The 57671-nt window shown below is 66.5% G+C and carries 55 protein-coding genes and 1 pseudogene (1 of these 56 cut by a window edge); 7 read left to right on the top strand and 49 right to left on the bottom strand.

Features of this window, described 5'->3' with window-relative positions; genetic code table 11:
* From G6N27_RS21775 to guaB, 3 genes are all read right to left on the bottom strand, one after another.
* Nucleotides 1–750, bottom strand: the 5' end (the start) of a protein-coding gene (locus tag G6N27_RS21775; RefSeq protein ID WP_163780031.1) for a GMC family oxidoreductase. It extends 990 nt beyond the left edge of the window; only the first 750 of its 1740 coding nucleotides appear in the window; the start codon lies at nucleotides 748–750; the stop codon falls past the left edge of the window.
* 76 nt (nucleotides 751–826) lie between these two features.
* A complete protein-coding gene (locus G6N27_RS21770) occupies nucleotides 827–1954 on the bottom strand; it encodes a GuaB3 family IMP dehydrogenase-related protein (protein WP_163782136.1) in 1128 nt (375 codons plus the stop codon).
* A 28-nt stretch (nucleotides 1955–1982) separates the two neighbouring features.
* Entirely contained in the window at nucleotides 1983–3569 is a 1587-nt protein-coding gene (gene guaB / locus G6N27_RS21765) for an IMP dehydrogenase (RefSeq protein WP_163780029.1), read from the bottom strand.
* A 169-nt stretch (nucleotides 3570–3738) separates the two neighbouring features.
* On the opposite strand from guaB, the gene G6N27_RS21760 reads away from it, so the two are divergent.
* Nucleotides 3739–4152: a DUF5319 domain-containing protein gene (locus G6N27_RS21760; RefSeq protein ID WP_163780027.1), complete on the top strand. Its 414-nt coding sequence runs from the start codon at nucleotides 3739–3741 to the stop codon at nucleotides 4150–4152.
* Nucleotides 4153–4169: 17 nt separating this feature from the next.
* Here the strand turns inward: G6N27_RS21760 and G6N27_RS21755 are convergent, their stop codons facing one another.
* From G6N27_RS21755 to G6N27_RS21745, 3 genes are all read right to left on the bottom strand, one after another.
* The gene (locus G6N27_RS21755; protein ID WP_163780025.1) at nucleotides 4170–4805 is read right to left on the bottom strand and encodes an anti-sigma-D factor RsdA; all 636 of its coding nucleotides are present in this window, start codon (nucleotides 4803–4805) and stop codon (nucleotides 4170–4172) included.
* Nucleotides 4798–5376 carry a sigma-70 family RNA polymerase sigma factor gene (locus G6N27_RS21750; protein WP_163780023.1) on the bottom strand — a complete coding sequence of 193 codons (579 nt, stop codon included), beginning with the start codon at nucleotides 5374–5376 and terminating at the stop codon, nucleotides 4798–4800. Before G6N27_RS21750 ends, G6N27_RS21755 begins: the two co-directional genes overlap by 8 nt.
* 67 nt (nucleotides 5377–5443) lie before the next feature.
* Complete coding sequence (locus G6N27_RS21745) at nucleotides 5444–6250, bottom strand: hypothetical protein (protein ID WP_163780021.1); 807 nt, start codon at nucleotides 6248–6250, stop codon at nucleotides 5444–5446.
* Nucleotides 6251–6575: 325 nt separating this feature from the next.
* Between G6N27_RS21745 and G6N27_RS21740 the strand changes: the two genes are divergently transcribed.
* Nucleotides 6576–6884, top strand: a complete 309-nt coding sequence (locus G6N27_RS21740; protein ID WP_163780019.1) for a WhiB family transcriptional regulator — start codon at nucleotides 6576–6578, stop codon at nucleotides 6882–6884.
* Between the two features lie 93 nt (nucleotides 6885–6977).
* Here G6N27_RS21740 and G6N27_RS21735 read toward each other — a convergent pair whose 3' ends face one another.
* From G6N27_RS21735 to G6N27_RS21685, 11 genes are all read right to left on the bottom strand, one after another.
* Nucleotides 6978–8198, bottom strand: a complete 1221-nt coding sequence (locus G6N27_RS21735; RefSeq protein ID WP_163780017.1) for a CaiB/BaiF CoA transferase family protein — start codon at nucleotides 8196–8198, stop codon at nucleotides 6978–6980.
* A 23-nt stretch (nucleotides 8199–8221) separates the two neighbouring features.
* Nucleotides 8222–9238 (bottom strand): dihydrodipicolinate synthase family protein, encoded by a 1017-nt coding sequence (locus G6N27_RS21730; protein ID WP_163780015.1) that lies wholly within the window; start codon nucleotides 9236–9238, stop codon nucleotides 8222–8224.
* 15 nt (nucleotides 9239–9253) lie between these two features.
* The gene (locus G6N27_RS21725; protein ID WP_163780013.1) at nucleotides 9254–10120 is read right to left on the bottom strand and encodes a hypothetical protein; all 867 of its coding nucleotides are present in this window, start codon (nucleotides 10118–10120) and stop codon (nucleotides 9254–9256) included.
* Nucleotides 10121–10203: 83 nt separating this feature from the next.
* Nucleotides 10204–11421: a cytochrome P450 gene (locus G6N27_RS21720; protein ID WP_163780011.1), complete on the bottom strand. Its 1218-nt coding sequence runs from the start codon at nucleotides 11419–11421 to the stop codon at nucleotides 10204–10206.
* 6 nt (nucleotides 11422–11427) lie between these two features.
* A complete protein-coding gene (locus G6N27_RS21715; RefSeq protein ID WP_163780008.1) occupies nucleotides 11428–12414 on the bottom strand; it encodes an SDR family oxidoreductase in 987 nt (328 codons plus the stop codon).
* Nucleotides 12407–13537, bottom strand: coding sequence for a spirocyclase AveC family protein (locus tag G6N27_RS21710; RefSeq protein ID WP_163780006.1), 1131 nt, complete (start codon nucleotides 13535–13537; stop codon nucleotides 12407–12409). Before G6N27_RS21710 ends, G6N27_RS21715 begins: the two co-directional genes overlap by 8 nt.
* Nucleotides 13538–13544: 7 nt before the next feature.
* Nucleotides 13545–14663, bottom strand: a complete 1119-nt coding sequence (locus G6N27_RS21705; RefSeq protein WP_163780004.1) for an ABC transporter substrate-binding protein — start codon at nucleotides 14661–14663, stop codon at nucleotides 13545–13547.
* Nucleotides 14664–14753: 90 nt separating this feature from the next.
* Entirely contained in the window at nucleotides 14754–15593 is an 840-nt protein-coding gene (locus G6N27_RS21700) for a CbbQ/NirQ/NorQ/GpvN family protein (protein WP_163780002.1), read from the bottom strand.
* 91 nt (nucleotides 15594–15684) lie between these two features.
* Complete coding sequence (locus tag G6N27_RS21695; protein ID WP_163782133.1) at nucleotides 15685–17328, bottom strand: nitric oxide reductase activation protein NorD; 1644 nt, start codon at nucleotides 17326–17328, stop codon at nucleotides 15685–15687.
* 149 nt (nucleotides 17329–17477) lie between these two features.
* Nucleotides 17478–18548, bottom strand: coding sequence for a hypothetical protein (locus tag G6N27_RS21690; RefSeq protein WP_163780000.1), 1071 nt, complete (start codon nucleotides 18546–18548; stop codon nucleotides 17478–17480).
* Nucleotides 18538–19689, bottom strand: coding sequence for a sulfotransferase family protein (locus G6N27_RS21685; protein ID WP_163779998.1), 1152 nt, complete (start codon nucleotides 19687–19689; stop codon nucleotides 18538–18540). The genes G6N27_RS21690 and G6N27_RS21685 overlap by 11 nt, the downstream gene beginning before the upstream one ends.
* A 51-nt stretch (nucleotides 19690–19740) precedes the next feature.
* On the opposite strand from G6N27_RS21685, the gene G6N27_RS21680 reads away from it, so the two are divergent.
* Complete coding sequence (locus G6N27_RS21680; RefSeq protein WP_163779996.1) at nucleotides 19741–20391, top strand: DUF1345 domain-containing protein; 651 nt, start codon at nucleotides 19741–19743, stop codon at nucleotides 20389–20391.
* 45 nt (nucleotides 20392–20436) lie between these two features.
* Here G6N27_RS21680 and G6N27_RS25740 read toward each other — a convergent pair whose 3' ends face one another.
* The 17 genes from G6N27_RS25740 to G6N27_RS21595 all read right to left on the bottom strand — a co-directional run bounded on the left by G6N27_RS25740 (nucleotide 20437) and on the right by G6N27_RS21595 (nucleotide 37387).
* A complete protein-coding gene (locus G6N27_RS25740; protein WP_372512926.1) occupies nucleotides 20437–20715 on the bottom strand; it encodes an SHOCT domain-containing protein in 279 nt (92 codons plus the stop codon).
* Nucleotides 20716–20814: 99 nt separating this feature from the next.
* On the bottom strand, nucleotides 20815–21564 hold the full coding sequence (locus G6N27_RS21670) for an SDR family oxidoreductase (protein ID WP_163779995.1): 750 nt from the start codon (nucleotides 21562–21564) through the stop codon (nucleotides 20815–20817).
* Nucleotides 21565–21581: 17 nt separating this feature from the next.
* Nucleotides 21582–22682 (bottom strand): diiron oxygenase, encoded by a 1101-nt coding sequence (locus tag G6N27_RS21665; RefSeq protein ID WP_163779992.1) that lies wholly within the window; start codon nucleotides 22680–22682, stop codon nucleotides 21582–21584.
* 209 nt (nucleotides 22683–22891) lie between these two features.
* Nucleotides 22892–23314, bottom strand: coding sequence for a Rid family hydrolase (locus tag G6N27_RS21660; RefSeq protein ID WP_163779990.1), 423 nt, complete (start codon nucleotides 23312–23314; stop codon nucleotides 22892–22894).
* Nucleotides 23315–23384: 70 nt separating this feature from the next.
* The gene (locus tag G6N27_RS21655) at nucleotides 23385–24899 is read right to left on the bottom strand and encodes an adenylate/guanylate cyclase domain-containing protein (protein ID WP_163779987.1); all 1515 of its coding nucleotides are present in this window, start codon (nucleotides 24897–24899) and stop codon (nucleotides 23385–23387) included.
* Between the two features lie 108 nt (nucleotides 24900–25007).
* On the bottom strand, nucleotides 25008–25625 hold the full coding sequence (locus G6N27_RS21650; protein WP_372512970.1) for a methyltransferase domain-containing protein: 618 nt from the start codon (nucleotides 25623–25625) through the stop codon (nucleotides 25008–25010).
* Between the two features lie 235 nt (nucleotides 25626–25860).
* On the bottom strand, nucleotides 25861–27372 hold the full coding sequence (locus G6N27_RS21645; RefSeq protein ID WP_163779985.1) for an adenylate/guanylate cyclase domain-containing protein: 1512 nt from the start codon (nucleotides 27370–27372) through the stop codon (nucleotides 25861–25863).
* A 56-nt stretch (nucleotides 27373–27428) separates the two neighbouring features.
* Complete coding sequence (gene groL / locus G6N27_RS21640; RefSeq protein ID WP_163779984.1) at nucleotides 27429–29051, bottom strand: chaperonin GroEL; 1623 nt, start codon at nucleotides 29049–29051, stop codon at nucleotides 27429–27431.
* A gap of 77 nt (nucleotides 29052–29128) precedes the next feature.
* A complete protein-coding gene (gene groES / locus G6N27_RS21635; RefSeq protein WP_163779981.1) occupies nucleotides 29129–29431 on the bottom strand; it encodes a co-chaperone GroES in 303 nt (100 codons plus the stop codon).
* A gap of 187 nt (nucleotides 29432–29618) precedes the next feature.
* Nucleotides 29619–30644 (bottom strand): tRNA (adenosine(37)-N6)-threonylcarbamoyltransferase complex transferase subunit TsaD, encoded by a 1026-nt coding sequence (tsaD, locus tag G6N27_RS21630; RefSeq protein ID WP_163779979.1) that lies wholly within the window; start codon nucleotides 30642–30644, stop codon nucleotides 29619–29621.
* Complete coding sequence (gene rimI / locus G6N27_RS21625; RefSeq protein WP_163779977.1) at nucleotides 30641–31108, bottom strand: ribosomal protein S18-alanine N-acetyltransferase; 468 nt, start codon at nucleotides 31106–31108, stop codon at nucleotides 30641–30643. The genes tsaD and rimI overlap by 4 nt, the downstream gene beginning before the upstream one ends.
* Nucleotides 31105–31737 carry a tRNA (adenosine(37)-N6)-threonylcarbamoyltransferase complex dimerization subunit type 1 TsaB gene (tsaB, locus tag G6N27_RS21620; RefSeq protein ID WP_232064738.1) on the bottom strand — a complete coding sequence of 211 codons (633 nt, stop codon included), beginning with the start codon at nucleotides 31735–31737 and terminating at the stop codon, nucleotides 31105–31107. Before tsaB ends, rimI begins: the two co-directional genes overlap by 4 nt.
* Nucleotides 31734–32198, bottom strand: coding sequence for a tRNA (adenosine(37)-N6)-threonylcarbamoyltransferase complex ATPase subunit type 1 TsaE (gene tsaE / locus G6N27_RS21615; RefSeq protein ID WP_163779972.1), 465 nt, complete (start codon nucleotides 32196–32198; stop codon nucleotides 31734–31736). The genes tsaB and tsaE overlap by 4 nt, the downstream gene beginning before the upstream one ends.
* Nucleotides 32191–33282 carry an alpha/beta fold hydrolase gene (locus G6N27_RS21610; RefSeq protein ID WP_163779971.1) on the bottom strand — a complete coding sequence of 364 codons (1092 nt, stop codon included), beginning with the start codon at nucleotides 33280–33282 and terminating at the stop codon, nucleotides 32191–32193. The genes tsaE and G6N27_RS21610 overlap by 8 nt, the downstream gene beginning before the upstream one ends.
* Before the next feature lie 26 nt (nucleotides 33283–33308).
* Nucleotides 33309–34463, bottom strand: a complete 1155-nt coding sequence (gene alr / locus G6N27_RS21605; RefSeq protein ID WP_163779969.1) for an alanine racemase — start codon at nucleotides 34461–34463, stop codon at nucleotides 33309–33311.
* A gap of 87 nt (nucleotides 34464–34550) precedes the next feature.
* A complete protein-coding gene (locus G6N27_RS21600; RefSeq protein WP_163779966.1) occupies nucleotides 34551–35936 on the bottom strand; it encodes a glutamate decarboxylase in 1386 nt (461 codons plus the stop codon).
* Nucleotides 35937–35965: 29 nt separating this feature from the next.
* A complete protein-coding gene (locus G6N27_RS21595; protein ID WP_163779964.1) occupies nucleotides 35966–37387 on the bottom strand; it encodes an NAD(P)H-hydrate dehydratase in 1422 nt (473 codons plus the stop codon).
* Between the two features lie 166 nt (nucleotides 37388–37553).
* Between G6N27_RS21595 and G6N27_RS21590 the strand changes: the two genes are divergently transcribed.
* Nucleotides 37554–39485, top strand: a complete 1932-nt coding sequence (locus G6N27_RS21590) for a flavin-containing monooxygenase (RefSeq protein ID WP_163779962.1) — start codon at nucleotides 37554–37556, stop codon at nucleotides 39483–39485.
* Here the strand turns inward: G6N27_RS21590 and G6N27_RS21585 are convergent, their stop codons facing one another.
* The 3 genes from G6N27_RS21585 to G6N27_RS21575 all read right to left on the bottom strand — a co-directional run bounded on the left by G6N27_RS21585 (nucleotide 39486) and on the right by G6N27_RS21575 (nucleotide 43847).
* Nucleotides 39486–41414: an alpha/beta hydrolase family protein gene (locus tag G6N27_RS21585; RefSeq protein WP_163779960.1), complete on the bottom strand. Its 1929-nt coding sequence runs from the start codon at nucleotides 41412–41414 to the stop codon at nucleotides 39486–39488. It abuts the gene before it with no gap.
* 134 nt (nucleotides 41415–41548) lie between these two features.
* The gene (gene glmS / locus G6N27_RS21580; protein ID WP_163779958.1) at nucleotides 41549–43417 is read right to left on the bottom strand and encodes a glutamine--fructose-6-phosphate transaminase (isomerizing); all 1869 of its coding nucleotides are present in this window, start codon (nucleotides 43415–43417) and stop codon (nucleotides 41549–41551) included.
* Between the two features lie 118 nt (nucleotides 43418–43535).
* Complete coding sequence (locus tag G6N27_RS21575; RefSeq protein ID WP_269474235.1) at nucleotides 43536–43847, bottom strand: hypothetical protein; 312 nt, start codon at nucleotides 43845–43847, stop codon at nucleotides 43536–43538.
* A 494-nt stretch (nucleotides 43848–44341) separates the two neighbouring features.
* On the opposite strand from G6N27_RS21575, the gene G6N27_RS21570 reads away from it, so the two are divergent.
* Nucleotides 44342–45184 (top strand): dienelactone hydrolase family protein, encoded by an 843-nt coding sequence (locus G6N27_RS21570; protein WP_163779954.1) that lies wholly within the window; start codon nucleotides 44342–44344, stop codon nucleotides 45182–45184.
* 37 nt (nucleotides 45185–45221) lie between these two features.
* Complete coding sequence (locus G6N27_RS21565; protein ID WP_163779953.1) at nucleotides 45222–46265, top strand: LLM class F420-dependent oxidoreductase; 1044 nt, start codon at nucleotides 45222–45224, stop codon at nucleotides 46263–46265.
* Between the two features lie 9 nt (nucleotides 46266–46274).
* Here G6N27_RS21565 and G6N27_RS21560 read toward each other — a convergent pair whose 3' ends face one another.
* The 8 genes and pseudogenes from G6N27_RS21560 to rplM all read right to left on the bottom strand — a co-directional run bounded on the left by G6N27_RS21560 (nucleotide 46275) and on the right by rplM (nucleotide 51136).
* A complete protein-coding gene (locus tag G6N27_RS21560; RefSeq protein ID WP_163779951.1) occupies nucleotides 46275–47594 on the bottom strand; it encodes a hypothetical protein in 1320 nt (439 codons plus the stop codon).
* Nucleotides 47595–47596: 2 nt separating this feature from the next.
* Nucleotides 47597–47878: a type VII secretion target gene (locus G6N27_RS21555; protein ID WP_372513059.1), complete on the bottom strand. Its 282-nt coding sequence runs from the start codon at nucleotides 47876–47878 to the stop codon at nucleotides 47597–47599.
* Nucleotides 47879–47936: 58 nt separating this feature from the next.
* Complete coding sequence (locus G6N27_RS25625; protein ID WP_163782130.1) at nucleotides 47937–48155, bottom strand: hypothetical protein; 219 nt, start codon at nucleotides 48153–48155, stop codon at nucleotides 47937–47939.
* A 96-nt stretch (nucleotides 48156–48251) separates the two neighbouring features.
* Nucleotides 48252–48356: pseudogene (locus G6N27_RS25620) on the bottom strand (YegP family protein); the annotation flags it as partial.
* Between the two features lie 17 nt (nucleotides 48357–48373).
* Nucleotides 48374–48607 carry a hypothetical protein gene (locus G6N27_RS21540; RefSeq protein WP_163779947.1) on the bottom strand — a complete coding sequence of 78 codons (234 nt, stop codon included), beginning with the start codon at nucleotides 48605–48607 and terminating at the stop codon, nucleotides 48374–48376.
* 139 nt (nucleotides 48608–48746) lie between these two features.
* Nucleotides 48747–50084: a phosphoglucosamine mutase gene (gene glmM, locus G6N27_RS21535; RefSeq protein WP_163779945.1), complete on the bottom strand. Its 1338-nt coding sequence runs from the start codon at nucleotides 50082–50084 to the stop codon at nucleotides 48747–48749.
* A gap of 99 nt (nucleotides 50085–50183) precedes the next feature.
* Entirely contained in the window at nucleotides 50184–50693 is a 510-nt protein-coding gene (gene rpsI / locus G6N27_RS21530; RefSeq protein ID WP_163779943.1) for a 30S ribosomal protein S9, read from the bottom strand.
* The gene (rplM, locus tag G6N27_RS21525; protein WP_163779941.1) at nucleotides 50693–51136 is read right to left on the bottom strand and encodes a 50S ribosomal protein L13; all 444 of its coding nucleotides are present in this window, start codon (nucleotides 51134–51136) and stop codon (nucleotides 50693–50695) included. The genes rpsI and rplM overlap by 1 nt, the downstream gene beginning before the upstream one ends.
* A gap of 324 nt (nucleotides 51137–51460) precedes the next feature.
* On the opposite strand from rplM, the gene G6N27_RS21520 reads away from it, so the two are divergent.
* On the top strand, nucleotides 51461–51781 hold the full coding sequence (locus G6N27_RS21520) for a hypothetical protein (RefSeq protein ID WP_163779939.1): 321 nt from the start codon (nucleotides 51461–51463) through the stop codon (nucleotides 51779–51781).
* A gap of 73 nt (nucleotides 51782–51854) precedes the next feature.
* On the opposite strand, the gene G6N27_RS21515 is transcribed toward G6N27_RS21520, so the two are convergent.
* The 4 genes from G6N27_RS21515 to eccCa all read right to left on the bottom strand — a co-directional run bounded on the left by G6N27_RS21515 (nucleotide 51855) and on the right by eccCa (nucleotide 57517).
* The gene (locus G6N27_RS21515; RefSeq protein ID WP_163779937.1) at nucleotides 51855–52151 is read right to left on the bottom strand and encodes a WXG100 family type VII secretion target; all 297 of its coding nucleotides are present in this window, start codon (nucleotides 52149–52151) and stop codon (nucleotides 51855–51857) included.
* A gap of 11 nt (nucleotides 52152–52162) precedes the next feature.
* Nucleotides 52163–52462, bottom strand: coding sequence for a WXG100 family type VII secretion target (locus G6N27_RS21510; protein ID WP_276045156.1), 300 nt, complete (start codon nucleotides 52460–52462; stop codon nucleotides 52163–52165).
* A gap of 85 nt (nucleotides 52463–52547) precedes the next feature.
* Nucleotides 52548–53741, bottom strand: coding sequence for a type VII secretion-associated protein (locus tag G6N27_RS21505; RefSeq protein WP_163779933.1), 1194 nt, complete (start codon nucleotides 53739–53741; stop codon nucleotides 52548–52550).
* Complete coding sequence (eccCa, locus tag G6N27_RS21500) at nucleotides 53738–57517, bottom strand: type VII secretion protein EccCa (RefSeq protein WP_408632618.1); 3780 nt, start codon at nucleotides 57515–57517, stop codon at nucleotides 53738–53740. Before eccCa ends, G6N27_RS21505 begins: the two co-directional genes overlap by 4 nt.
* Nucleotides 57518–57671 lie beyond the last annotated feature (154 nt).

The following is a 57671-nucleotide window of genomic DNA, read 5'->3' as shown; positions in this document are numbered from 1 at the left end:
GCGTCCGGTGCGCGCGGTCCGCACTTCCCAGATGCCGTCCTCGCGTTGCTCGAAGTCGGTGACGGTCGTCATCGGAATGACTTCCGCGCCATTGGACTCCGCAAGCCCGAGGTAGTTCTTCACCAAGGTGTTCTTGGCGCCGAACCGGCATCCGGTCATGCAGCTGCCGCATTCCAGGCAGCCGGTGCGAGCCGGGCCCGCGCCGCCGAAGTAGGGATCCGGCACGGTCTCGCCCGGTGTCTTGGCGCCGTCCGGCCCGAAGAACACGCCGACCGGCGTCTGCACGAACGTGTCGCCGCAGCCCATGTCCTCGGCGACCTCTTTGAGAATGCGGTCGGCATCGGTGAAGGTCGGGTTGGTGACGACGCCGAGCATCCGCTGCGCCTGCAGATAGTGCGGCATCAACTCGGAGCGCCAGTCGGTGATGTGCGACCACTGCGGGTCACCGAAGAACGGCTGCGACGGGACGTACAGCGTGTTCGCGTAGTTCAGCGACCCGCCGCCGACGCCGGCGCCGGCCAGGATCATCACGTTGCGCAACAGATGGATGCGCTGGATCCCGTACATGCCGAGCTTCGGTGCCCACAAGAACTTGCGGAGGTTCCAGGAGGTCTTGGCGAAATCCTCGTCGGAGAAACGTCGGCCGGCCTCGAGCACGCCGACGCGGTAACCCTTCTCCGTCAGCCGGAGCGCGGTGACGCTACCGCCAAAACCCGAACCGATGATCAGGACGTCGTAGTCAGGTTTCACGTCCCCCAGTATGGACTTACCGGCCGGTAATGAGCCAGAAAACCTGGTCAGTTAGCCCGGCGGTCAGATGGGGCGGTCAGCTGCCTACCGTCAGGCCGACCTTCTGGAATTCCTTGAGGTCGCAGTAGCCGGCCTTGGCCATCGAGCGGCGCAGACCGCCGACCAGGTTCAGCGAGCCGAACGGATCGTCGGACGGGCCGTTGAGGACCTGCTCCAGCGGAAGTCGTTCGCCGACCGCGACCTGTAGCAGCGCGCCCCGCGGCAGCGACGGGTGGGCGGCCGCGGTCGGCCAGAACCATCCGTCGCCCAACGCCTCGGCCGACTCGGAGAGCGGGGTGCCCAGCACGACCGCGTCGGCGCCGCAGGCGATCGCTTTCGCCAGATCTCCGGACGTGTGGATGTCTCCGTCTGCGAGCACGTGCACGTAGCGGCCGCCGGTCTCGTCGAGGTATTCCCGCCGGGCCGCGGCGGCGTCGGCGATCGCCGTGGCCATCGGCACCCTGATACCGAGCACCTCGTCGCTGGTGGTCACTCCCCTGGTCGATCCGTAGCCCACGATGACGCCCGCGGCGCCGGTGCGCATCAGGTGGAGCGCGGTGCGGTGATCGATCACGCCACCGGCTACCACCGGGACGTCGAGCTCGGAGATGAAGGTTTTCAGGTTAAGCGGTTCGCCGTCACTGGCGACGCGTTCGGCGGAGATGATGGTGCCCTGGATGACCAGCAGATCTATGCCCGCCGACAACAGAGCCGGCGTCAACGACTGCGCGTTCTGCGGGCTGACCCGCACCGCGGTGGTCACCCCGGCCTCGCGGATGCGGGCCACCGCGCTGCCGAGCAGTTCGGGGTCCAACGGCGCGGCGTGGAACTGCTGCAGCAGCCGGATCGCCGCCGACGGCTCGGGCTCTTTGGCGGCCGCTTCGATGACCTGGGCGATCTTGGCTTCCACGTCCGCGTGACGGCCGATCAGCCCTTCGCCGTTGAGCACCCCCAGTCCGCCGAGCCGACCGAGCTCGATGGCGAATTCCGGCGAGACCAGCGCGTCGCTCGGATGAGCGACGATCGGGATCTCGAAGCGGTAGGCGTCGAGCTGCCAGGCCGTCGTCACGTCCTGCGACGAGCGGGTGCGCCGCGAGGGCACGATGCTGATGTCGTCGAGTTCGAAAGTGCGCCGGGCTGTTCGGCCCATGCCGATCTCAACCATGTCACGCATGAGGGGTCCTTCGATCAATTCACCGGGCGTAGTAGTTGGGCGCTTCGGCGGTCATCGTGATGTCGTGCGGGTGGCTTTCCTTCAAGCCCGCCGCGGTGATCCGGACGAATTGTGCATGCTGCAGCGCCTCGATCGTTTCCGCGCCGGTGTAGCCCATCGCGGCCCGCAACCCGCCGGTGAGCTGATGGATCACCGACGCCAACGGACCGCGGAACGGCACCCGGCCTTCGATGCCCTCGGGCACCAGCTTGTCCTCGGACAGCGCGTCGTCCTGGAAGTAGCGGTCCTTGGAGTACGACTTCGCCTCGCCGCGGCCCTGCATGGCGCCCAGTGAGCCCATGCCGCGGTAGCTCTTGTACTGCTTGCCGTTGACGAAGATCAGCTCGCCGGGCGCTTCGGCGGTGCCGGCCAGCAGCGATCCCAACATCGCCGTCGACGCACCTGCGGCCAGCGCCTTGGCGATGTCACCGGAGTACTGCAGTCCACCGTCGGCGATCACCGGCACACCAGCCGGACCGCAGACCGCTACCGCCTCGAGGATCGCGGTGATCTGCGGCGCGCCGACGCCGGCGACCACGCGGGTGGTGCAGATCGAACCGGGACCCACGCCGACCTTGACGGCGTCGGCACCGGCCTCGACCAGCGCAGCGGCCGCCGACCTGGTCGCGACGTTGCCGCCGACCACCTCGACCCGGTCGCCCACTTCGGCCTTGAGCTTGCCGACCATGTCGAGCACCAGCCGGTTGTGCGCATGCGCGGTGTCGACCACCAGCAGGTCCGCGCCGGCGTCGGCCAGCGTCATGGCCCGCACCCAGGCGTCGTCACCGACACCGACGGCGGCACCGACCAGCAACCGGCCGTCGCTGTCCTTGGTGGCCAGCGGATGCTGTTCGGTCTTGACGAAGTCTTTGACGGTGATCAGCCCGGTCAGCCGGCCGTGGCCGTCGACGACCGGCAGCTTCTCGATCTTGTGCCGACGCAGCAGGCCCAGCGCCGCGTCCGCGCTGACGCCTTCCTGGGCGGTGATCAGCGGGGCTTTGGTCATGACCTCGGCGACGTGCCTGGACTGGTCGACCTCGAAGCGCATGTCGCGGTTGGTGATGATGCCAACCAGGGCGCCGGTGTCGTCGATGACGGGTAGCCCGGAGATCCGGAAGCGGGCGCACATCGCATCGACCTGGGCCAGCGTGTTCTCCGGGTGGCATGTGACCGGATCGGTGACCATCCCGGCTTCGGACCGCTTCACGGTCTCGACCTGGCCCGCCTGCTCGGCGATCGGCAGGTTGCGGTGCAGAACGCCGAGGCCGCCGGCGCGGGCCATCGCGATCGCCATCCGCGATTCGGTGACGGTGTCCATCGCCGAGCTGACCAAGGGCACCCGTAGCCGGACCTTCTTGGTGAGCTGACTGGACGTGTCGGCGGTCGCCGGCACCACATCGGAGGCGGCGGGCAGCAGCAGGACGTCGTCGAACGTCAGGCCCAGCATGGCGATCTTCTGCGGATCGTCACCGCCGGTCGGCACCGCGTCGTCCGGGAAACCACCGACGCGCGGGTGCGACGAGACGATCAGGTCGCCGCCTTCGAGACGGGACAAGCCAGATGACATTGCCGGGGCCCTCCCATATACGCGCGGGGTGAGAACGCCATCCTATCGGCTCTGCCCCCGGCGACGATGCACGCCGCGACGCGTCGTGAGGTAGGGGCACCTCCCAATGGCGGCTGGGCTGCGGGTCCAGCGCTGGCGCGATACCCGCCCGGCTGCGTAATGTGGACCCGTGCGCGACTACCTCCCGCCCGGTCTGCCGCCTGATCCGTTCGCCGACGATCCGTGCGATCCCTCAGCGGCGCTGGATGCCGTCGAGCCCGGCCAGCCCCTGGACCCCCAGGAGCGAATGGCGGTCGAGGCCGATCTGGCCGACCTCGCGGTGTATGAGGCGCTGCTGGCCCACAAAGGGATTCGCGGCCTCGTGGTGTGCTGCGACGAATGTCAGCAGGACCACTATCACGACTGGGACATGTTGCGCGCGAACCTGCTTCAGCTGCTCGTCGACGGCACCGTGCGGCCGCACGAGCCGGCCTACGATCCCGAACCCGATTCCTACGTCACCTGGGATTACTGCCGCGGCTATGCCGACGCGTCACTCAACGAGGCGACCTCGGACACCGAAGGGTTCCACGGACGTCGCTGAGCAGCCCGTCGGGGTCCTCAGCCACCAAAACCATTGGGCGTGAGCGCGATTCCGGGCGCAATAGGCAACGCCGTCGCGTGCGCGTCGCGACTTACCACCTTGGCGGTCAACCGGTTCATGTGATCGATCAGGCCCTGTTTGCGGTCGGCGTTCTTGACCGTCTGCAGGTGTTCTCCGACCGCGGCCAGCTTGTCGTGGGCCTGATCCCACTGGCCCGTCGCGATCATCTGCTCGACCTGGTCCATCTCGCTCTCGGCGGACACCGCGAGCCGCTCATCGCTCACTGACGCCGGCTCGCCGAACAGCGTCGTCCGGGCACCGTAGAGCGGGTCGCCGGGCTGGGCCTGGCCCATCAGCACGCCGAATCCCGCGATGCTCAGCACGGCCGCGGCCATCGCCCCCGCCATCGCCGTCCGGCGGCGGGCGCCGCGCCGCGCGGCCACACCGCGCTCCAATGCCGATACGGCGACCGGCTCAGGGCAGACCCCCTCGATCGGTGGCGTCCGGAGCTCGTCGCGCCAGCTCTCGAGCAGTCCGGCCAGGGCCAGATCCCCGGTCTCGCCGTCGACCGGCTCACACCTGGCCAACGCGTCGACGAACCGCTCGCTGCGCGCAACGGCGTCCGGCTCGGGCAGATCGAATCGTTCAGACATAGTCCTGCCCCGCTGCGACGATCGCGGACTTCAGCCGCGCCAAGGCGCGGTGCTGGGCGACGCGCACCGCTCCGGCGGTGCTGCCGACGGCCTCGGCGGTCTCCTCGGCGCTCAGACCAACGACGATCCGCAAGATCAGGATCTCGCGTTGCTTGCCTGGCAAGAGGTCGAGCAACTCGCTCATCCGGGTCGCGGATTCGGCATCGATGGCCGTCTGCTCGGGGCCCGGCTCGGCTGAGCGGTGGTCCGGAATGGTCGCCGTCGGATAGGACGGATCACGGCCGGCCGCCCGGAAGGCGTCGGCTACCTTGTGCGCGGCGATGCCGTACACGAAGGCCAGGAACGGGCGCCCACGATCGCGGTAACGCGGCAGCGCCATGACGGTCGCCAAGCACACCTCCTGCGCCACATCGTCGGCGGACAGGCCATTTCGCTCGACTGTGCCGAGGCGTGCGCGGCAATATCGGACCACGATCGGGCGAATGGTCTCCAGAACATCGCGGAGCGCGTTCCGATCACCCGCCACGGCACGGGCCACGACGGCGTCGAGACGCTCCTCCTGCGTAGACATCGACGGCGGCATCTCCAGCGTTACGGACCAGGTATCACCTCGACAATAGAGGCCAGGCAGCCGATGTTCAGAGCTGGCGCCAGGCTCCGCCCCAGTGCCTTACCAGGAGGGCGCACTCGTCGCGGATGCCGCGGACCTCGACAACAGCGCTGTCGGAGTCGGCAATGTCGACCAGCAACGACGCCACCGCCCAGCGCAACGGCACCAGGCCCAGCCGGCCGGTCAGCTCGAGCGCCGTGTCGCCCACCGCGCGAGCCCGGTCGGCGACTCCGGCGCTGCACAGTGCCGCGGCCAGCACCACCTGGCTCTTGGCGCGGTGACGGGCAGAGCCGGTGGCATCCGCCAGTTCGACCGCCGACTCGGCGTTGCGCACCGCCGTCGCGCCGTCGCCGCCCGCCATCGCCAGCTCGGCGGCGACCCAGGCCCGCCGCACCGCCAGCCGGTGCGGCGCGTCGGCCACCACCGGGTCGGCGCGGGCCAGCAGTGTCGCGGCGGTGGCCAGCCGGCCGACGCCCAGCGCGTCGGCCGCCAGCCCGGTCAACGCGTCACCCACGGCCTCGGCATCGCCGCCGGACAACGCCAACGCGCGACCGTCCCGGCCGCGCGCCAGGTCGTGCCAGCCGAGCTGGCGCAGAAACGACGCGTGTGCGCTATGGGCCAGCGCAGCCGCCACCCCTGACGGGGCAACCCGCAGCAGCGCGGCAAGGTCGCTGCGGGCATGGGCGTAGCGGCCCTGCCCGGCCGCCGCGACCGCCCGTAACCACAGCTGACGCGGTGTGCCGGCGGCGGGCAGCGGCCACCGCCCCGGCTGGGCCCCGAAGGCTGCGTCGGCAAGTTCCGACTCGACCGACAGACCGTGAGAGATATCAATCACTTTCGATTACCAGTTAAACCTGCGTGCTATCTGCGTTACGCCGGTATTAAATCCGACAGTGTTCATATTCGGGGTGCTCTCCGGCTCCTCGGCATGCGAGCTGGGAATTTCGTGATAGGGGCCCGTCACCCTGCACTCCTTGGTCGACCGCACGGAGGACGTCGATGAATTCGCGGTAAATTCGCAAGCCGCAGTGCAGCATTCGGCAGATTACAGCCTGTTGACGGGATTTCCCTAGCACCCCTACGTTTAACGACGACGAGTAGTCACCGATGACCCGCTCGATTCAGTTGATCTCGAACTGGCCGTGTAGAGAGGGACTTCAATGCCGCAACCGGAGCAACTTCCAGGCCCCAATGCCGATATTTGGGAATGGCAATTACAAGGCCTTTGCCGCGGGGTGGATTCGTCGGTGTTCTTTCACCCGGACGGCGAGCGCGGCCGGGCCCGGATGCAGCGTGAGCGTCGTGCCAAGGAGATGTGCCGGCAGTGCCCGGTGATGGCGCAGTGCCGGGCGCATGCCCTCGAGGTCGGCGAGCCGTACGGCATCTGGGGCGGTCTGTCGGAGACCGAGCGCGAATTGCTGCTCAAGCGGGAGATCGGCCGCACCCGCGGCATTCGCCGCAGCGCCTAGTTCCCGGGCTCGACGCCGAGATCGACGTCAGCTCGATCGCTACTCGGACTTTTGCACGCTGACGTCGATTTCGAGAACCGAAGTCGCCGAGTTCTAGAGGATCGAGCCGTCCTGCTTGTACTGCTCGATCTTGTCCCAATCGACCCCGGCGTCCAGCAGGATCTCCTCGGTGTGCTGACCGTGCTCGGGTGCACCGGTTGGCACGACATGATGCCCGTCGAACTGGACCGGGTTGGTCGGCAGGATGTACGGCTTGCCGTTCATCGCTTTCACCTCGGGGATGTAGCCGTTGGCGATGACGGCGGGATCTTCGTGCAGCTCGCTGGTCTTCTGCAGGACGGCCCAGGCGCCGGAGAGGGGCTTGAGGATCTCGCGCCACTGGTCGACGGTCTTCGACGCGAACTCCTCGTCCATGATGTCGATGAGTTCGCCGCGGTTCTCGAAACGTGCATGCCCCTCGGCGAAGCGCTCGTCGGTGATCAGGTCGGTGCGACCGATCACCGTCATGAACTCCGGGTAGAACTTGTCGCCCTGCAACATCATCAGCGTGATGTACCGGTCGTCCTTGGTCTTGTAGTTGCCGACCAGCGGGTTGGGCATCTCGCGGTGGGTGAACGTCGGAATCGGGTCGCCGCCGTAGAGGTTTGCCGCGGTCACCTGCGGGGTCATCGCCCACGCCGCAAGACCGAGCAGCGAGACGTCGACGATCGAGGTCTCCCCCGTCGCCTTGCGCTTGTACAGCGCGGCGGCGATCCCGCCGGCAATGGTCAGCCCACCCATCAGGTCGCCGAACGCCGGAGTCTGCATGACCGGCTCGGGCAGCTCGCGGGTGAGCGCATCGGCGATGCCGCCGCGCGACCAGAACGACACGCCGTCATAGCCCGGCCGGTCGGCGTCGGGACCCTCTGGGCCGTAACCGGATCCACGCACATAGATGATGTCGGGGTTGACGGCACGAATCTGTTCGACGCCGATGCCGAAACGGTCGCGTCGGCTCGGCAGGTAGCTGGTGAGGAACACGTCACTGCTCTTGGCAAGCTCGTGCACGACCTCCTGGCCTCCCGGCGTCAGCAGGTCGATGCCGATGGATTTCTTCCCGCGGTTGGGCATTTCGATCATGTAGTTGACCGCAGTCGGACCGCCCGGGATGAGGCCCATGGTGACCAGACCACGTTGCGGGTCGCCGCCCTCACGCGGTTCGACCTTGATGACGTCAGCGCCCCACTCGGCCAGTACCGCGCCGGCCGCGGGCACGAAAGTCCATGCCGCAACCTCCAATACGCGAATACCGCTCAATGGTTTGGCGTCAGTCATGCGAGTTCTCCGATCTCGAGGCGTCACGCGTTGTGGTCATCAATGAGTCCGTACTTGCGATACGCGGCGCGGATGTCGATGCGCGCCTGTTCGGGCAATTTAGCTTGTGGGGGTCGCGATTCCGGGTACGACCCGATGGGCAGCCCGACCACCGATGCGGCGTACTTGAACGCCCCGCCCCAGTGGGTGAAGTAGTCGGGCCGCCCGGGATAGCGGGTGAACCAGCCGCGCATGTCGAGCTCGAACTGGTCGAGCCCGGACTCCTGGGCGTAGTCCATCGCCTCGAGGAGTTTGTCGTTCCATACCAGCTCCCAATACTGGGACAGCGCGCGCTTTTTCGGTGTCTCGAAGAGGTAGCCGGTGGTGCCCAGCTGCCCGGGCCCGACGATGCCGGCTTTCAGCCAGCCGGCCCGGTACACCGTCGTATCGCATTCCCAGATCACCAGATCGGGCGCGAGCTCGTGCAGGAACCGGCTCTGATGCGGGCGGAACGATCCCTCTTTGGTGGCGCAGACCGCGGGAATCTCGTCGACGATCTGGGCGCTCTCTTGAGCCGACAGCACGTAGCCCGAGCTGGGTGAGTTGAACATGCCCAGCGCGATGTCGGTGCGATCGGCGATGTACCTGAAGAAGTTCAAAGCCCCTTCGCCGCCGTGCAATTCCATCATCGGGGTCTGGATGTAGACGATGTCGGCGCCGGCGTCCTGCGCGTGCCGCGTCAGCTCGAGGCAGTCTTTGGCCGACATCGCGGCCGTACACGACTGCACGATCACGTCCGGGTCGATGCCGCGCGCTTCCTCGATCGCGATTTCCAGCAACATCTTTCGCTCAGCCATGGTCAGCGACCAGAATTCGGCGACACCACTGGTCACCCAGAGCATCGGGTGGCGCAGCGTTCCCACGCAGTGCCGGACCAGCGTGCGGTAGGCATCCCAGTCGATGTCGTCGCCGTCGGGACCACTGAACGGGGTGTACAGCGAGTCACCGATGCCGTGCAGCGCGTTGCGCGCCCATTGCCGGGCATCCTTGGCGTTAGCCACCATTCACTCCCTGAGTTAGCCGACGACCTCGAAGACGGCGGCAGCCGACGTCACCGCCTTGTCGCCGTTGCCCTCGTCGTGCAGCAACATGCGCACGCCGACCTTGCCCGCGCCACCGACATGCGCGGTGCCGTCCACCCGGAACGGCCCCACCTTGCCCCGCGACATGAACATCACGTGCCAGCTGACCACCTGCAGTTTGCGCGTTCCGGCCGCGTCGGCGGCCAAATCGATGGCGGCGGTTTCCAGCACCACGTGTTGTGGCCCGATGTGCAGCGCGGCATCCGGTGATGCCAGTTCCAGGCTGAGCGCCGGCAACTGCCAATGGCCGTCGTCGCGTTTGGCCGCGCCGAACGCCTCCCAGAGCGGCGGCAGGTCGGGCGAATCCTCGATCACCAACTCGGTGCCCGAAACATCCATCTTGCCAAGGCCTTCGGGGGGGACGCCGATGATGGCGCCTTGGCCTTCGTTGAACGCGATCACGCGGTCCGGGTCGTCGGCATCGACGATCTTGCATCGCCCGTAGCCCATCATCCGGCCCTGGTGGACGTTGCCCGAGTCGACGATCTCGACCCGCTGCACGTCGTATCCAGGGTCGACGATCTGCACCGAGGCGATCACCGGGTTCGGCACCGCGACCATGTCGGTCTGACAACCTTCGGGCGACGCGATCGCCAACGGTGCCACCATGATTCCGCCGGCCTCGTTGCGCATATCGCGGCGGATGACGACGGTGTCGTCGCTGTCCCCGATGTTCATCGATGAGTGGTTGCGACCGATGTAGCGGTAGCTCAGCAGGCCCGTCCAGCGTTTGTAGAGTTCGTCGCGGTAGGCGTCCGCGTCACCCATGAACTCGCGTATGTCTCGCAGCGGCTCAGTCAACCTCGTCGTCCCTCCTGAGCGGAGCAGTCGCTCAGTGAGGACTTTACGGCTGCCTCTGTCAATGTAAAGGCGGTATCCGCGATCTACTGCGGATCGAACAGCACCGGCACCGAGGTCGGCGACCGGAACACCTGCCCGCGGACGTGCGGGTCGTCGGCGTCGGGATCGAGCCGCAGGTTGGGCAGCCGATCCAGCAGCAGGTTGATGGCGGTACGCATTTCCAGGCGCGCCAGATGCATGCCGAGGCAGACGTGAACGCCGTGGCCCCAGCCGAGATTCGCCTTGGCCTGGCGGAAGATGTCGAAGGTGTCGGGGTCCGGGTAGCGGTCCTCTTGCCGGTTCGCCGAGCCCAGCATCGGCATCACCGTGGCGCCGGCCGGGATCTTTACGCCGCCGAGTTCCGTGTCGCACGTCGCCACCCGGGTGATGGTCAGCAACGGCGGCTCCCAGCGCACGCCCTCCTCGATCGCCTGCGGAATCAGCGAGCGGTCGGCGCGGATCGCCTCCAGCTGCTTGGGGTCCGACAACAGCCCCAGCAGCAGGCTGCCCAGCGACCGGTAGGTGGTCTCGACGCCGGCGGGCAACAGCAGCCGCAAGAACGAGAAGATCTCCTCGTTGGTGAGCTTCTCCCCGTCGATCTCAGCCGCACCGAGCGCGCTGATCAGGTCGTCCTTGGGGTCGGCGCGACGCGCCTCCAGGATCGGCTCGAAGTAGTCGCACAGGGCAGCCGAGGCCGCCAGCCCGCGTTCGGGGTTCATCAGCCAGCTCAGCAGCGAGATCGACCACCGCTGGAATTGCGGGTAGTCCTTCTCCGGTAGCCCGAGCAGGCCCGCGATGATCTGGCTGGGGTAGTCGAAGGTGAACTCCTTCACCAGATCCGCTTTACCGTTGGGCGCGAAGTTGTCGATCAGGCTGTTCGCCACCCGGCCGACCAGCTCGTCTTGCCACCGCGCCAAAGACTTCTGCGAGAACGCCTTCGACACCAGCGAGCGCAGCCGCCCGTGGATCGGCTCGTCCATGCCGAGCATCACGCCTTCACCGAGCACCGGCCCGAACGCGGCGATCACCGCCGCCGACGAGAACGTCTCGTTGTCGCGCAGCATCTGCTGGACGTCCTCGTGGCGGTAGACGATGAACATCGGCAGCGATTCCTCATGCGGCAAGGCCCCCGAGGTGTCGAGTCGCTGCACCGGCTCCTCGCGACGCAGACGCGCCAACTCGGTGTACGGGTCGCGCACGTCCCCGGAGATCGCGTCGTCGAACGCGCCGAAATCTTCGAGGTCGTCGAAAAGCTGTTCCATTACTACCTACTCCTCGTTTTTCTTGCGCTTGGCCGCCAACGCCGCCAGGCGCTGCATGATCGGCTCGGGGATGATCTTCGCGGCGAACACCATCCCCTTCTGGGCCAGCGTCAAGGGCCACGCACCGTTGCGCATCGACCCCTGCGGCGGTATTCCGAGCACGATCCGCGACATGTGGTGCATGCCGGCCGCCGGCAGAATCCTGCTGGACACCAACAGCATTGACGCGTCGGGGCCGACACCGCGACGCCGGAACGACTTCTGGTCGGCCAGCGCCTTGACGACACCGTCGGCGAAGCGCGCCGGCGGCCGGGCCATCTTCATCGCGGCCCTGCCCCGACTGTTCATGGTGTTGTGCAGCCGGGCGTACGGGCCCGCGAAATTGCGATCGTCCGTCGTGCCTTCGTCGGTGATGATGTCGGTGTCGTACGTGCCGGCGACCAGGATCGTCACACCTAACCCGAACGGTGCGATCTCGACGGCCATCGACTCACCCCAGCGCTCCAGCGCGCCTTTGGCCGCCGAGTACGGCCCGGTGGCCGGCTGACCACGCACTCCGGCGGCGCTGGAGACCAGCACGATGCGACCTTCGCCCGCCGCCCGCATCGACGGCAACAGTGCCTGCGTCAGCGCGACCGGGCCCAAGACACTGGTGGCAAACATGTTCTGCCACAGCGCAATATCGGTCTCCTCCACCATGCCCGCCGCGGAGATCCCGGCGTTGTGCACCAGTGCATAGGGCGCGCCGACAGCTTCTTCGATCGCTTTGGCAGCCGCGGCCACTGACCCTTGGTCCAGCAGGTCGAGCTGCACTCCGATCAGCCGGTCGTCGTCGACACTTGCGCCCACCTCGTCGCGAAGCAGCGGGAGCCCACGATCGGGTGTGCGCATCGCCGCGACCACGCGCCACCCTTCGCGGTAGAGCCGCACCGCGGTCGCGAACCCCAGACCACGGGACGCACCGGTGACGACGACTGCGCGCGGCTCAGCCATTCGTCCGCGCGGGTTCGCAGCGGCCCTGGCCGGGTGGCGGCGGAACGACATGCGGCCGACCGTTGGGCTCCCCGCTGGCCCACGTCGACCAGATGCCCACCGAGAATGGGCCCTCCGCTCCCTCCTTCTCGTAGAACCCTTGTGGGTCATACACTTTGGCTTCCGGGTACGGCCACGGGCAGGCCACCGAGGTCGCGGCGTGGCTAACCTTGATGACCCAGAACCAGGCACCGTAAGCGAAGTAGGAGACGTTGATGATGGCGAACATCACCAGGAAGGTGCCCAGCACCGGTCGCGTCGGGAACAACTTCGCTTTGGCCGCAAGCTTTTCCGCGACCGACTTCCCGGTGTCGTCGCGGTAGCAGAGGATCGCCGCCGGCACCATCACGAACGTCACCGAGAACGACTCCCAGATCAGCGGGAACTGGAACGTGGTCCCGGTGAACACCGAGCCCCACGGGATCACCTGCGAGTAGATGTACATGCCGGTGTGAATGAGTTGGATCTCCAGCCACGCATCGAACACGAAGCCGATCGCGCAGGCCAGCACACCCAAGCTGATCAACGGGTGCCGCGAAACATAGCTGGTGGGGCCGTATTTCGCTTGCAGCTTACGCAGAATCCACACCGCCGGGAAGTACGGGCCGAAGTAGAACATCACGTAGCCGAACACCACGAACGGTTCGACCGTCGGCGACAGCGACACCAGCGGCCAGGACTCCGGCCAGTGGATCAGGTCGGGGTTGTAGACCGCGAACGGCGACCAGTTCATGATCGGGTCCTGCCACACGATCAGCGTGGTGCACAGGAACATCAGCATGACCGGGCTGCCCGGATTGCGGCGCCAGCCCCTGATGAAGACGATCAGCAAGGTGATCAGCGCGACGCAGGTGGCCACGTCGAGGAAGCCGATGTAGTCCAACCCGAAGATGAATTTGACCGGGCGAGGTCGACCGTGCACGTTTGGGTTGGCGACCCGCGGGTCGAGAACCCAACGGCGGTTCGCGATGAAGAACAGGGCGAACGCCGCCAAAGCGGCGCCGGCAATCCAGCCGCCCCACTTGCGTTGCGGCGCGACCGGTTCCTTGGATTCGGCCAATGGCGTGGACTGATCGGTGCTCATGGCTGTCTCACCCTTCCTCTCCGAAGCGGTCGACCAGGTGCGAGTTGACGCCGTCGGCGTCCAGGGTCCGGGCCACCAGGTAGCCGGCGCCCATCCAGGCGCGGCGGGTCCACTTGCCGAACGACACCCGGGTGCCGGGTGCGCCCGACGCGGCGGGCATCATCTTCACCCGCTCGAGCGCCTCTTTTACGCCGCGCGGGCTGAGCGGATGAGCATCACCGAACGCCCGCACCAATGTCGCGGCGACGTCGCGGTTGACCACCGTCACGCAGAACTCGGGGCGGCTGCCGTCGTACTTCGTCGCATAGGCGTCGAGGAAGTCCTGGCCGATCTTGTTCGCCTCGTCGTACTGGTCGACACCGATCCATCCCATGAAGGCGTTCCACATGATCGGGTTGACCCAGGCGTTCTGCCATGCGGTGGTGGTGAAGCGGGGCGGGTCCCAGTCGACGGCCTCCAGCGCCGGGTTGATGAACACGATTCCGAAGCCGAAGCCCAGGTGCACGATCGCTTCGGCCTTCGCGTCGTGCAGCGTGCGCACGGCTTCGTTGATGTCTTGTGCGGTCTGCGCGACCGCCACCTCGGCGACGATCCGAATGCCCTTGCGTTGACACGCGGTTCGCAGATTCTTCAGATAGCTCTGCCCGATCAGGCTCTGCTCCATCAGGACACCGATCTCGGTGATCCCCCGCTTGCCGATCAGGTCGGCCAGAAAGATCGGCTCGTCGGTCATCGAGCCTTGCGGGAAGGAGAATGTCCACTCGCCCAGCCAGTCGTCGGTGCCGCAGACGCTGATCGCGGGCACCTTGAACCGCTCCTCGATCGCTTCCTTCATGGGCACGCAGTTGTCGGTGATGTTCGGACCGAATACGACAAGGCAACCCTCGTCGACCAGTTCGCCGTAGGCGTCGATAACCGCCTTGACCGAACCCTTCGGCAGACCCTCCACCTCGCGATAGATCATCTGCACGGGACGGTCCATGAGGCCCTGCTGCAGCGCGTCGGCGAAGATCAGGTCGAAGGTCTGGGTGAAGGAGGCGAAGAGCTCCTCGGGAAACCCGGGCGGCAGGGTGAAGTCCATCAGATAGCCGACCTTGATCGGCTCCGCGGTGCTCTCGTAGGACATCTGACCTCCACTGGTCTGCGCTGACCGTACTCTGGCCCGATAGTGTCGACCTAATATTTGTTCAGACCCTAGCGGCGCTGCTGAGCGGCGTCAATCGTGGCTGGTGAGGTAGACGCCGATCATCTCTTTGAGGCTGCGGTTCACCGCGACGTCGTCGGTGAGCGTGCCGGCGATCGCGGCCTCGGCGGCTACATACATCGGCAGGCCCTCGGCCACCAGCCGCCCGGCCGCGATGAGCACGCGGGTCGACGCGACCTCGCGTAGGCCGCCGGATTCCAGCCGGCGGATCGCCTGGCCGAAACGCACCAGCTCGGCCGCCGTGTCGGCATCAACTCCTGCTTCGTGCGCGACGATCCCCTCTTCGACTTCCGGTGCCGGAAAGCCGAATTCGATGGCGACCATCCGCTGCCGAGTCGAATCCTTGAGATCCTTGAGCACGCTCTGATAACCGGGGTTGTACGACACCACCAAGCCGAATCCCGGTGCCGCATTCAGCGTCTCACCCAGCCGCTCGATCGGCAGCTGACGCCGGTAGTCCGCGAGCGGGTGCAACACCACGGTGGTGTCCTGCCGCGCCTCCACCACCTCATCGAGGTAACAGATGGCGCCTTCGCGCACCGCTCGCGTCAGCGGGCCGTCGACCCACACCGTCTCGCCGCCCCGAAGCAGATACCTGCCCACCAAGTCGGCCGTCGTGAGGTCGTCGTGACAAGCCACGGTGATCAACGGCCGGCCCAGATCGTGGGCCATCGCCTCCACGAACCGCGTCTTCCCGCAGCCGGTCGGGCCCTTCAAGACCAGGGACAACCCCTGCCGGTAGGCGGCCTTGAAGACGGCTTCTTCGTTGCCGACTGCCTGGTAGAAGGGCCGGCCGGTGCCAGCGGTCGGGCCGGCGCCGTTCTGGTGAGCGAGCGTGTGCTCGTCGGCCATCATCACCCTTCCGCCGACCGCTGCGTTGCGGTGCCTGGAGCGTAAACGGAACAGATGTTAGTTTCAACAACGCCGCTCGGCCGCCGGTTCATCACGACACCCGCCTTCGCACCTCAGCGGCGCGAATCGCCGAACGGAACAGCGGCCCAATCACACTCGTCAGCGAATCGGGGCGCGCGATGCTGGCGTGCGCCGTACTCCCGAACACTCTGCGCAGCGATTCGACGTCGGTGCCCGCCCCCACCGTCAGGCATACACAGCCGGTACCGCGACGACGCGCTTCGCTGAGCGCACGGCGTGCGTCGGCCGCGCCGTACGCGCGTTCATATCCGTGGTCGTAGGCCAGCCCGTCGGACAGCACCACCAACAGCCGCCGCGATGTGCCTCCTTTCGACTCCAACACCGCAGCGCCGTGCCGGATCGCGGCACCCAATCGCGAATACGCGCCCGGTTCCAGGCTGTTCAACCGTCTGATCACGTGGCTGTCGAGGTGGTCGTCGAATCGCTTGACCGGCAACATGCTCACCGCGCTTCTGCCCTGCGAGTAGTACGCATACAGCGCGACTCGGTCACCGAGGTCGTGCAGTGCAACGGTGAGATTGGCGACGACGGTGCGCTGTTGCTCATGCACGGTCCGGCCGACCGTGCCGGGCTCCGCGGCGGAACCCGAGACATCCAGCAGCAGGAGCACCGACAAGTCACGGCGGCGCCGCAAGCTGTCCAGATAGACCGCCTCGTCGGGCACCGACCCCGCCATCATGTCGACACGGGACTCGACGGCGGCATCGATGTCGATGTCGTCGCCCTGCGACTGTCGGTGCCGGCGGTGCAGGCCCATGCCGAGTCGCGCGAGCGGACGTCGTACCCCGATGGCGGCGTCGATCGCCGGACTTGCCGATGCCTTTGTCTCAGGCTCGATTTCGAGCACCGTGCACCAATCGGGCCGGTAGCTCTTGCGGTGCACATCCCATTCCGGATACCGCACGCCGTTGGCTTCGTGATCGATGACGTTCTCGGTCGCCGCGGTTGCCAGCGACGACACCGCGTGCGGCCCACGCTTGGCAGAGTCGGTGCGATGCGTCGGGGTGTCCGCGCCAGGCGGTCCGCCGCCGCTGCCGGTCTTGCGCGCCAAGGAGAGCAGCTTTTTGAGCCACTTGCCGATGAAGCCACCCCCGCCTACCGGACTGGTGAACAGGTCAGGGTCGTCAGTGTCGTCGATCTCGTCGTCGCCGAGTTCGGTCAGCTCGTGACGCTGTCCGCGTCGCGGAACGTGCTGCGCCGGCTCCTGGTCGGGGCGTTCGGGCGTGCGACCACACGCGGCCAACACCTTGTTGGGGCGGATGACTCCGAAGCCCGGTGGCGGATCGTCGATCGTCGTCCTGCCGGACGCCAACCTCAACGACTCGGCGGCCGAACCACTGCGCGCGGCGATGTCACGGTCTCCCAACGTCGCCAATGTTCGGGGCAGCACGTCAGCATTCGCGACCAGAGCGCGGTGTCCCTCGATCGCCAAATACCGTCGCGTCAAAAGGGAATGGCGGACCAGCCGGCGCACGGTGTCGGGTTCGAAGCTGCCCGCGGCGATCATCGACGCCTGTACGGCGATCGCCTCCAGGCTCGCCCGCGCGGGCGCCGTCGTATCGATGAAGATCGTTCGGCCGTCGGTCCACGGCGGGTCGCCGGCGCGGTGCGTGTCGACGGTAACAGCAGACCCGGCCAATGCCGAGGCCAGCATGCCGAGCGCGTGCAACCGGTCGGTGTCAGCACCCTCCGCCACCGGCCACCTCCGCCCGTCAACCTTGACCAAATATCTGTTCCAGAGTAGGGGTGTGGCTCGACCGTCGTCAATGACGCCGCCGGAGGCATAGGCGCGATTCAGCGACCCTACGAGTCCCCCAGGTCGATCTTGTCGATAGGGTTGGAACGCTCGAGCATGCCGTAGGTCTCTTCGCCGTCCCACCGGTAGCGCACCCCGGCTTGTTGTAAAGCCGGGAAGTTGGGGTTCTCTTTCTTCATCTCGCGCACCGAGAACGTGTTGTCAATGTGGTGAATGTCGTGAGTCGAGAACACCGTCTCACCCTCGATACGTGTTGTGCCGTTCGCTGTTTCGAGAACCAGCGACACGTCCTCGCCGATGGCTTGCAGTGTGGTGAGCCACGGCGCGTGCACGACGCGGGCCGCGACCAAGTCACCGTCACCGGTGAAGATGTATCCCTCATTGAAGGTCGGCTTGCCGTCGGGGCGGGGCGGGTAGGCGATGTAGCCAAACGCTTTCCCGCTGGGAAACACCGCGGATTGCCAAGCGTGACCCCAGAATTCGCCGAGTTTACGGACGCCCTGCCGGCGGATCCGCAGACCGCTGCCGGTGAAGTCCTGCGTCTGCCCGTCGATGGTCACCGCACCGCTGGCCCAGAAAAGCTGCTCGTAGCGCGCACCACCCATCAATTGACCTTCGACGGAGTTCTTGATCCGGTCGCCGGCGTCATGCTGAAGCGCACCTTGAACCCACGGTGGCACGGCCATCACCGCCTCGACGTGAAATGCGACGTCGACAAGAGGACCGCCGGTTCGGCCAGCCACCAGATCGGCCGACGATGTCTGCACGGCCTTGCCGTCGTACGCCATCGTCCAGGTGTCGAACGGCTCGACGCAACGGAACACCAAACCGCCAGCACCCAAGACGGTGGGCTTGCCGTCAGGCCCCTCGGGTGGCAGCGACGGGCCGCCGTCGCGGAGCCGGTAGGCCCGGCCACCCGGAAAGGCGATGTTGATCTGCAGTTCATGGTTGTCCCAGTTCGCGCCCACGGCCTCGATACCGATGCGAGGCAATCCGATTCGCCCACGGTCGTCGACCGTCCAGAAGCTGACGGAGTCACGCATCTCCGGGTTGTCCGGGCGCCGGGCGAACACATACTCACGCGACCGGTCGATGCCGCCGCTGAGGTCAATCGCCATGAAAGCTCCTGTCTTGGTGGTCCGTCCACCCTGCCGCGCTCTCGACGTAGCGCGCGAACCGGGGCCGGACTTCGGCGAAGTCGATACCGAACGCGACCGGATCGGCGTGCGAACTGGGTTCCCGCTCGCCGGCTGCCCGCGTCCACCAGCTCTGCATCCGCTGCTCGAACTCGTCGCTGACGGGCAATCCCAGCCAGCTGTACAGACCGGTGACCTCGCCGATGGGGTCGGCCTGCATTGCACGAAAGTCGATGTCGTAGAAGCGGTCCTGCGCTGTCGTGCTGCGGAACTGCAAGGCCCGGTCCATACCGAGCGACCAGTGCTCGACATTGAGCTGACCGATATACGGTCGATCTATCTCGTCGGTGAACGAGCCGATGATGTCGGCGTACAGATCGGCTACCGACAAGATGACGTCGGTGGGGTCGCGGTGGGTCATCACGTATTTGGCGTCGGGAAAGGCGGCGTCGACTGCGTCGAGCCACAGCACGTGCGACGGGCACCGCAGTCGCCACGGCCGTGCGGGTTCACCCCACTGCAGCAGTTTCATCACCCGTCGCTGGTAGGCCAACGTCGTTGTCAGGTCCGCCTTTTCGACCAGCCATTCCGAGTACGCGGGTATCTGGGCGAACGACTGAAAGATGTGCGACTTGAAATCCAGGGCCATCAGCTCATGGCATTCCATCGGCGCGTGGGTGTCGGTGGGCACGTGGTAGCGGGTGCCGATCATCTCCCCCTTGTCGGGCGGGACTCGGGGATCCACACCGACCACGGTGGACGGTGGCGGACACGGCTGCGACGATTCCCACCGACGCAGGTACCGGATGTCGGGGTCCTGGGACCACAGCATCGACAATGCCGTGGACCCGGTCCGCGGCAGCCCCAGTCCGATCAGCGGCGCCACGATCGGAACGTCGTCGATCTCCGGGTGCCGCCGGTACCAGTCCTCCACCTGCAGACGCTGGGCCAGGTATCCGGTGATACGGCCGTAGACGAACGCCTCGCCCCGGGCGTTCAGCCGGGCCTGGCGCTCAAGGGATTTCAGTAGGACCGCGAGTCCTTCGTTGAACGAATCCGAGCCGAAGTCGGCCAAGCCGGTCTGGCGAACGGCCTCGTCCTTGAGATCACTGGCGTCGACCACGGATCGACGATAAACCTCATCACGGCGCGTGACGGTGCTTTAGTCGTGGACATGAGATCCCTGATTACGTTGAGCCGCGACACGGTCGCGATTCGGTTGTCGGTTGCGGTGCTACTCGGCGGTGCTACCGCTCTGGCGGTTGGTAACACGATCGGCTGGCGATTCGCCATCGCCGGCTGGGTGGTAACCGCCGGTGTCTACGTGGGCTGGACGCGATTGATCCTGGGCGACATGGACGCCGAACAAACCTGCCGATATGCGACCCGGGAGGATCCGACTCGCTCGGTGGCCGAACTGATCACCGTGTCGGCAAGCATCGCGAGTCTTGGCGGCGTGGGCTATGTCGTGGCCGCCGGGTCGCATTCCGGCAGTCGCGCTTTGCAAGCCGCGTTGATCGGCATTTTGACCGTCGCCGCGTCCTGGTTCGTCGTGCACACAATTTTCACCGTGCACTATGCGCGGCTCTACTATTCCGGCGAGCCGGGTGGGATCGACTTTCACGATCCGGAGCCGCCGCGCTTCCGTGACTTCGCCTATGTGGCCTTCACCGTCGGCATGACGTACCAGGTCTCGGACACCGAGATCGGGTTGACGTCGATCAGGGCGACGGTGTTGCGCCAAGCGTTGTTGTCTTACCTGCTCGGCGCAGTCGTCTTGGCGGTCACGATCAATCTGGTCGCGGGGCTGGGTTCCAAGTTCTGATCTACTACCGCAATGCGAATATCGCTGTGGCCATGGCAGATTCCGTCATGGTTCCTCGATTATCCGCTGGCGTTTGGCCGTGTACTCGGCGTCCGTGATCACACCGCTAGCGCGAAGCGTCTCGAGCTCCTGCAGGCGCTCGCCGGCCGAAGCCTGCGGACGCGGGGCGTGCGGCGCGGACGCCGTGGTCTGATCGTGGATGCGTTGCGTGACTTCGCCATTGGCAAGGACTTCCAAGCCTGCCTGGGTGGCGTTCCAGTGGCGGCTGCCGTCGTCGCCAATCCAATGCCCTTTTGCCTTCAGCTTTTCCCTGAACGATGGCATGACGCCCTCCTCGGAAACACTGCAGCGCAACGGCATGAGCCTACCGCGCGTGCTTGCATGACCGAGGCCGTCATCGGCCGGCGAATACCGCCACGCTGACTACCGTGCGCCGGCGGCCAGCCACTCGTCGAACGTCGTCGGGGCGATGCGCGCGTTCTCGCCCGGCAGCATGACATTGCCGGCCATGGACTCGTCGAGAGGTCCCGACCAGGTGGGAACCAGCTTCACGTCGCGACCGAGAACATCGTTGGTGCGGCGGGCCATGTCGACCAAGTCTTGCGGCTCAGGACCGGCGACGTCGACATAGCGACCCTGCGGCTCCCCGACGGCGACCTCGGCCAGGACGCGAGCTATGTCGTCGGGTGCGATCGGTTGAACCAGCAGCGGAGCGATGGTCGCGACACCGTCGCGCTCGGTCCAGCTGGCCGCCAACGCCGCGAAGTCGTGAAATTGCGTGGCAGGCACGATCGTCCACGGCACCGGGCCCTGCTCGACCAGGCGCTCTTGCTCACGCTTTCCCGAATAGTGAGCAGTGCCGCCGTCAATGCGGTGGATTCCGACGATGGACAGCAAAACATGGTGTCGCACGCCCGCACGAACCTCGGCTTCGAGAAGGTGTTGCGTGGTAGTGCCCAAATAGGCACGCGTCTCCGCGGGGCTGATCGGAGGCGCGCTGATGGCATCGACCACCGCGTCGACCCCGTCGAGCGCAGCGTCCAGGCCCCGGCCCGTTAGCAGGTCGACGCCGACAGCGCGGCTGATCGGTACGACCGCGTTTCCGTCCTGCTCCAGAAACGACACAGTGCGGGCACCGATATTGCCGGTGGCACCGACTACAGCGATTCGCATGACGTGCCGGGAGCGGGTTAGCTCGCGCCCGCCGCGATCACCTCGTCGACCTCGACAGCCCGGTCGGCCATCTCGGCGTGTGCCCTGTCCAGCGCGGTGGCCTGATCCTCATCGGCCTTCATCAACGCCTCGATGTCGAGGCCGGCCATGTCGAGCACACCCATGTCCCGGAAGGCCTTCTGCACCTTGTCGCCCCACAACCCGATGTCCTTGACGATCGGCACGATGCGACTGAACAGGTGCGAGCGGAACTGGATCATCAGTGGCGAGGTGTCCACCCACTCGGCGCACGCTTGGACGTCCATGCCGAGCGTCTCGAAGACCTCCTCGCCGCGGAACCGGTCGCGCATCAGGTAGCAGGCGTCGACGACGAACTCTTCCCGCTCGCCGCGCTCGGCCTCGGTCAGCGCGGAGTAGTAGTCCTTCAACGAGATTCGGCCGAAGGCGACGTGCCGGGCCTCGTCTTGCATGACGTAGGCGAGCACCTTCCTGGCCAGCGAGTCCTGTGCCGACATGTCCCGCAGCACCCCGAAGGCGGCCAGTGCGAGCCCTTCGATGAGGACCTGCATGCCGAGGTAGGGCATGTCCCAGCGCGAGTCGCGCAGGGTGTCGTCCAGCAGCGCAGTCAGGTGCTTATTAATCGGGTAGACCATGTCGACCTTGTCCTGCAGGAACCGCGAGAACGCCTCGACGTGCCGGGCTTCGTCCATGGTCTGGGTGGCCGCGTAGAACTTCGCGTCCAGGTCCGGGACGACCTCCACGATCTTGGCCGCGCACACCATCGCGCCCTGCTCGCCGTGCAGGAACTGCGACAGCTGCCAGGCCTGGAAGTGCTGGCGCATCTCGGCGCGACGTGCCTCGTCGGAGGCGTCCCACATCGGGCTGCCGAACAGCGGGTGGAACTCGTCAGGGAGCTCGATCGGGTTCATCGGGTCGACGTCTTGCGTCCAGTCGATGCGCGACTGGGCGTCCCACTGCTTGTCCTTCCCCTTTTGGTACAGGGACAGCAGCCGCGCGCGCCCGTCGTCGTACTCCCAGGTAAAGCGCGCGTCGCCGGCGCTGGGAACCTCCCACGAGTAGGGCGCGGGAATTTCCGTGTACTTGTCCTTCGTCGTCATGGGCTGCCGCCTTTCTGCCCGGAGTGACCAGTGGTCAGGTGACTGATATCACACTGCACCCGCGGGCGACAGCGCGTCAAGCCTGATCTGTTCGCGCGAGTCGGCGGAGACCGCCTAACCGGCGCAGCGCCACTTACGGAATGCTCGTCCACATCCGAGGGCTTGTCGACGACTGCGGTGTAGGTCGTCAAAGAAAATAAGCCTGGCGATCACCCGTCGTCGTCAATCACTGCAGTGACCTGAATCTCGACTCGCATTGTTGGATTTGCGAGAGCTGCGACGCCGATGCACGTCCACAGCGGAGCGCGTTCACCCATACGCCGTCGAAATTGTTCCGCCATCGTGTCGAGGTGATCTTGTCCGATCGTGCCAGCAGCGTTCGGCAGGTGGTAGGAGTGAACGCTGATCACGTGTTGCCACGATGCTCCCGCGGTCGCCAATGTCCGCTCAACATTGTCGAAGGCCTGAATCACTTCGTCTCGGACCGACTCCGGAAAACACCCGTCGTCATCCCAACCACCCTGGCCGGAGATCTCGACTCGGTTGCCGTACCGAACTGCCTGCGAATAATGGAGGTTCTGTCTTTGGCGATCGCCATATCCGGGAGTGACGAAGAACGATGCGCTGTTCATGTGTGCCATTTTGCGGTGTGCTCGTCCTCGTCGACGGTGGCCGTCTCGGTCGTGCTGGATGCGAGCCTTGTCATCGAGCAACCGCCGGGTCGAGGCCGAAGATCTGAACCTCAGCTGACTTACCTTTGAGTGCATGCGATCCCCGGTCGATAAGTCCGGGTGGTGGCGAAGCCAAAGCGTCGACGGTGTGGTGGGTAAGAAGAATCGCGTCACCGGTGGTCTTGGTGAGCTGCTCGACGCGGGCCGCGACGTTGACGGTGTCGCCGATCAGGGTGAACTCGAGTTTCCCGCCGCCACCGATGGTTCCGGCGATCACCGCACCGGTGTTGATCCCGATGCCGATGCGAAGCTCGCCGCCGAATCGCTCGGCGACGAAGCGGTGAATCAACACCGCGGCGCTCAGCGCGGCGTCGGCGTGCTCCGCAATAGCGTTCGGAGCGCCAAAGACGGCCAGCGCGCCGTCGCCGAGGAACTTGTTCACGTGGCCACCGGCGTCGACCACAGCGGGCACCACGATCTCGAACAAGGCATTAAGGCGAATGACTGTGTCCTCGGCGGTGTTCGCCTCAGCGAACGGGGTGAAGTCGCGGATATCGACGAACATCACCGTCACCTCGCGCCGCTCGCCGGTGAAGACATCGTCACCCTGGTCAAGCAGCCGCGCCGCCAGACCGGCGTCGACATATGTCCCGAATGCCGACTGAAGTCGTTGCCGCTCAGCCAAACCCGCCTGCATGCGGTTGAAGGACGCCGCCAGAGCGCCCAAGTCGTCGTCTTGAACGACGGGTACGCGTTGGCTGTAGTCGCCGGCGGCGACACGTCTGGTGCCCTCGGAGAGGTCGCGAATCGGGCGGAGAGACGGGGCGAATGCGAGGCCCGCTGTTATCGGAACTCCGAAGCCGAGTGTCAACGCACCCCCGACGGCGGCGAAGAGAACGGGGTTCTGATGGGCTCGATCGGACGTGGACGCCAGCATCCCGCCCACGACAGCGAACACGAATCCGACGCCGAGCACCGAAACGCTTGACCATGTGGCTAAGCCCGGACGCGGACGGGGTAGCGCGTCGCCTATCGACGTGTCACCTGCCAAGGCGACCCTGATAGGCCGCATTGCTCCTTCCGTGAGGCTGTGCACACCGGTAAGCCCCATCGCGGATCCTGCGAGAGCGCCCAGAATCCCGTACTGGACCACCTGCATCGCGGCCGCCCCCGCGATCACGCCGACGACGACCGATACCAGCGCGGTCCCTGCCCCGTGCGTCGCGACCGTTCGAAAGATTGCGCTTCGAGCCCAGGCGTAAGTGGCGTCCAATGCCTGCGCTCGATCTACCTCATGCCCGCGCGCTTGATGCTCAAGAACGCGGCTGCGGCCGATGCCGGGCAGGACGACGACATACTGCAGCACCGGTACGACGATCACGACGACCACGGCGGCCTCGGCGTAACGACCGGACCCCTCGATCGCAACGATGATTTGCGACCACACGAGGTAGATCGGCAGTGTCATGAGGAGACCGACCGTATAGAGCGTCCAGAAATACCTCGGCCCGTGCCGATCCCACGCCCACTGCCAGATGCGCTCCATGCCGTAAACAAAACACCCCGCGCCTCGCGGACCGGGGGTGTTTCGCGTCTACTGACTAAAGAGCGTGGCCGTGGTGGTGACCGGCGTGCTCGTCCGCGTTCCCGCGGTTCAGCCCGCGAGACCAACGAGCAGATGGTGAGCGATCGCCACTTCGCCGAGGCGGCGCTGCTCGACGTCCATAAATCCCGCGTTTTCCATGGTGGCGACGATCTCGGCAATCGGGCGCAGGTTAAAACCGTAGGCGGTGAAAGGCAAGCGCGCCATCGCGGCAGGATCACCGATCCCCAACACTGCCCGGCCACCGGGTCGCAGCACACGAGCAAGTTCAGCGCAGGCCGCGTCAACATCTGACACGAAGTACGCAGTGTTGACCGAGATCGCCGCGTCCAGCGACCCATCTTCGAGCGGCAATGCGGTCAGCGAACCGTTGACAAGCCTCAACCTGCCTGCCTCGATCTGGCTGGCGAAGCGGGCCCGGGCGCGCGTAAGCATGTCCTCGGCGACCTCGACACCGTAGACGGTGCCCTGCGGACCAACTCGGCGCAGAAACAGATCGAGCCCTAGTCCGCCGCCAAAGCCGATGTCGGCCACCGACTTTTCGGCCGTTGCTTCCGCCGCATCGACGGCGCCGGCCACCGCCGGACGATTGCCGCGGTTGAGCAGTACCGCGACGCCGCGACCGACCAGACCATGCGGCCGGCCTAGTTGCCCGGCGACGGCCGCCAACGCCCGTTGCCGCAAGCCCATGATCGTCACCTCAGCACTGGATCAGTAAGGCGTGTTATCCGGCCCAATGGTGCCTGATTCGCGACGCGCGCGAGACACCCCCGGCCAATTGAACGGGGGTGTTTCGCGTCTACTGACGAGTGAGCGTGGCCGTGGTAGTGACCGGCGTGCTCGTCCGCATGAACGGTTTTGTCGACGACGGCCGTCTCGGTCGTGCCGAATTCAAGGCATGTCATCAAGCAACCGCTGGGTCGAGGCCGAAGATCTGAACCTCAGCTGACTTACCTTTGAGTGCATGCGATCCCCGGTCGATAAGTCCGGGTGGTGGCGAAGCCAAAGCGTCGACGGTGTGGTGGGTAAGAAGAATCGCGTCACCGGTGGTCTTGGTGAGCTGCTCGACGCGGGCCGCGACGTTGACGGTGTCGCCGATCAGGGTGAACTCGAGTTTCCCGCCGCCACCGATGGTTCCGGCGATCACCGCACCGGTGTTGATCCCGATGCCGATGCGAAGCTCGCCGCCGAATCGCTCGGCGACGAGGCGGTGAATCAACACCGCGGCGCTCAGCGCGGCGTCGGCGTGCTCCGCAATAGCGTTCGGAGCGCCAAAGACGGCCAGCGCGCCGTCGCCGAGGAACTTGTTCACGTGGCCACCGGCGTCGACCACAGCGGGCACCACGATCTCGAACAAGGCATTAAGGCGAATGACTGTGTCCTCGGCGGTGTTCGCCTCAGCGAACGGGGTGAAGTCGCGGATATCGACGAACATCACCGTCACTTCACGGCGTTCACCAGTGAACACATCGTCACCCTGTTCCAGCAGTCGGGCGGCAAGGATAGGGTCCACGTAGGTGCCGAATGCGCCCTGAAGTCGTTGCCGCTCAGCCAAACCCGCCTGCATGCGGTTGAACGACGCCGCCAGCGCGCCGAGGTCATCGTCCTGCACCACCGGGAGACGTCGCGAGTAGTCCCCGGCTGCAACGCGTTTGGTGCCTTCGGCAAGATCCCGGATCGGTCGCAGCGATGGTGAGAATGCAACGCCGAGAGTTATCGGCACACCGAGGCCCAAAGCCAACGCGCAACCGATCATCACCCACGTTACGGGCTGCCGGCTCGCATCATGAAACACCGCGGACAACATCGCGCCGATGACAGCAAACGTCAACACGGCCGCGAGCATGGCAAAGTTCGACCATGCCGCGAATGTCGGCCGCGAGCGAGGCAGGCTATCGCCGATATCCACATCACCAGCGAGGGCAATCCGCACGGGCCGCATCGGTCCTTCCGCCACGGTATGAACTGCGATCAAATGGGAGCCCGCTGCGGTAACGCCCCCCAGAATCGCGTATTGGACCAGCCGCAGCCCGTTCGCACCGGCAATGGCGCTGACGCTGACCGACAACACTGCGCCGCACACAGCGAACGCCGCCAACGCTCGGGCGATAGCACTGCGGCACCAGGCGTACGTCGCTTCCAATGCCCTCGCCCGATCCAGCTCACGACCCGCAGCCCACTGCTCGGCAAGCCGCCACACGCCAATGCCGGGCAGAGCCACCGCGTACACGATCACAAGCACCGCGACACCGGCGGCTGCCGCCGCCTCAAGATAGCGACTGGAGTGCTCGACAGCCAGGATTGCGAACGACAAGAAAAGGTAGACCGGCAGCGCCACGAAATACGAGGCCGCCGCGACCACCCATGAGTACCTCGCCCCGTGGTGATCCCACGCCCACTGCCAGATGCGGTCCATGCCATAAACAAAACACCCCCGGCCTCGCAGACCGGGGATGTTTCGTCGAGAGCTAACTAGTGGTGGTGATGACCGTGGCCATGCCCGTGGTCGTCGGCCTCTTCGGCCGGCTTCTCGACAATCGCCGTCTCGGTGGTTAGCACCATGCGGGCCACCGACGCGGCGTTGAGCACCGCCGACCGGGTCACCTTGACCGGGTCGATGACCCCGTCGGCGCCCAGATCGCCGTACTCCAACGTCGCCGCGTTGAAGCCGTGCCCGGCGGACTGCTCAGCGACCTTGCTGACGACGACAGCGCCGTCCTGCCCGGCGTTGGCCGCGATCCAGTACAGCGGCGCGCTGAGCGCGTCGGAGAACACCTGCACACCGGCGGCCTCGTCACCGCTGAGCGAATCACGCAGCCCGGCAAGCGCTTTGCGTGCATGCACCAGCGCAGAGCCACCGCCGGCGACGATGCCCTCTTCGACGGCGGCCTTGGCGGCCGCAACGGCGTCCTCGACACTTTCCTTGCGCTCCTTGAGCGCGGTCTCGGTGGCGGCGCCGACCTTGATCACCGCAACGCCGCCGGCCAGCTTGGCCAGCCGCTCCTGCAGCTTCTCCCGATCCCAATCGGAGTCGGTGCTCTCGATCTCGGCCTTCAGTTGCTTGGCACGGCCCGAGATCGCCTCGGCACCGCCGCCGCCTTCGACGATCACGGTGTCGTCCTTGCTGACCACCACGCGTCGGGCCGAACCGAGCACGTCGAGGCCCGCCTCGCGCAGCGTGAGACCCACGTCGGGGTTGACCACCTGACCGCCGGTGACGATCGCCAGGTCCTCCAGGAACGCCTTGCGGCGATCGCCGAAGAACGGCGCCTTGACCGCGACCGCTTTCAGCGTCTTGCGGATCGCGTTGACCACCAGCGTCGACAGCGGCTCGCCTTCGACGTCTTCGGCGATCACCAGCAGCGGCTTGCCGGCCTCGGCGACCTTCTCCAGCAGTGGCAGGAAGTCGGGCAGCGAGCTGATCTTGTCGCGGTGCAGCAGGATCAGCGCGTCGTCGAGGACGGCCTCCTGGGCGTCGAAGTCGGTGACGAAGTACGCCGACAGGAAGCCCTTGTCGAAGCCGACACCCTCGGTGAATTCCAGCTCGGTGTTCAGCGTCGACGACTCTTCGACGGTGACCACACCGTCGTCGCCGACCTTGCTGATCGCTTCGCCGACCAGGTCGCCCAGGTGCTCGTCGCGTGACGATACGGTAGCGACCTGCGCGATCTTGTCCTTGCCGGACACCGGGGTGGCCGACGCCAGCAGCGCCTCGGACACCGCGTCGGCGGCCTTGCTGATGCCCTGACCGAGCGCGATCGGGTTGGCGCCGGCGGCCACGTTGCGCAGGCCGTTCTTGATGATGGCCTGGGCCAGCACGGTCGCGGTCGTGGTGCCGTCGCCGGCGATGTCGTTGGTCTTGGTGGCCACCGACTTGACCAGCTGAGCGCCCAGATTCTCGAACGGGTCTTCCAGGTCGATCTCGCGGGCGACGGTGACGCCGTCATTGGTCACGGTCGGCCCACCAAATGCCTTGGCCAGCACCACATGCCGGCCACGGGGGCCCAGCGTCACGCGGACCGCGTCGGCGAGCTTGTCCACGCCGGCTTCCATCGCGCGCCGCGCAGTTTCGTCGAACTCAATTAACTTGCTCATGAATGTCCTTATGGCTAACGCGTGCCGCCCCGGAACTCACCCGTCGAAACGGGAAGCTCCGGGGCGGACACGGGCGCTTACTTGTTGACGACAGCCAGCACGTCGCGGGCGGAGAGGATCAGGTACTCCTCGCCGCCGTACTTGATCTCGGTGCCGCCGTACTTGCTGTAGATGACGGTGTCGCCTTCGGACACGTCCAGCGGAATCCGCTTGGAGCCGTCCTCGTCCCACCGGCCGGGGCCGACGGCGACGACTTTGCCCTCTTGGGGCTTTTCCTTGGCGGTGTCAGGAATGACCAGACCGGATGCGGTCGTGGTCTCGGCCTCGTTGGCCTGTACGAGGATCTTGTCCTCGAGTGGCTTAATGTTCACGCTCGCCACGATGGAGCCCTCCACTTAGTTGGTAGCAGGTCTGGGGCGGTTGCCCCGATTTACCAGGTGTTTCGGCTCTCGTCCGTGCCCAGGCGTCGTCGTCGCGGGAGCCGGCGCAGGGGGTTGTCCGATAGCCACCTAGCACTCTATACATGCGAGTGCTAGCACTCAAGGTCGGCCCGGTGCTTCTTCGCTGTCAGCTGACTTGGCCTTTTACGACGGGCAGGCCCGGGTCGCTGGCGACATCGAGCGGAGACGGCGCCGCACCGGCGGCCACCAGGTGCGCGGCGAAGGACGCGATCATCGCTCCGTTGTCAGTGCACAGCCGCAGCGCGGGGATCCGCAGCGTCATCCCGGCCGCGGCGCAACGCTCGGCGGCGAGCTCGCGCAGCCGGGAGTTGGCGGCCACGCCACCCGCGATGAGCAGCGTCGATACGCCCAACTCGGCCGCCGCGCGCACCGCTTTCATGGTCAGCACGTCGGCCACCGACTCCTGGAAGCCCGCGGCGATGTCGGCGGTCGGCGCGTCCGGATGACTCTCGACGTAGCGAGCGACCGCGGTCTTGAGACCGGAGAAGCTGAACGCGTGCGGCTCGTCGCGCGGCCCGGTCATGCCGCGGGGAAACACGATCGCCTCCCGGTCGCCGGTGCGGGCCAGCTCATCGAGCACCTTGCCGCCCGGATAGCCGAGGCCCAGCAGCCGGGCCACCTTGTCGTAGGCCTCGCCCGCGGCGTCGTCCACGGTGCTGCCCAATTCGACGATCGGCTCACCGAGCGACCGGACATGCAGCAGGTGGGTGTGGCCGCCGGACACCAGCAGCGCAACGCTCTCCGGCAGCGGGCCGTGCTGGTAGACGTCGGCGGCCAGATGCCCGCCCAGGTGATTGACGGCGTAGAACGGCACACCCCAGGCCGCCGAATACGCCTTGGCCGCGGCGACCCCCACCAGCAGCGCGCCGGCCAGCCCCGGCCCGATGGTCGCCGCGACGATGTCGGGCTTGGCCACGCCTGCCTTCGCGAGCGCCCGCCGCATCGCCGGACCGAGCGCCTCCAGGTGGGCCCGCGAGGCGACCTCGGGCACCACGCCGCCGTACCGGACGTGTTCGTCGACGCTGGACGCGACCTCGTCGGCCAGCAGCGTCACGGTGCCGTCTTCCAGCCGGGCGATGCCGACTCCTGTTTCGTCGCAGGAGGTTTCGATCGCCAATATCGTCGTGCTCACTGCGCCTCCCGTCGCATGGTGTATGCGTCAGCCCCGCTGATTCGGTAGTACCGCCGTCGCAGACCCACTTGGGTGAATCCCACACTGCGGTACAGCGCGATCGCGGGCTCGTTGTCGGTGCGGACCTCCAGATGGACGACGCCGCCGTCGGCGATGTTCAGCAGCTCGTCCAGCATTCGCCGGCCGATGCCGCGGCCCTGATATTCCGGGTCGACGCCGATGGTGTGGATCTCGTATTCGAAGGGCGGTGTGCGGCCCAGCCGGGAGATGCCGCCGTATCCGACGAGCTCTGTCGCGATCCGTGCGGCCACGTAGTGATTGTGGGTGGCGGCGAGTTCGCGGACGAATGCGGCCGTCGGCCAGGGGTCGTCGCCGGGAAAGAGCAGGTTCTCCAGCTCGGCGCAGCGGTCGGCGTCGTCGACCGTCAGGGCGCCGATGGTGACGTGCTCGCTGCGGGCGGTCATCGCTGAGCGGCTTCCCGCTCGGCGATGGTCTTGGCATCGGGTCGACGCAGATACATCGGCACCAGGGCCGGCGGCGGTGCCGACCAGTCGGCGACCGCGGCGACCAGCCCCGCCGCCGTCGGATACCGCGGCTCGATGCAGGGCAGTCCGAACAGCGCAGCATGATCGGGTGAGCCGGCCACCGAGCGAGCGGGACCCGGGTCGACGTCGGCGGGGGCGCTGACCGCCGGCCCGTCGGTGCGGACGCCGTCGCGGTAGCGGGCCCAGTAAACCTCGCGCCGGCGGGCGTCGGTCACCACCAGCAACTCGCCGGTGGTCAACGCGCCGATGGCGTCGAGGCTGCACACCCCGTACACCGGGACGTCCAGGGCATGCCCGTAGGCGGCGGCGGTTGCCATGCCGACCCGCAAACCGGTGAACGGGCCCGGCCCGCAGCCCACCACCACGGCGTTCAGGTCGGTCATGGTCAAGCCGGCATCGGCCAAGGCGACCAACACGTTTGGGGTGAGCCGTTCGGCGTGCGCGCGGGCGTCGACGGTGACCCGCTCGGCCAGGACGCTGCCGTCGGCGACGATGCCCGCCGTCACGGCGGGAGTCGCGGTGTCGATGGCCAGCACCGGCTTCTTCACGGAACGCTCCACTGCCATGTCGCAGTCCGGGTGTCGGAGTTGCTGATTCGCTCGAGACGGACGTCCAGGTGTCGCTCGGACAAGCGCTCGGCCAGGCCCTCGCCCCACTCCACGACGACGACGGCATCGTCGAGTTCGGTGTCGAGATCCAATGATTCGAGCTCGTCGAGCAGGTCGGCGCCGGTGTGGTCGAGCAGCCGGTAGACGTCGACATGGATCATCGCCGGGGCGCCGCTGCGTCGCGCAGGATGCACCCGCGCCAGTACGAACGTCGGCGAGGTCACCGGCCCGTCGACGTCCATCGCCGCGGCGATCCCCTTGGCCAGCAATGTTTTTCCCGCACCGAGCGGACCGGAGAGTACGACGACGTCGCCGGCGCGTAGCTGTGCGCCCAACTGCGAACCCAGTGCGACGGTGTCGTCCACGCGCGGCAGCGTCGCGAGACCAGACCTCTCAGTCACGGCGCAGAACCCGGTCGCGCAACCGCTGGCTGATCACCGCGAACCTGCTCGGCGTTGCGCGTTTCACCAGCCGCACCAACGCGCCGTTGACCGGTTCCGACTGGTCCAGCAGAACCAAATGTCCTGCACGCGAGACGATCACCAACTCGCAATCCGGCAGTGCCGCGGCCATTCGCCTGGAGTATTCGGCGGGCGTCACCAGGTCCCGGTCACCGCAAACGATCAGGGTCGGGATGGTGGCGAGTGTGGCCAGTCCCTTGGTTTCGTCGTGAACCTCCAGCGCCTGCAGGAACTCCACCATGGTCGGAATCGGGGTGCCGAGCATCATCTCCTCGGAGAACGCCGCGATGGTCGGGCTGACGTTGATGTTCGAGTACGACGCCGCCCGAAGAATCGGGCCGATCAGCGAACGCGTCGCGTTGCGGCCGCGGTGGACGAGTTTGGGCGCCGACCGCGCGGCACGCCGAACAGCTTCCAGCGCAGGGTTGTTCAGAATTTCGCCCAGCGGGGATTTGGCGACGCCTTCGGCTGCGGACGAGATCAACGCCGCCCCGGTGATCCGGTTGCCGTATTGCTGCGGGAACTGCCGGGCGTGCGACAACACCGTCATTCCGCCCATCGAGTGGCCGACCAGCACGATCGGACCGCGCGGCGCGATCACCTGCAACACGGTCTCCAAGTCCATGCCCAGCTGCGTCACGGTGTAGGTCTCCGGCGGAGCCGCACCGGATCGACCGTGACCGCGCTGGTCGTAGAAGATCATCCGGACCTGCGAGCCCCACTCCTCCGACAGCCGGATGCGCTGAAAGTGGAAGGACCCCATGCGAAGACAGAATCCGTGGGCGAACACCACGGTCAACGGCGCATCGGTGGGCCCGACCTCGCGCACCGCCAACGGCACACCGTCGGGGGTGGTCACCAGATAACTGCGGTCACCGTCGAGTGTCTCGAAATCTTCGTTGACATACGGGTCGTCGACCACAACACGACGAGTGACCGAACGCGCCACCGTGACTCCGGCGATGGTGCCGAGCGCACCCACGCCCGCCGCACCGGCCAGCCACCGTGCCAACCCCTTGCTCATGTGGGGGCTGTCGATATCCTTACCGCTCAATGATGTCCAGCCTCGCGGTAGGTCCTGGTGATGCGTCCCCGCGGACTGGTCACCACTTCGTAGTGAATGGTGTCCAGCAGGTCCGCCCACTCCTGCGCGGTCGGCTCACCCTGCGTGCCCGGCCCGAACAGGATCGCCTCGTCGCCTTCGGCGACGTCGACGTGTCCCGGACCGAGGTCGACCAGGAACTGGTCCATGCAGACCCGGCCGACACCGGGTCGCCGCTTGCCGTTGATCAGCACATCCAGCCGGCCACCCAGCGACCGGAAGACACCGTCGGCGTAGCCGATCGGCATCAGCGCAACGGTGGTGTCCTGCTCAGCGATCCAGGTGTGTCCGTACGACACACCCTCACCCGCTCGAATCGACTTCACCAGCGCAACAGCACATTTCACCGTCATTGCCGGCATCAGGCCCATGTCGCCCAGCGTCGGCACCGGACTCAGTCCGTAGACCGCGATACCCGGCCGGACCATGTCGAAGGCCAGGTCGGGACGCGACATGGTTGCCGACGAATTCGACAGATGCGCCACCTCGAACCGCACCTTCGCTTCGCGCGCTTGAGCCACGATGTCGCTGAACCGTTGTGCCTGAATGTCATTGATCGGGTTGTTCGGCTGGTCGGCATAGACCATGTGTGACATCACACCGCGCAGCCGGATGGCGTTGTCGGCGGCAGCCTGACCCAAGGCGCTCAGCATCGACGGATAGTGCGCCAGCGGCACCCCGTTGCGGTTCAGTCCGGTGTCAACCTTGACGGTCACCGCTGCGGTTCGGCCGGTTCGCCGGACCGCGTCCAGCAGTTCGTCGAGTTGCCGTAGCGAGGACACTGCGATCTGCACGTCGGCCAGCACAGCGGGGGCGAAGTCGACGCCGGGCGGATGCAGCCAGGCCAACACCGGCGCTGTGATGCCGTCGGCGCGCAACGCCAACGCCTCGTCGATGGTGGCCACACCCAGTTCGGCGGCGCCCGCATCCAACGCGGCCCGGGCGACCCGCGCGGCGCCGTGCCCGTAGCCGTCGGCCTTGACGACGGCCATCACCTGCGCGTCACCGGCGTGCTCGCGCAGCACCCGGACGTTGTGGGCAATGGCCCCGAGGTCCACCACGGCCTCGGCAAGCACGCCCGGGGTCAGGGATATCGCAGTCATTTCTCTGCCATTGTCCCAGAGGCCCGGTCGAAGCGGCCAAATGCCGCTGCCAGGCGGCCCAGTGACCGGTGTGATGGATGCGACGAATTAGTGCGCGAAGTGCTCCGCCGTGTAGTGACCGCTCGGCTTGAGCTTGTCCAGGCTGGCCAGCGCGGTGCGAGCATCGTCGTGCAGCGCGCGGGCCAGGTCGGCCGATAACCCCTCGCGCACCACGATGCGCAGCACCGAGATGTCGGTGGCGTTGTCCGGCATCGTGTAGGCCGGCACCTGCCAGCCGAATCCGCGCAGCTCGTGCGACACGTCGAATTCGGTGTAGCCCAGGCCGCGGGCCAGCCGGAAGGCGACGACGGGGATAGCGGAACCGTCCGAGATCACCTCACAGTGGTCGGCTTCATGCAGCTGCTGACCGAGCCAGCGGGCGGTCGACGACAAACTGCGCATGACCTCGATGTAGCCCTCCCGGCCCAGCCGGAGAAAGTTGTAGTACTGGCCGATCACCTGGTTGCCCGCGCGGGAGAAGTTCAGCGTGAACGTCGGCATGTCGCCGCCGAGGTAGTTGACGTGGAACACCAGATCCTCGGGCAGATACTCCTTGCTCCGCCACACCACGAAGCCGATGCCGGGATACGTCAGCCCGTATTTGTGGCCGCTGACATTGATCGACACCACCCGCGGCAGGCGGAAGTCCCACTTGATTTCGGGGTGCAGGAACGGTACGACGAAGCCGCCGCTGGCCGCATCGACATGCACCGGAACGTCCACGCCCCCATCGGCAGCCAGCTTGTCCAGCGCCGCACAGATCTCCGCGATCGGCTCGAGTTCTCCGGTGTACGTGGTGCCCAGGATCCCCACGACGCCGATGGTGTTCTCATCGACGGCAGCTATGACCTGTTCTGGCGTGATGACGTACCGCCCCTCCTCCATCGGCAGATACCGGGGCTCGACGTCGAAGTAACGACAGAACTTCTCCCAGACCACCTGCACGTTGGACCCCATGACCAGGTTGGGGGTGTGTTTCTGCCAGCCTTTGCCGATCTTCGCCCGCCAGCGCCATTTCAAGGCCAGACCTCCGAGCATGACCGCCTCGCTGGACCCGATCGTCGACACCCCGATAGCGCTCGAAGGATCGTCGTCGCGCAAATCTTCGGCGTGGAACAGGTCGGCGACCATACACACGCAGCGCTGCTCGATCGCCGCAGTCAGCGGATATTCGTCCTTGTCGATCATGTTCTTGTCGAAGGTCTCAGCCATCAGCCTGTCCGCCTGGGGATCCATCCAGGTGGTTACGAAGGTGGCCAGGTTCAGCCGCGAACTGCCGTCGAGCATCAACTCGTCGTGGATGAAGCGGTAGGCCGCCTCGGGGTCCATCGATTCCTCCGGCAACCGCAGTGCGGGCACCGGGGTGGTGAACATGCGGCCGGTATAGGCGGGCGCGATCGAGTGGGCAGGGACGGAGGGGCGGCTATGGGTCACGGGGGATCCTTTCGTTGGACGGCTGAGTGCTAGAGGGTGGCGAGGGCGGCGCGGATATGGCCGGCTATGCGCGACGCGGACGTCGGCGCGTCGCCCGGACCGGGATCGCCCGCCGACAGCGCGGCCGCGCGGGCGTGCACGAAGGCCGCGGCGGCCGCGGCTTCGACAGCCGGGAGACCCGAGGCCAGTAGCGCGCCGGTCATCCCGGACAGCACATCGCCGGACCCCGCCGTCGCGGCCCAGGACTGGCCGGCCGGGTTGAGGTACACCGGGCCGCCAGGGTCGGCGATGACGGTGACGTTGCCCTTGAGCAACACCGTGGCCCCGAAGGCGTCGGCGAGCTTACGGGTGGCGCCGACCCGGTCGTCACCGGGTGGAGCGCCGGCCAGGCGGGCGAATTCGCCGGCGTGCGGGGTCAGCAGGGTGGGGGCGCGACGAGCGGCGAGCATGTCGGGGTGTGCGGCCAGGATCGTCAGAGCGTCGGCGTCGACCAGCACCGGCAGATCGGTCTCCAACGCGAACCACAGTGCGGCGGCGCCGATTTCATCGGTGCCCAGGCCGGGCCCGACCACCCAGGCTTGCACCCGTCCGGCCGCGGCGGGGGTCGGCGACGCGATCACCTCGGGACAGTGTGCGAGTACTTCGCGGTGGGCGCTGCCGGCGTAGCGCACCATTCCAGACGTTGCCGCGACGGCGGCGCTGGTGCTCAGCACCGCGGCACCCGGGTAGGTCGACGAGCCGGCCATCACGCCGGTGACGCCCTGGGTGTACTTGTCGTCGTGTGGCCCGGGCACCGGCCAGCGCGCAGCCACGTCGGCGGCGTCGAAGCCGACGACGTCGGTGCTCGGCAGGTCGAGCCCGATGTCGACCAGCTTGACCCGGCCGCAGTCGGCCAGCGCATGCACCGGCTTGAGTCCGCCGAACGTGACGGTCAACGCGGCGTGCACCGCGGGCCCGGTGATCGCGCCGGTCTCGACGTCGATACCGCTGGGGATGTCGACGGCCACCACCGGAATCCCCGCCTCATCGACGGCGGCGAACACCTCGGCCGCGTTGGGACGCAGCGGCCCCGACGCGGAGATTCCCACCACGCCGTCGATCACGAGATCGGTTGTCGCATCGACACTTTGGACGATGCGGCCGCCCGCCTTGCGGAACGCGGCCAGCGCCGCGGGATGGGTGTGCTCCGGTGCGAGCAGCACCGCGTCGGCGGCCGCGCCGCGGCGTCGCAGCAACGTCGCCGCCCACAGTCCGTCGCCGCCGTTGTCTCCGGACCCGACGACCGCGCAGACCCGGCGGCCGGCGACGCCACCGGTGCGGGCTTTCAGCTCCGCGATGATTTCGGTGGTCAAGCCGTAGGCCGCACGCCGCATCAGCACGCCATCCGGGAGGCTCGCCAGCAACGGTGCTTCGGCCTCGCGGATCCCGTCTGCGTTGTAGTAGTGCCGCATCGAAGCCAGCATTCCACGCTCGGACAACGATTCACACAGGACTCGGCTATCTGCGGGTACCCGGCGGCGACGGTCAACTCTTGATCGCCACCACGGCCACGCGTATCGTGATCCCGATTACGAGACCCTCGGTATCGTAATCGAAGACGCGAAAGGACCTGCCCTGGTGCGCAGCCGCTATGCGGGCCAACCCTTCACCACGTCCACCGCCGACATCGCCGCCGCGCTCGAACAGGTCAGCATCCCCACCCTGTTGCTGTCGCTGGTGCACATCACCGGCGACTCCCGCTTCATCCGCGACTTCAAACCCGCCGGGATCTTCCTCAACGAGGTCCAGGGGTTCATGTCCGAAGACGACAAAGCCCGTGCCCGGGCGGAGGCGTTGCCGGTGATCACCGACTACCGCGACCGTGGCTGCCCCGAATTGGACCCGCTGGCCCCGGAACTCATCAAGGAGATGATGGACTGGGCGGTCTGCGAGAACGTCCCCGACGACTATCAGGCGCTGCTGGCCGAGGAGATGGATCTCGACGGCGTCGACCCGCGCAAGCCGGCGCCACTGGACTCCGACCAAGCAGCCCACCTTCCGGTCGTCGTGATCGGCTGCGGCGAATCGGGAATACTCGCCGGAATCCGGCTGCGCCAGGCCAACATTCCGTTCACGATCGTGGAAAAGAACGCCGGTCCGGGCGGGACGTGGTGGGAGAACAGATACCCGGGTGCACGTGTCGATGTGGCCAACCATTTCTACTGCTACAGCTTCGAGCCGAGCAACGAGTGGACGCACTTCTTCGCCGAACAGCCTGAGCTGCAGCACTATTTCGAGAACGTGATAGACAAGCACGGCCTCGACGAGCACGTGCGCTGGCAGACCGAAGTCATCGCCGCCGAGTGGGACGACGAGGACGGCGTGTGGACCGTCACGACGCGTGCACCCGACGAGGGATTCACCACGATGCAGGCGCGCGCCGTCATCACCGCGGTCGGCCAGCTCAACCGCCCATATATCCCCGAGTTCAAGGGCGCGAACACCTTTCGCGGGCCGTCGTTTCACTCCGCGGCGTGGGACCACTCGGTCGACATCACCGGCAAGCGCGTCGCGCTGATCGGCGCAGGCGCCAGCGGCTTTCAGATCGCTCCGGCCATCGCCGACGAGGCCGAGCACGTCACCGTTTTTCAGCGCACCGCCCAGTGGATGTTTCCCAACCCGATGTATCACGACGCGGTCGGCGACGGCGTGCGCTGGGCGATGGACCACCTGCCGTACTACGGACGCTGGTACCGATTCCTGGTGCTGTGGCCCGGGTCCGACAAAGGCCTCGACGCCGCGCGCGTCGACCCCGCCTACGCCAACCAGGACTACGCGGTCAGCGAGATCAACGCCGCGGCCCGGATGATGTTCACCGACTGGATCACCAATCAGGTTGACGGCGACGAGAAACTGCTGGCCAAGGTGCTGCCGGACTACCCGGCCACCGGCAAGCGGACGCTGCAGGACAACGGCACCTGGCTGCGCACACTGCGACGCGACGACGTCGACTTGGTCCGCACGCCGATCGAGCAGATCACCCCGGACGGCATCGTGACCGCGGACGGGGTCAGCCACAAGGTCGATATCATCGTCTACGCCACCGGTTTTCGGCACACCGACGTGCTGTGGCCGATGACGATCACCGGCCGCGACGGCGTCGACCTGCACACCGTCTGGGGCAACAGGCCGTTCGCCTACCTGGGGATCACCGTCCCGCACTTCCCGAACTTCTTCGTTCTCTACGGGCCGGGCGCGCATCTGGCGCATGGCGGCAGTCTGATCTTCAACTCCGAACTGCAGATGCGCTACATCGACAGCTGCCTCGCGAAGCTGGCCGACCCGAACGTCCATTCCATCGAGCCGACCGCGGACGCGGCCGCCGCGTGGCACGAGCGCACCCAGGCCGAGATCAAGCAGATGGTGTGGTCACACCCGGCGGTCAAGCACAGTTACTTCAAGAACTCCGACGGCGAAATCCACACCGTCAGCCCCTGGCGGCTCAACGAGTACTGGGCTGAGACGCGCGAGCCAGACTGGTCGGCGTTCGAGATCCGAAGCAGGACATGACTAATCGTGTGCAGCGTCTAGCTCGACGAGCGGTCGCACGGCACCGAATGCGGAGTGCAGCCATTCGGTCATCGTGGCCGCCAGCGTCGCATGGTTCTCACGCTTGAGGATCGCGTGGCCGTCGTCGCCGAACAACAGGTAGCGCACTTCGCGACCGGCGTTTCGGAGCGCTTCGACGATCTGCTCTGATTCGCTCACCGGGACGTTGGTGTCGTTGGCGCCGTGCACCACCAGCAGGGGCGCGGTCAGCGCGTCCACCCGCCGCAGCGGAGACAGCTCTTCGAGCAACTCGCGATCGTTGAACGGATGACCGTATTTCGCGTAGGCGGCCTCGGCGATCCACTGCTCGGTGTTGCGGTAGAACGTGGTGAGGTCGCTCATCCCGCAGATCGTGACGCCAGCGGCGAACAGCTCCGGGTGGAAGGTCAACGCCGCCATCGTCAGGTAGCCGCCGTATGACCATCCCGCGCATGCGATCTGGTGCGGCTCGACCTCCCCGGTGTCGATCAGGAACTGCGCGCAGTCGGCGACGTCGTCGATGGCCGCGAATCGCTTCTCCCGGTCGTCGGCGTGGCCGAACGTCCGGCCCGAGCCGCCCGACCCGCGCACGTTGGGCGCCAGCACCGCGATCCCGTTGTTGACCAGATGCGGGAAGATCTCGCTGTAGTCCGGCCGGGACTGGCCTTCCGGCCCGCCGTGCAGGTAGACCACCGCGCCGCTCGCTGGTGCGCCGACGGGCCGGTACAGCCACGCGTTCAGCTCCAGCCCGTCGCGCGCCGGGATCGTCACCCGGCCGATGCCGACCGGGAAACCGGGCAGCACCGGACCGCGGCTGGGCTCGCGGTCGATCGGTTCCCATTGGCGCAAGCGCACATCCACCAACTCCACGGTCCGCGGCATCGACGGTCCTTCGACCGTCATCGCGACCATCGAGCCGCCGGCGCTTATCGACAGTTCGCTGGCCACCATGCCGGGCAACGGGATCGGTTCGTCCAGCGTGTAATCGGTGTACCGCAGAATCTGTAACTCGCTGCAGCCGTTGACGTTCCACAGCAGAGCGACAGTCGACAGGTCGTCGCTGACAACGAACTCGTCGAGCTCACAGTCGGGACGCTCCGCCACCACGAAATAGCTGACACCGTCCTGAGTGGCCACCACCTCCAGGAGCCGGGCGTGGTCGCAGCCGTTCTCGCTGCGGATCAGCGCGCGAACATAGCCGCGGCCGAACCCGCCGCCCCGGGTCGCCGAGCCGTTCTGGTTGGTCTTGTAGGTCTTGGCGGGGCGGTACAACTTCATCACCTCGCCGTCCGGCCCGCTGCGCAGACGTCGCGAGTGGTGGTCGTCGAGGATCACGCCGGCATCGGTCGTCGACCCCGGATCGGATGGCAGCAAAGCGATTTCGGTTCGGCCGTGCAGCATGATGAGTTCCCGGTAGCCGCGCGGCCCGACCCGGATCAGCGATGCCCCGGCCCACGCGTCGACCAGTCGGCCACCGGACCGGCGGTCCAGCACGGTACACGTGCCGTCGTTCGGGTCGAGCAGACACGACCGCCCGATGCCGTCCTCGCCGGTCAGGATGGCCGCCACCCGGACCCCGTCCCAGGCGATCAGCTCGGCGGTGCCGGCGTCTTCGCCGTCGATGCGCCGGGCCATCCGGTCGTCGGGGTCGGTGGTGACCACCCAGATCTGCTTGCGGCTGCTGCCCTCGGGCGCCACCTCACAGGCCAGCCACTGACCGTCGGCGGAGTGGATGACCCGGGACACCGGGCCCGCGACCGGCAACTCGACGTCCCGCGACGAGCTGGCCCGCCAGCCGCGCAGAAACCGTTGCACCGCACGCGGATAACCGCCGTCGTCGACCAGATGCGCGAATGCGGTGCCGTCCGGGGACAGCGATGCGCCGTACGTGGCGCGCACCTGTTGTCCCATCGGTTTTCGCCTCCCCGGAGTCTGGCCACATCTCTAATCCCCGACGAGCCTCGGCGCGTTACAACGGCGAACGGCTGCTACTCGACGGTGCCCGGATCGTCTCGTTCCTCCTCGCCGCGTTTCGCGGCGCATCGTCACTCTACGGTGACGGACTTCGCTAGATTTCGCGGCTTGTCCACATCGTAACCCCGGGCCTGTGCCACTGACGCGGCGAACACCTGCAGCGGGATGGTGGACAGCAGCGGCTGGAAAAGGGTTGACACCGCGGGGATTTCGAACAAGTGATCGGCATACGGGCGCACCGTCTCGTCGCCCTCCTCGGCGATCACAATGGTGATCGCGCCGCGCGTCTGGATCTCGCGGATGTTGGACAGCAGCTTGGAGTGCAGCATCGCCGAATTCTTGGGTGAGGGCATCACCACGATCACCGGCAGATCGTCTTCGATCAAGGCGATCGGGCCGTGTTTGAGTTCACCGGCGGCGAAGCCCTCGGCGTGCATGTACGCGAGTTCCTTGAGTTTCAGCGCGCCTTCCAGGGCCACCGGGTAGCCGACGTGGCGGCCGAGGAACAAGATCGTCGAGGCCTGGGCGAAACGGCGGGCGAGCGCGGTGACCGGCGCGATCTCGGCGATCACCCGGGCGACCAGCTCCGGCATCGCTTCCAGCTCACGGTATTCGCGCTCGACCTCGTCGGGGTACTTGGTGCCGCGGGCCTGAGCCAGTGCGAGGCCGACGAGGTAGTTGGCGGCGATCTGCGCCAGGAAGGTCTTGGTGGACGCCACCCCGATCTCCGGTCCGGCGCGGGTGTAGAGCACCGCATCGCACTCGCGTGGAATCTGCGAGCCATTGGTGTTGCAGATCGCCAAGACCTTGGCCTTCTGCTCCTTGGCGTGCCGCACAGCCTCCAGCGTGTCGGCGGTCTCCCCCGACTGCGAGATTGCGACGACCAGTGTGCTGCGGTCGAGCACCGGGTCGCGGTAACGGAACTCGCTGGCCAGCTCCACCTCGACGGGCAACCTGGTCCAGTGCTCGATCGCGTACTTGGCCAGCAGCCCGGAGTGATACGCCGTGCCACAGGCCACCACGAAGACCTTGTCGATTTCGCGCAGCTCCTGATCGGAGAGCCGCTGCTCGTCCAGCACGATGCGGCCGTCGACGAAATGCCCGAGCAGCGTGTCGGCCACCGCGACGGGCTGCTCGGCGATCTCCTTGAGCATGAAGTACTCGTAGCCACCCTTTTCGGCGGCGGCCAAGTCCCAGTCGATGTGGAAGGTCCGAGCACCGGCGGTGAGATCGTTGCCCTGGAAGTCGAAGATCCGGTAGCCGTCGGCGGTGATCGCCACGGCCTGATCCTGGCCGAGCTCGACCGCTTCGCGGGTGTGCCCGATGAAGGCCGCGACGTCGGAGCCGACGAACATCTCGCCGTCGCCGATGCCGACCACCAGCGGCGTGGAGCGGCGCGCCGCAACGACGGTGCCCGGCTCGTCGGCGTTGGCGAACACCAGCGTGAAGTGACCCTCGAGGCGGCGCAATACCGCCAGCACCGCGGCGGTGAAGTCGCCCGCGGTCTCGCCGTGGTGATACGCCCGGGCGACCAGATGCACAGCCACCTCGGTGTCGGTGTCGCTGGCGAACTCGACGCCGTCGGCCTCCAGTTCGTGCCGCAGCACCGCGTAGTTCTCGATGATGCCGTTGTGGACGACGGCGATCTTGCCCGCCGCGTCGCGGTGTGGGTGGGCGTTGCGGTCGGTGGGCCGTCCGTGCGTGGCCCAGCGGGTGTGGCCGAGACCGGTGCTGCCGGTCAGACACGCGGGGTCGGTCTCGGCGAGCGCTTCCTCGAGATTGGCCAGCCGGCCGGCGCGCCGACGGACCGTCAGTGTGCCGGCGCTGTCGACCAGTGCCACGCCCGCGGAGTCGTAGCCGCGGTACTCCATCCGGCGCAGCGCGTCGACCACGACGTCGAGGGCAGGCTGGTGCCCGACGTAGCCGACTATTCCGCACATAGCCCTTCAGGGTAGTGCAGTCGAGTCGTCGCGAGCCCCTTGCAGCGCAGTGCAGCCGCCCCGATCGGGACGGCTGCACTGTTCTCACCTGCAGGAAGTCAACTATCTGTTAACCGGCTTACCGGTGGTCATTCCAACCGGGACCACCGGGGTGGTCGTTGTCGTGGTAGCCGGGGCCGCCCGGGCCACGGCCGTTGTCCCAGCCGGGCCCACGGCCGTTGTCCCAGCCACGGTCGTTGTCGCCGTGCCAGGCGCCATAACCGTGCCAGTGGCCTTGGTCATGCGGGTCCCCGTCGCCATAGAAGTCGTCGTGGCACCGGTTCCAGTCCCAGTTGTTGCCCCAGCCCGGATCGAAGAACTGACCAGGGCACCAGTGGTAGTCGGGCAACGGGCCGGTCGGCTGCGCGTCGGCAACGCTCGCCGCGCCCACACCAGCAAGCCCTAGACCCGCGGTGATGGCTGTCGCAGCTGCGATTCGTTTGATGTTTATCACCCGCAACGGGTACCACCCGAGGCGTACACGCCAAACACTTCGCGGGCAAATTCTGTTATGAGTCGCTATGAATAGCCTTGGTATTACCTAAGTTTCAGTGGCAAGCGTCCGCTGCGCTGACGCCCGCGCAGACGCCTGACCGGCACGTTCCCTCGATTGGCAGCTCCGAAATGGAGCAGCCGCCCCGAGTTGGGGGCGGCTGCGTCAGCAAATCACAAATCGGTATCGATTCACGGATGCCAAGTGCCTATGCCGTGCCAGTGGCCCGCGTCGCGGGGCTCGCCGTCGAAGAAGTTGTCGTCGTGGCAGCGGCCCGAAACGCCCGTTCACCGCGTGTTGCCTGGCGATCCATTGTCAATCGGCTTGCCATTGCCTGACTCGCCTGGTCGCAGGCTAGTTGGGACGAAGACCGCGTGCGCTACCGTCAACGGGTGGCCAAGACCCGCACGCTCGTCGCCGCTCTGACCCGACGTGGGCCGCATCGAGTCTTGCGCGGGGACTTGGCCTTCGCGGGCTTGCCGGGCGCCGTCTACACACCCGAAGCGGGGTTCAACTTGCCCGGTGTGGCGTTCGGGCACGACTGGCTTACCGGAGTCGGGCGTTACTCGGGACTTCTGGAGCATCTGGCGTCGTGGGGCATCGTCGCGGCGGCCCCGGATACCGAGCGGGGATTGGCGCCATCGGCGTTGCACCTCGCGTTCGACCTGGGCACTGCGCTCGACATCGCCGCCGGCGTGCGGCTGGGGCCGGGCAAAATCAGCGTCCACCACGACAAACTCGGCGTCGTCGGGCATGGGTTCGGCGGCTCGGCGGCGGTGTTCGCGGCAGCCGGCATGAAGGTCAAACCCAAGGCCGTCGCGGCGATCTTCCCCACCGTCACCAGCCCGCCCGCCGAGCAGCCCGCGGCGTCACTGCGCGTGCCCGGCGTGGTGTTCAGCGCGCCGGGAGTGGCAAAGGCATTGCGGTCCAACGCGATTGAACTGTGGAAATCGTGGGACGCAGCCACGCTGCGGATCGTCAACAAAGCGCAGCCCAACGGGCTGGCCGAAGGCCGTCGACTGGGTACCGCGTTCGGTCTGGGCTCGCCGGATCGCAAGACGCAGAAGGCGGTCCGCGCACTGTTGACCGGCTATCTGCTGTACGCACTGGGCGGAGACAAGACGTACCGCGATTTCGCCGATCCCGACGTCCAACTGCCCAGAACCGTCGCGTTGGAGGACGACGCGGTACCCGTGACCCCTGAAGAGAAGTTCGTCGCCCTACTCAAGGGCTGAATTAATCAACCAACCGGTTGGGTGGTATAACGTGGCAATGAAAATCGGACTTACGCTGAACTATTCCGGCGACTTCAAAGAGGCCGCGGATCACGTGGTCGAGTTGGAGAAGGTCGGCGCCGACATCGTGCTGATGCCCGAGGCGTATTCCTATGACGCGGTCAGCCAGCTCGGCTACCTGGCGGCCAAGACCAACACGATCGAACTCGGCTCTGGCGTGTTCCCGATCTACACCCGCACGCCCACCCTGCTGGCGATGACGGCCGCGGGCCTGGACTACGTCTCCGACGGCCGGTTCCAGCTCGGCATCGGCACGTCCGGACCGCAGGTCATCGAGGGTTTTCACGGCCTTCCGTTCGACGCTCCGCTGGGCCGCACCCGCGAAGTGGTGGACATCTGCCGCCAGGTGTGGCGCCGCGAGCGGGTCAACCACAACGGCAAGCATTACCAAGTTCCACTGCCCGCGGAGCGCGGCACCGGGTTGGGCAAGCCGTTACAGCTCATCAATCACCCGGTACGGGAACGGATTCCGATTTCGATTGCGGCGCTGGGCCCGAAGAACGTGGAGCTGACGGCGGAGATCGCGGAGAGCTGGCAACCGATCTTCTTCTATCCCGAGAAAGCGAAGTCGGTGTGGGGCGAAGCGCTGGACGCCGGCATGGCCAAGCGTGATCCCGAGCTGGGCACTCTGGATGTGATGGCGGGCCCGTCGCTGGCGATCGGCGACGATGTCGACGACCGGCTCGAATGGCTCAAACCACAACTCGCCCTCTACATCGGCGGGATGGGGGCGAAGGGCCGCAACTTCTACCACAACCTGGCCACCCGTTACGGGTTCGGCGAGGTCGCGGACCGCATCCAGGACCTGTACTTGGGCGGCAACAAGAAGGACGCCATCGCCGCCGTTCCCGATGAGCTGGTCCGGTCGATCTCGCTGGTCGGCCCCCGCGGCTTCGTCGCCGAGCGGGTGGCGGCATTCGCCGAAGCCGGTGTCACAACGCTTCTCGCGACACCGATCAGCACGGACCGGCACGAATCCGTGCGCTTCGTCGAGCAGTTGCGCGAACTCGTGCCCAGCTGAGCCAGTGCATCACTGCCCCGCCTGGGGCAATTGATCTTCGGCGATCTCGCACGGCGTCGATCCGTCCGGCGGCGGCCCCGCCAGCGGCGCCGGCTGGTCGGCCGCAGGCGGGTCGATCGGCGGCGGTGCAGCCGGCTCGTTGACGGCTTCGACTGCCGCAGGGGGGCTTTCGGCGAGCTGCTCGACCGGTTCCTCCGGAACGGCGGTGTCGTCCGGAACGGTCGGCTCCGGATCGGCGGCTTCCTCCGGGTCATCCGCAATGTCGTCTGTGTCGACCGGCTCATCATCGAGTAGCGGGTCGCCGGAACCGGCGGCATCGCCCAGTCCGCCGGCCAGCGAGCCGATCAGGCTGCCGATACCGTCGACGATGCTTCCGATGACTCCCCCGATGCCCCCGGCGATACCGCCCAGACCACCCAAACCACCTGCGCCCGTGGATAATCCGCTCAGATCGTCCAGCGGTGTTCCCGACACCTCAGGTGGATCATCCGAAAGTGGCTGCGGCTCCGGCATTGTCGGTGACGGCTGGGCCTGCGCCGCCGCGGGCACCGTCGCGGCGGGACTTGCGATGTCGGGCAACGTCTGCGCTGTCGGGGCCGGACCAACTGGCTCACCGGACGTCGGCTGCCGCTTCGGGCCCAGCTCGCCCGGAATCTCGAAAGCCACCTCCGGCGTCGACGTCAACGCGTGGATGGCCGTGTCGTAGGACCGCGCGATCGACGCCGTCGTCGAATGCATCGCGGCCAGCCAATCGTTACGAATATCGTCGTCCACGTAGGGAATTACCTGCTGACGGATCAGGTCGTCAGCGACCGAACGGTCTCCCTCGCCCGTCACGACGGTGTGCGCTGCAGACAGCCAGGCCGGCCGCTGCGCCGCTCGGCGATCGTCGATGGCGACCGTGGTCGCGACTTTGCCGTCGACCAACTGCCATAGGTTGTCGCGCAGCGCGGCGCAGCCCTCAGCGGCGGATCGGACGTGCGCGGCCACGTCCGCCGCGACGTCGCAGTGGCGCTGCACAAAGCCCGCCGCGGCGTCAGCACCCGAACCTCGCCAACCCGCCGCAAGCTCGGTCACCTGCGTACGCTGCATGAAAAGCGCCTCCTCGACGGCATTGACCGCCGCGCGCAGCGTTGCGCAATCGCCGTCGAGCGCCTTGAGATCCAGCCCGGATTCGGCGTCGTACCAGTCCTCCACCTGGCCGGCGTGCGCGGTCAGGTCGGGCTGCTGATAGCCGAGCGCATGGCAGGCCTGCACGTAGGTCTGTGTGTGCTCGACGGCTTGGCGGCCCTCTGCCAGCCGCCCTGCCACATCCAACCGGTCGGCCATCGTCAGCCGATTCCCGCGGCGGCGTACTGGTCCGCTTCGCTGTAGCGGTCCGCGCTCGCGCGCAGGGTCGCAGCGACTTCTGCAGTGGCCCTTGCCCATTGCGTCAGCTCGGCGCTGAGCCGGTGCAGCGCGAACCTGATCGCATCGCCCTGGCCGGCATAAGCCCGCCCCGCGGTGGCTCCGTCGAAAGTCAACCCGCCGAGATGAATACGCACCACCGCGTCGATGCGATGTGCGGTGTCGTCGAACCGGTCCGCGACCGCGCGCACCGTCGCAGCGTCCACAAATGCGTCTCGTTGTCCCATAACGAATTCGACGGGACGTGTCGGGAAACGGTTCCAGTCAGCGACCAAACCGCTGATACGCGTTCTGCCGGGTAGTGCCCAACGCGACACCGATCGCGTCCCACGTGTCGCCGGCGGCACGGGCAGCGCTGACGGCGCCGCGCAACTCCGACTGCGCGGCTCGCACCGTCTCGGCAGCCGCAATGACCCGTCGGATATGCGTTGCGTCCCTGGCGTCGGCCGGATCAGGGTCGACCGAATCCAGCCAGACCTCAATGCCAGGTTCTTCGGCTTCGACCGTCGAAAGGTAGTGAATCTGGGCGCCGTGCGCGCTTGTCCTGACTGACTCGACGCCTCGCTCGGCCTTCGCTCGAGTCGTATAGGCGTGGCTGGTGACAAGAATCTCGCCGTCAGGAGCCTTGAGATGAAACCGGAACTCGCCGGACTTGTCGCGAGTGATCTCGAATTCCGCTGCCATTACTTCACTTTCCCGCGTCAACGGAGATACCCATAAAACGTGGACCGCAAGTTGTCTGCGTGAATGATTCGCTGCGGCGGATCGATAGGCAGAACCATCTCCAGTAGCGCGCCGGAGCGGCTCGGCCCGATGACCAAGAGCTGACGCTGCCCGTCGTATTCGAGTTCGATGTAGCGGAGCTGGTTGCGCCAGGCGTGCAGCATGTCGGCGTCCTCGACGCCATGCCTGCGTGCGCTGGCTCTAATCTCCATCTGTAAACCATGGGTTTACAATACGCTCGCAGGTAGCGTTGCGCACTGCTCGAGCCGAGCTCGCGCAGCGATCAAGGGCCGCTGGTGACACCCGTTGTCCCATAACGAATTCGACGGGACCTGTCGGGAAATGGTTCCCTTAGTGCGTGGCGCGCACGGTGTCAGCGACGTGGGCGGCCAACCGGTGAGCGACGTGCTCGTCGTCGGCTTCCACCATCACCCGAATCAATTGTTCGGTTCCCGAGGGACGCAACAGGATTCGACCGGTGTCGCCGAGTTCGTCCTCGGCCTGCTGCAGCGCGGTCTGCACCGACGGCGCGGCGACGGCGGCGTCCTTGTCGGCCACTCCGACGTTGATCAGCACTTGCGGCAGGGTGTGCATCGCCGACGCGAGACCCGCGAGCGGCGTGCCGGTCTGTGCCATCCGCGACATCACCCGCAGGCCGGTGAGGATGCCGTCGCCGGTGGTCGACAGGTTCGGCAGCACGATGTGGCCGGACTGTTCGCCGCCGAGGCTGAACTCGCCAGATCGCAACTCCTCCAACACATACCGGTCGCCGACGCTGGTGGTGCGGACCTCGACGCCGGCCGCACGCATCGCCAGGTGCAGGCCAAGATTGCTCATCACGGTCGCGACCAGAGTGTTGCCGGCCAATTCGCCGGCCTCCCGCATCGCCAGCGCGAGGATCACCATGATCGCGTCGCCGTCGACGATCTGGCCGGCGGCATCGATCGCCAGGCACCGGTCGGCGTCGCCGTCGTGCGCCAAGCCGAGGTCTGCGCCATGGCTGAGCACCGCCGACTGCAACACATCGAGGTGCGTCGAGCCGCAGCGATCGTTGATGTTGAGGCCGTTGGGCTCGGCGTTGATCGCGATGACGCGCGCACCGGCAGCACGGTAGGCGCGCGGCGCGGCCTCCGAAGCGGCGCCGTGCGCGCAGTCGACGACGACGGTCAGCCCGTTGAGCTGAACGGTGTTCGCCTTGCCCACCTGACGCAGGTAGCGGTCGAGGGCGTCCTCGGCGTCGATCACGCGTCCGATCTCGGCCCCGATCGGACGCAGACCCGGACCGGCCGCGACCAGATCCTCGATCTGGTCCTCGGTCGCGTCGTCGAGCTTGTGGCCGCCCGGCCCGAAAATCTTGATGCCGTTGTCGGGCATCGGGTTGTGCGACGCGGAGATCATCACGCCGAAGTCGGCGTCGTAGGCGTGCGTCAGGTAGGCCACCGCCGGGGTCGGCAGCACACCGGCCCGAAGCGCGTCGACGCCTTCGCTGGTCATGCCGGCGATCACCGCGGCTTCCAGCATTTCGCCGCTGGCTCGCGGATCGCGGCCGATGACCGCGACCCGACGGCGTCGACCGCCCAGGCTGGTCAGCCGCCGGGCGGCCGCGGCGCCGAGCGCCATCGCTAGCTCGGCAGTGAGCTCACGATTGGCGACGCCGCGGACGCCGTCGGTGCCGAAAAGTCGACCCATGCGGACAAACCTCTCACAGTCGGTGACCGCGCACACTCGCGACAGGCGGATTGCCCGGAGTGCCACCCAACCGGTACGCGGCCGTGATCGCCGCGTGGATCAGCGCTTGCTGTACTGCGGCGCCTTGCGGGCCTTCTTCAGGCCGTACTTCTTACGCTCGGTGGCACGCGGGTCACGCGTGAGGAAGCCGGCCTTCTTCAGCGCGGGCCGGTCCTCGGGCTGGACCAGGATCAATGCCCGCGCGATCGCCAGACGCAGCGCGCCGGCCTGGCCGGACGGGCCCCCGCCGTCGAGGTGGGCGAAGATGTCGAAGCTGTCCACCCGGTCCACGGTCACCAGCGGGGCCTTGATCAGCTGCTGGTGCACCTTGTTGGGGAAGTAGGCCTCCAGGCTGCGGCCGTCCAGATCGAACTTGCCGGTGCCGGGCACCAGGCGAACCCGGACGACGGCCTCTTTGCGGCGGCCGACGGTCTGGATCGGACGTTCGATGACGAAGGAGTCCTCCCGCGCGGCCGGCGCTGCGGCGGGAGCGGGGGTCTCAGCGGTCTCGGCGGTCTCGGCGGTCTCTTCGACGACGACCTCGGTCTCGGTTGCTGCGGTCTCGGTCATTACTGGGCCACCTGCTTGATCTCGTACTGGGTCGGCTGCTGTGCGGCGTGCGGGTGCTGCGGCCCGGCGTAAACGTGCAGCTTGCGCTTGATCTGACGACCGAGCTTGTTCTTCGGGATCATGCCCAGAATCGCCTTCTCGACCACGCGGTCGGGGTGCTTTTCCAGCAGCTCACCGATGGTGCGACTGCGCAGCCCGCCGGGATAACCCGAGTGCCGGTAAGCGAGCTTGTTCTGCAGTTTGTCGCCGCTGATGGCGACCTTGTCGGCGTTGACGATGATGACGAAGTCACCGCCGTCGACATTGGGTGTGAACGTCGGCTTGTGCTTGCCGCGCAGCAGATTCGCTGCAGCAACGGCGAGGCGACCAAGCACCACGTCCTGGGCGTCGATGACGTACCACGTCCGCGTGGTGTCACCCGCCTTAGGCGCGTAGGTGGACACAGCGCTTACCTCTTTCTTTCGGGCCGCTTCCGCGGGTTCGGATCCCGGTGACCCGGGTGCCGGTCAGGCGCTCTGCGGACAAGGGATGTTCTCGGCGACCGACATTGACCCGAGGCCCGGCGTACCGCACGCCAACGGAGCAGCTTACCGGCGGATATCCGCGCAGGTCAAAACGCCCTCTCGAGCGCGGTCGATGTCGCTCCTCCCGCCAGCGATGTGATGCAGATAACAATTCGTGGGATACGCGACAACCTCGATCGATATTTCGCACTGGTGCCAAACAGTAGTTAAAATCGGGGTGACTTTAATTATGAGGAGGTCACGGTGCAGAAGGACGCGACGACTGGAGCTGGGCAAACAGACCGTTCGATCGGCGAGAGGCTCTGGGACCGGCGCGCCGAACTGCTCTGGGGCCTCGCCGCCGCCGTCCTGCTGCTCACCTTCGTCGACCCGGTGCTGTTGGTGAGTCTCGTATTGGCGGGCGCGACAATCGCCGCGGCCTGGTTGGGGATCCGGGAGCTTGTGCAAAGCGCAACCAGGGACGATGCGAAGCAGGTGGCTTCCCCCCTGCCGCGCCCCGCGCCGGCTGGCCGACCCGAGCAGACGTCAGCGCACCCGCAGTGGCACGGCCACCACGCCGCCTAGATCTCGCAGGATGTGACTGCGCGGTCCCTTTGGTCTCTCCTTACCGCGGGGACCGCGCAGAGTCTTTGGGTAATCACCGCTGCCAGGCGCCGGCGGCCCGATGATCTGCGGCCGCGACATCGTCGGCCCCGTCACGTACCGCACGAGCGAGGTCGATCAAGATCTCGTTGAGGGCGGTCGCGGCCTGATGCCACTTGAGTTGCTCGACGCCGTATGCGGTCGCGGCTTCACGTGTCCACAGCTCCTGCAGCGGAGCAACGTGCGCCCTCAGTTCCTGCAACGCGGCATTGAAGCGTGCCGACGTGGTGTGAATCTCTTGCCGGACTGAGCCTTCGATCTCGTCGAAGTTGTATGACAGTGTCGCGTTCATGGCTGATGGCCTCACAGCTTCCCGGCGGCCGCGCCGATGTGGGACGCGTGGTTCTCGGCGGCCTCGCGCAACGAGACTTCGTTTTGGCGGACGGTCTCCGCGATCTCGTGCAGCGCGTGGTGCAACTTCATCGACTCCGCGTTCCACCGCTGTACAACGTCCTTGAAGCGTGCTGCCGCCAAACCGCCCCACACCGACGACGGGACGGTGCTGACGCGACCGATGAAGGCCTGTAGCGTCGCCCGAATTTCCTCGTTGCGGGCGTCGATGGCTGCCGCCACCGACCGCATCAGGTCGAAGTCGGCGCTCAGTGCATTGCCGCCTATCGGTGTGTTCACGCAATTCCTTCCTGCCGCTGTCAAGGGATAGGACTCGCCACCGCCCCGATTGGTTCCCTCACATCACTGCTCGTGCTGACCGGACTGCGCGATCGCATTCGCTGCTGGTGGCCGCGCCCAGGCCATGGCGGCTTTGACAGCCGATGCTGATCCGGATGGCTTTGTCCACCCACACCGTCCACCGGACGTCGTGACCGGACCGGACCTCGCGGTAGGTCACGACCGGGCGACCGGCATTCTGTCCGGCCGGGTTGAAGTCGACGAACACGCCAGCCGGCGCTGAGTCGATCGCGGATTTGAGGAATTCGGCGGTCGCATCCAGACCCGCCAAGGCGACCTTTGATTGCGTCACGTGCAGCGCCACCTCTGGATCAGACGGCGACGAGATCTGCAACCGCGCCGAACCTGGTCCGGCCACCACGCGTCGTACCGGCCATCCAGACGGAACTTCCAGTGCAACATGACCTTCGACGACAACGGTCGTCGGGACCACATCCTGCACAGTCGGCGGTGTGGGGCGGTGGACCGCAACGCCGACGCCCAGGACAGCGCTGACGATCGGCACCATCAGGGCGAGCTGCCACCGACGGCGGCCGGCGCCCTCCGAGGCGCCGTCGTCATCTGAGGCGTCACTCGGAACGATTCCGGCAGCAAGCTTTCTCAGCTCCATGTCGCCGATCTCCAGCACGGTCATGCCGCCGGCGGCCCGCAATTCTTCGGCGATCAGCGCGGAAAGTGTGCCGGCTCCGCATACCGTTCTCGGCGCATCGATGACGATGGTGTCGATGGTGGCCATCCGCAGCACTGCGCTCACGACCGCTTCGACGACGGCCCGCTGTTCTCGACGGCGGGTTTCGGCCACCACGGTCGAGCCGCTCACAACGACGAACCCGTCGGCGATTTCGACTGTCGCCACCGCGGATGTCGACGCCTGGTCCAGCAGCCACGACCGCGGCTTCATCACAGCTTTATCACCCAGAACCTCTGCGGCGGTGCGGATTACACCGACACGCCGCGGCGTCCACCACGACGGGTAAATGACGGTGACGCTGTCTGCGTCGCCGCACTTCAGCGACTCCAGAACCGAACGCCACAACGATTCGACCGTCACCGGGCGGAGGTCTACCAGCGCTACCGCGTCGTCGAGGCTTTCGAACGCAACTCGCTCCAGCTCGACGTCGGCGACAGTGCCGACGCCGCAACACAATCGACGTATCGCCGTCGGGCCGACCTCGACGACATGCGCCCTCACGGCGGCGGGCTCCAGGCGACCTGCATCAGCTGCGGGCTGCTCCGACAAGCGATCAACGAGCCGCGGCCAGCCGACAAGGGCGACTGTCGGACAGACCCGATGGCCAATCCCTCTTCGGGGTCGCCACTCATCAGCAATGTCAGGCAACCGTTGTCACGTAACCCGGCTAGCAGTGGCTCGAACATGGCGCGGGCCGCACCGCCGCTGCGACGCGCAACCACAAGGTGTAAACCGACGTCCCGAGCGTGCGGCAGCAAGTCCGCGAGATTGGCCAGTGCAGCGCCAGCGACCAACTCGTAGTCGTCGATCACGACGTAGATCTCCGGACCTGACCACCACGATCGGTTACGCAATTGCGCCACAGTGGCATTCAGCGGGGGCATCCGTCGACGCAGCTGTTCGACCAGGCGTGGTATTGCCTCGCCGACCGCGTCCGCGGATGCGAGGTATGCACCGAGCAGTCCGGATTCGGGCTTCACCACGTCCAGAAACGAGCGTCGCACATCGACGATGACCAGCTGACATTGCCCGGAATTCGTCGATCTCATCAGCTCGCGGCAGACCGTCCGCAATGTCGAGGTCTTGCCGCAGTCGCTGTCTCCGATGATCAGCAGGTGCGGCTGCTTCGCGAAGTCGATGGCCACCGGCCGCAGCTCGGTCTCCTCCACGCCGAGAACGATCCCCGCGTCTGGTCGTTCGGTCAGACTGTCCAGGTCGATCCGGGTGGGCAGCAGCGCGATCGGCGGCGCACTCCATTCGCTATGACGGCAGCGCAACATCGTGCCGACCTGCGCGCCGGCCTCGGCCAGCCCTGAGCTCGAGTCGGCGCCGTCCAGTCTGGGCAGTGCGACCACCATGTGCAATCCGTCTCGGGAAAGACCCCGTCCTGGTTGACCTTTGGGAACATCGTGAGCGCGCCGGCGGTCCAGCTCGGAATCCGCAGGATCGCCGAGCCGCAACTCGATCCGGGTGCCGATCTGATCTCGCAGCGCGGGACGAATCTCAGCCCAACGCGACGCGGACAGCACGACGTGCACACCGAACGAGAGCCCCTCTGCGGCAATTGCGGCGATCGCGCTGTCGTCGATCTCGGCATCCCGATTCAGGCCAGCCCACCCGTCGACGACGAGAAACACGTCGCCGAACCGGTCACATCGCGGATCTCGTTCCGCCTTCAGCCCCCGGTAGTGCACCATCGACTCGATCCCGTGCTCGCGAAAGAGCATCTCCCGAGATCGAACGATGGTGTGAATTCGACCAATGATGCGGCGGGCCAACGGCGTATCAGCCCTTCCGGCAACCGCGCCCACGTGCGGCCAATCTCGCATCGACGCCAACGCCGCCCCGCCGAAGTCGAGGCAGTAGAACTGGACCATGCGTGGATCGTGAGTGACTGCGAGCGCGGTGATGAGCGTCCGCAATGCGGTCGATTTACCGGATTGCGGTGCGCCGACGACCGCGACATTGCCTGCGGCTCCGGATAAGTCGATGACCAGCGGTGTGCGACGCTGCTCGAATGGGCGATCGACGCTTCCGATGGGAATCGTCAACGCATCCAGCGGTTCAGTGTCCGCGAGTACGACGTCGAGTGCCGGCGCCGCTCCGAGCGGTGGCAACCAAACTTCGTGCGCGCGTGGGCCGTACCCGGACAGTCGCTCGACAACGCTCTGAACGACCGTCGGCCGATCCGCGGGATGGACCGTGGCGATGCCGGATCCGACCCGTCCAACCGGCTCGGTGGTGAACGGCCGGACTTCCATTACGCGTTGCGGCGCCGGAAGATACCTGAGCGTTTCACGAGCATCGGGACCGGACACGTAGGCGGTCTGGAAACGAACCAATGGCTCGGTACCGACCCGCAGATACGCCGCGCCCGGCGTGCCCGGCAATTCGTAGGCGTCCGGTGTGCCCAGCACCATGCGTGATTCGCTCGCCGACAACGTTTTCAGGCACACGCGATATGACAGGTGTGACTCCAGCCCGCGCAACCTGCCCTCGTCGAGTCGCTGGCTGGCCAGCAGCAGGTGCATGCCCAACGATCGGCCAAGTCGTCCGATGGCCGCAAAGACGTCCGCGAAATCTGGATGCTGACTGAGTAATTCGGAGAACTCATCGACGATGATGAACAGCGCCGGCAGCCGGCTCAGCTCCGGTCGCGACCGCCGGGCACGCTCGTAGGCCATGATCCCGTCCAGGTTGCCCGCCGCACGGAGCGTTTCCTGACGGCGGTTCATTTCGCCGGTCAAGGCATCGCGTGTTCGGCTGACCAACGCCGCCGTGTCGGAAAGGTTGGTGATGACCGCCGCGACGTGCGGCACCGGTGCCAGTCCGGCGAACGTCGCGCCGCCTTTGAAGTCGATCAACACCAGGTTGAGCACCTCGGGTGAATGGCGGGCGATCATGCCGAGCGTGACTGTTCGAAGAAATTCGGACTTGCCCGATCCGGTTGCCCCGATGCACAGGCCGTGTGGTCCCATTCCGTTGTCGGCGGACTCTTTGATGTCGAGGTCGACCGGCGCGGCCTCGGCGGTCGTGCCGATCGGGACCCGAAGCCGCTCGCGCGGGCTTCGGCTGTTCCAGTACTCGACGACCGGATAGGAAGTGATGTCCCGGATCCCGACGAGATCCTGCCAACGCACGTCGCCCGCTGTCGCGGCGTCGGCATCACCGGGTCGGTAACCGGCCAACCTCTGTGCGCAGGTGAGCGCGGCGACCTCACTCATCTGGTCCGGCCGACCGAGAACTTCTTCGCTTGTTGATACCTCGGTTGCACCGATGCCGCCGGAGATCTGGAGCCGCAGCTCCCCCGCGACTGTCTCTCCGTCGCGCTGGAACGCCACGAGAGTGATGTCCTCGACGGCGTCGACGACCACGACGACGTGATCGACAGCGAGACCGGCGAGCGCCTGCTTCGCTGTCGCCAACGTCGGGTACACCATCCGGACCGATCCAACATCATCGTGGGCGATCGGATGCCGGTTGTGCGGCAACCATTTCAACCAGTCCCAATCGGATCCGTTGCTGCCGGTGACAACGGCGGCAATCAACACCGAGTTCGGGTTGTGCATAACGGCCAGTTGACAAATGATCGCGCGCACCACGGCACGGGTCTGCGGTTTGGCACCGACGACGGTCACGACTCCGCGCAAGTCAATCGCAATCGGTACCTCCTGAACCATCGAGTGCGCCTCGACAAAGCGGGTCATCGCGCCGAGAGCCACGGGATCCAACCGGTGCGCTGATTCGATCACCGGCGAGACCAACCGGCCGGCGAGTGGTCGCGTCCCGACACCGATCCGCACCTGGCCGAAATCGGTGTCCGAACTCCGCCGCTCCCACATCCGGCATCCGCCGACCAGGGTCCATAGGGCGTCGGGGTCGGGATGACACCAGGTCAGCAAATCGCGCTGCGCGACAGCATTCTTGACAGCGACGGAACGTAGGCCGGAGAGGTAACGCAAGTACTCCGTGCGCTCGGCGTCGATCTCACCCCGGCGCCGGCCCGCGCCGGAAGCGACGGTCGCCGCTGCCGATACCAGCATCATGACCGGAAACAGCATGAATGCCGGAGTTCGCGGCACCCCTGACCGGGAATGAAAGACCACCGCCATCGCCGCGACCGTCGCGATGGCCATGACGACCGGCAGGAAACGGATCATCGGGTTCGTCTGAGCCGGCCCTGTCGCTTCCTTCGGTGCCGCCACGACGAGGTCGGCAGCATCGAATGGCGGCGGCGTCAGTCGCAACCGCGGCGTGAATTCCGCAGTGGCACCGATATTGAACGACTCCACCCGGCCTCCCTTGCTGGCCCGTTGTCGCTCGCACGGTAGGCAGACGCGACGTCAGCGGCAAGTCGCCTGTGGATCAATTCACATGCAACCTCGGCGCACCCGCTAGCCTCCGTCTCGGCGGACGGAGATCGACGTGAAT

This window comes from Mycobacterium cookii, assembly GCF_010727945.1.
Lineage (GTDB): Bacteria > Actinomycetota > Actinomycetes > Mycobacteriales > Mycobacteriaceae > Mycobacterium > Mycobacterium cookii.
The sequence above is the reverse complement of the archived record's forward strand: the minus strand, read 5'-3'. Positions and strand labels throughout refer to the sequence as shown.

Coding starts and splice junctions, on each gene's coding strand:
- G6N27_RS21770 (WP_163782136.1), bottom strand. CDS start 1,954: ATGGTTGAGATCGGCATGGGCCGAACAGCCCGGCGCACTTTCGAACTC.
- guaB (WP_163780029.1), bottom strand. CDS start 3,569: ATGTCATCTGGCTTGTCCCGTCTCGAAGGCGGCGACCTGATCGTCTCG.
- G6N27_RS21755 (WP_163780025.1), bottom strand. CDS start 4,805: ATGTCTGAACGATTCGATCTGCCCGAGCCGGACGCCGTTGCGCGCAGC.
- G6N27_RS21750 (WP_163780023.1), bottom strand. CDS start 5,376: ATGTCTACGCAGGAGGAGCGTCTCGACGCCGTCGTGGCCCGTGCCGTG.
- G6N27_RS21740 (WP_163780019.1), top strand. CDS start 6,576: ATGCCGCAACCGGAGCAACTTCCAGGCCCCAATGCCGATATTTGGGAA.
- G6N27_RS21735 (WP_163780017.1), bottom strand. CDS start 8,198: ATGACTGACGCCAAACCATTGAGCGGTATTCGCGTATTGGAGGTTGCG.
- G6N27_RS21720 (WP_163780011.1), bottom strand. CDS start 11,421: ATGGAACAGCTTTTCGACGACCTCGAAGATTTCGGCGCGTTCGACGAC.
- G6N27_RS21715 (WP_163780008.1), bottom strand. CDS start 12,414: ATGGCTGAGCCGCGCGCAGTCGTCGTCACCGGTGCGTCCCGTGGTCTG.
- G6N27_RS21710 (WP_163780006.1), bottom strand. CDS start 13,537: ATGAGCACCGATCAGTCCACGCCATTGGCCGAATCCAAGGAACCGGTC.
- G6N27_RS21705 (WP_163780004.1), bottom strand. CDS start 14,663: ATGTCCTACGAGAGCACCGCGGAGCCGATCAAGGTCGGCTATCTGATG.
- G6N27_RS21700 (WP_163780002.1), bottom strand. CDS start 15,593: ATGGCCGACGAGCACACGCTCGCTCACCAGAACGGCGCCGGCCCGACC.
- G6N27_RS21695 (WP_163782133.1), bottom strand. CDS start 17,328: ATGCTGGCCTCGGCATTGGCCGGGTCTGCTGTTACCGTCGACACGCAC.
- G6N27_RS21690 (WP_163780000.1), bottom strand. CDS start 18,548: ATGGCGATTGACCTCAGCGGCGGCATCGACCGGTCGCGTGAGTATGTG.
- G6N27_RS21680 (WP_163779996.1), top strand. CDS start 19,741: ATGAGATCCCTGATTACGTTGAGCCGCGACACGGTCGCGATTCGGTTG.
- G6N27_RS25740 (WP_372512926.1), bottom strand. CDS start 20,715: ATGCCATCGTTCAGGGAAAAGCTGAAGGCAAAAGGGCATTGGATTGGC.
- G6N27_RS21670 (WP_163779995.1), bottom strand. CDS start 21,564: ATGCGAATCGCTGTAGTCGGTGCCACCGGCAATATCGGTGCCCGCACT.
- G6N27_RS21665 (WP_163779992.1), bottom strand. CDS start 22,682: ATGACGACGAAGGACAAGTACACGGAAATTCCCGCGCCCTACTCGTGG.
- G6N27_RS21660 (WP_163779990.1), bottom strand. CDS start 23,314: ATGAACAGCGCATCGTTCTTCGTCACTCCCGGATATGGCGATCGCCAA.
- G6N27_RS21655 (WP_163779987.1), bottom strand. CDS start 24,899: ATGGAGCGCATCTGGCAGTGGGCGTGGGATCGGCACGGGCCGAGGTAT.
- G6N27_RS21645 (WP_163779985.1), bottom strand. CDS start 27,372: ATGGACCGCATCTGGCAGTGGGCGTGGGATCACCACGGGGCGAGGTAC.
- groL (WP_163779984.1), bottom strand. CDS start 29,051: ATGAGCAAGTTAATTGAGTTCGACGAAACTGCGCGGCGCGCGATGGAA.
- rimI (WP_163779977.1), bottom strand. CDS start 31,108: ATGACCGCCCGCAGCGAGCACGTCACCATCGGCGCCCTGACGGTCGAC.
- G6N27_RS21610 (WP_163779971.1), bottom strand. CDS start 33,282: ATGAGCAAGGGGTTGGCACGGTGGCTGGCCGGTGCGGCGGGCGTGGGT.
- alr (WP_163779969.1), bottom strand. CDS start 34,463: ATGACTGCGATATCCCTGACCCCGGGCGTGCTTGCCGAGGCCGTGGTG.
- G6N27_RS21595 (WP_163779964.1), bottom strand. CDS start 37,387: ATGCGGCACTACTACAACGCAGACGGGATCCGCGAGGCCGAAGCACCG.
- G6N27_RS21585 (WP_163779960.1), bottom strand. CDS start 41,414: ATGGGACAACAGGTGCGCGCCACGTACGGCGCATCGCTGTCCCCGGAC.
- glmS (WP_163779958.1), bottom strand. CDS start 43,417: ATGTGCGGAATAGTCGGCTACGTCGGGCACCAGCCTGCCCTCGACGTC.
- G6N27_RS21565 (WP_163779953.1), top strand. CDS start 45,222: ATGAAAATCGGACTTACGCTGAACTATTCCGGCGACTTCAAAGAGGCC.
- G6N27_RS21560 (WP_163779951.1), bottom strand. CDS start 47,594: ATGGCCGACCGGTTGGATGTGGCAGGGCGGCTGGCAGAGGGCCGCCAA.
- G6N27_RS21540 (WP_163779947.1), bottom strand. CDS start 48,607: ATGGAGATTAGAGCCAGCGCACGCAGGCATGGCGTCGAGGACGCCGAC.
- glmM (WP_163779945.1), bottom strand. CDS start 50,084: ATGGGTCGACTTTTCGGCACCGACGGCGTCCGCGGCGTCGCCAATCGT.
- rpsI (WP_163779943.1), bottom strand. CDS start 50,693: ATGACCGAGACCGCAGCAACCGAGACCGAGGTCGTCGTCGAAGAGACC.
- G6N27_RS21515 (WP_163779937.1), bottom strand. CDS start 52,151: ATGAACGCGACACTGTCATACAACTTCGACGAGATCGAAGGCTCAGTC.